Raw genomic sequence first — 56645 nt, 5'->3', positions numbered from 1 at the left:
GCCGGCAAGGCCCTGGAATGGCTGGAAGGCGAGCTCGAAAAGACCGGCTCCGATGCCGAGGAAATCATCATTTCCGAACATCACACGCTGTCCAGCGGCAATGTGACGACGGGCAACATCATCCGCGGCCTGCGCCTCATCAACGACATCGACTGGACTGTGTGGTTCGAAGGCGTCAGCCGCATCGACACCGTGCTGCGCGAGCGCACCGATTTCGCCGCGCTCGACTTCTTCTCGCGCGACCAGTACCGGACCGCGATCGAGGAATTGGCGCGCCGTTCGAACCTTTCGGAACATCGCGTCGCCGAGAGGGCCATCGAGCTGGCCGGCCACGCCGCCAGCGATGGCGACGTCGTTTTAACCGGATCCGCCCACACCGATGTCGGCTTCTTTCTCGTCGGCCCACGCCGGCTGGAACTGGAGAAGGCGATCGGCTACCGGCCGACCATCAGCCAGACGGTCAAACGCGCCTTCCGCAAGACAGGATGGCTTGGCATCGTCGTACCGGTGTTTGCGCTGACGGCCCTGCTTCTCGTCCTCTCCGGTAACGCACTTGCCAATCTCGGCCTGTCGGTGCCCTCGATCATCCTGATGCTGGCGCTGTTTGCCGTGCCGGCCAGCGAAGGTGCGCTCGCCTTCTTCAACACCGTCGTGTCGCTGTTTCTGAAACCGACGCGCCTCGTCGGCTACGACTACAGGCACGGCGTGCCGCCCGAGGCGCGCACGCTGGTGGTGGTGCCGTCGCTGATCGGCTCGCGCGACGACGTCGAGGAAAACATCCGCAACATCGAGGTGCATCATCTCGCAAACACGGCCGATGAAATCCACTTCGCGCTGCTGTCGGACTGGCCCGACAGCAAGACCGAGATCGATGCGGCGGATACCGAAATCCTCGAATTCGCCCGCGCCGAGATCGCTCGTCTCAACGCCCGCTATCCCTCCGAAGGGGCGCCGCGCTTCTACCTCCTGCACCGTCGCCGGCTCTTCAACGCGGCTCAAGGGTCCTGGATGGGCTGGGAGCGTAAGCGCGGCAAGCTGCACGAGCTCGACCTTCTGCTGCGCGGCGACAGCGACACCACCTTCCTGCCGCTCGACGTGCCGCTGCCGGAGAACGTCGTCCATGTGATGACGCTCGATGCCGACACGCGCACCACCCGCGACGCGGTCGCGACCCTGGTCGGCAAGCTCTGCCACCCGCTCAATCGTCCGCATTTCGATGCCGCAAAGCGCGTCGTTACGGCCGGCTACGCGATCCTGCAGCCGCGCATCACCGCATCGCTGACCAGCGGCGACGACGCATCGTTTTTCCAGCGGGTCTTCTCGGCCAACCGTGGCCTAGACCCTTATGTCTTTGCCGTGTCCGACCTCTATCAGGACGTCTTCGGCGACGGGTCCTTCACCGGCAAGGGCCTCTATCACGTCGACGCCTTCGAGGCCGCGCTGCAGGGCCGCATCGAGGAAAACACCATCCTCAGCCACGATCTGCTGGAAGGCGCGCTGGCGCGCTCGGCGCTGGTCACCGACGTCGAACTGGTCGAGGACTATCCGACGCGCTACTCGGTCGACGCCTCGCGCCACCATCGCTGGGCACGCGGCGACTGGCAACTGCTTGGCTTCATGCTCGATCCGCGCTCCGGCGTGCCGGCGCTGTCGCGCTGGAAGATGATCGACAATCTGCGCCGTTCGCTGACGCCGATCTTCTGGGTGATGGCGGCGATCGCCGGCTGGACGCTGCTGCCCTTCACGCAGGCCGCGCAATGGCAGGCCCTGCTGATCCTCAGCCTGTTCATGGCGCCGACATTCGATATCGTCAACGCCATCCTGCCCAAGAGCGGCGACCAGACGCCGCGCGGCCATTTCTCGGCCCTGGCGCGCGACGTCGCCTTCGGCACTGCCATGGTGGCCATGAAGATCGTGCTGATGGCGCATAACGCCTGGATGATGGGCGATGCCATCGTCCGCACGCTTTACCGGTTGTTCGTCAGCCGCCAAAACCTTTTGGAATGGCGCACCGCCTCGCAGGCGCACAAGGCGGGCGACAATGATGTCGGATCGTATTACGGCATGATGTATGGCGCCGTGATCATCGGCTTTGTCGGCCTTGCCATTCCGGTGCTGGCCGATTCGACCGGCGCCTTCGTCGCCTTCTTCTTCGCACTGTTCTGGATTGGCTCGCCGGCCATCGCCAGCTGGATCAGCCGTTCGGCTGAAACCGAGGATCGGCTGCGCATATCGCAGGCCGACATCCATACGCTGCGCACCGTGGCGCGGCGCACATGGCACTATTTCGAAAGCTTCGTGACATCGGAGCATCACCATCTGCCGCCGGACAATTTCCAGGAAAGCCCGGCGCCGGTCGTCGCACCACGCACCTCGCCGACCAATATCGGCGTCTACCTGCTGTCCGTCGTCTCTGCCCGCGATTTCGGCTGGATCAGCCTGTCCGATGCCATCACCCGCATCGACGCCACGATGGCCACGATCGAGGGCATGCCGCGTGAGCGCGGTCATCTCTTCAACTGGTATGACACGACGACGCTGAAGCCGCTCTATCCGCTTTACATCTCGGCAGTCGACAGCGGCAATCTGGCCGGCCATCTGGTGGCGGTGGCGGCGGCCTGCGCCGAATGGGCGGAGGCGCCCTCCGTCCATCTCCAGGGCGATTTCGAAGGCATTCTCGACACCGTCACCATCCTCAGCGAAAGCCTTGATGATCTGCCCGATGACCGCCGCCAGTTGCGCCCCTTGCGCCAGCGCCTCGCCGACCGCCTCGACGGCATGCGGCGCGCGGTCGACACCATCAAGGCGCAGCCGGAAATGGCCTCGATCCGCACCATCAACCTCGCTGTCCTTGCCGGCGAGATCCGTAAACTTGCGACTGCGATCCACACCGAAGCGGTATCGGCCCAGAGCGACACCATCGTCGACTGGGCGGCAAGGCTGGAAGCCACTTGTGAGGCGCATGTGCATGACGCGCACAGCGACGACAATGCCGTCGAGGCACTGCGCGCCAAGCTGCTCACCTTGCGCGAGCGCACGCGCCGCTTCGCCTTCGAGATGGATTTCTCGTTCCTGATGCGGCCGGAGCGCAAGCTGCTGTCGATCGGCTACCGGGTCGAGGAACACCAGCTCGACGAAAGCTGTTACGACCTTCTCGCTTCCGAGGCGCGGCTGACCAGCCTGTTCGCCATCGCCAAGGGTGACTTGCCGACCGAGCACTGGTTCCGGCTTGGCCGGCCGATCGTCGAAATCGGCTTCAAGGGCGCGCTGATGTCCTGGTCCGGCTCGATGTTCGAGTACCTGATGCCGCCGTTGGTGATGAAGGAAGCGCAAGGCAGCATTCTCAACCAGACCAGCAAGCTGATCATCAAGCGCCAGATCCAGTATGGCCGCCAGAAGAACGTGCCATGGGGCATTTCGGAAGCGGCCTACAACGCCCGCGACCGTGAGCTGACCTACCAGTATACCAATTTCGGCGTCCCCGGTCTCGGCCTGAAGCGCGGCCTCGGCCAGAACACGGTGATCGCGCCTTACGCCACCGTGCTCGCGGCACAGTTCAATCCGCGCGAAGCCGTGCACAATCTCGCCCGGCTGCGGGAGATCGGCGCACTTGGCCGCCACGGCTACTACGACGCCGTCGACTTCACGCCGCAGCGCGTGCCGGAAGGCACGGATCATGTCGTCGTGCAGAACTACATGGCCCACCATTCGGGCATGTCGATCGTGGCGGTTGCCGATGCCATTTTCGAAGGCCGTATGCGCGACCGCTTCCACAGCGATCCGGTCATCGAATCGGCCGAACTTTTGCTGCAGGAGAGGGCGCCGCGCGACATCCCGACCGCGACCGTAAGGACCGAGGCCGACGAACGCGCCAAGGACGAGACCGAGATCGACAGCCCCGACACCCGCATCGTGCTCAACCCGCTGCAATCGCTGCGCTCGACCAGCGTCATGTCGAACGGCCGCTATTCGGTGATGGTCACCGCGACCGGCTCGGGCTACAGCCGCTGGGGTGATCTCTCCGTCACCCGCTGGCAGCCGGATCCGACCGAGGACCGGCTCGGATCCTACATCTTCCTGCGTGACGCCGACACCGGCGACTGGTGGTCGGCGACGGCTGAGCCAAAGCGTGCGGCAGACGAAAAGGCGCAGACCTTGTTCTCCGACGACAAGGCGAGCTTCGTCAAATCGGTGGGCACGTTGCGCTCCGAGGTCGAATGCATCGTCGTTTCGGAAGGCAATGGCGAGGGACGTCGGGTCACGCTCTACAATGACGGTCCGACCGACCGTCACATTGAAGTCACGTCCTTTGCCGAACTGGTGCTCGGCCTGGAAGCATCCGACAACGCGCATCCGGCCTTCTCGAAGATGTTCGTGGAAACCGAAATCGCATCGAACAACGCGGCGATCTTTGCCACGCGGCGCAAGCGCGAGACCAGCGAGCCGGATATCGCCATGGTGCATTTCGTCACCGATCCATCGGGATCGGCGCGTGATGCCGAAGCTGAGACCGACAGGCGCGCCTTTATCGGCCGTGGCCGCACCATCGTCGACGCGGCCGCCTTCGATCCGGGCGCCAGGCTCGGCGGCCATTCAGGCTTCACGCTCGATCCCGTGGCCTCGCTGCGCCGCCAGGTGCGCGTGCCGGCCAACAAGAAGATATCGCTGACCTTCTGGACTGTTGTCGGCGCCGGCCGTGCCGACCTGGACGAGGCCATCGCCCGCCTCGACCATCCGGAAAGCTTTGCCCGCCAGGCCATGCTCGCTTGGACGCGTAGCCAGGTGCAGACCCGCCATATGGGCCTCAGCCTGACCGATGCCGCCAATGTGCAGAAGCTGGCGCGCTACCTGATCTATCCGGATCCGTTCCTGCGTCTTCCCGCCGAATCCATTTCCTCGGGGCTGGGCAAGCAGTCGAGCCTGTGGCCGACAAGCATTTCCGGCGATTTCCCGATCTTCCTGGTCAGGATCGGCGACGTCGCCGATCTCGAAATCGTCGCCCAGGCGCTGCGTTTCCAGGAATACATGCGCACCCGCGGCATGATGATCGACTTCGTCGTCGTCAACGAGCAGGCGTCCTCCTATGTCCAGGACCTGCAGCGGGCGGTCGAGACACTGTGCGAAAACAGCCGCTTGCGCGGCAAGGAACTCGGACCTCGTCAACATATTTTCGCGGTGCGCCGCGACCTCATGGACGAGACCACCTACAAGACGCTGCTCGCCGTCGCTCGGGTGGTCCTGCACACGCGCAACGGCACCATCTTCGACCAGATCGAGCGCGCCGAGGCGGCGGCCCTGCAGGCGCGCGACGCTCTGGCAGCATTGCCGATCCTGCGTGAACCGCTGTCGCTGATGCCCACGACGCATGCATCTGCCTCGCAGGCGATGGCGAATGTCAGCGCCGATGGCAGCGGGCTCAGCCAGTGGAACGGGTTTGGCGGTTTCGACGGCGACGGGCGGCACTATGTGGTGCGCCTGGCCGGCCGGCGCACCACGCCGCAGCCCTGGATCAATGTCGTCTCCAACGCCTCGTTCGGCTTCCACACCTCCGCCGAGGGGGCTGCCTTCACCTGGAGCCGCAACAGCCGCGACTACCAGCTGACGCAATGGTCCAACGATCCGGTCTCGAACCGGCCGGGCGAGGGCCTCTACATCTACGATCAGGCCAGCGGCAAGGCGTTTTCGCCGCTCGCTGCCGTGGTGCGCGATCCCTCGATGACCTACGAGGCCTGGCATGGCCAGGGTTTCTCGACCTTCCGTTCGAACCGCGGGCCGTTGTCGATGGACCTTACCCATGTTGTCGATCCGGTCGATCCGGTGAAGATTTCGCGGCTGCGCATCCAGAATTCCGGCTCGGTGCCGGCGCGGCTGCGTGTCTATGCCTATGCCGAATGGGTGCTCGGCGGGCATCGATCGCGCACGGCGGCAACCATCGTCCCGTCCCGCGACGCCGGTACCGGGGCGCTGCTGGCGCAAAACCCCTACGGGCTCGATTTCGGTGAGCGTGTGGCCTTCCTTGCCGCCGATGGCGGCGTCCATTCGGTGACATCGGACCGCTCGGAGTTCCTCGGTCGGCATGGCTCCAGCGAGCTGCCGCAGGCGGTGCTGAGTGGTGCAGCACTATCGGGCCGTGTCGAGGCGGGCGACGATCCGTGCGCGGCGATCGCCCGCGACATCGAGATTCCGGCCGGCGGCGACGTGACGCTGCTCTGGCTGCTCGGCGACGCGGAATCGGCTGAAGAGGCCAGCGCCCTTGTCCAGAAGCATCGGGCCAAGGATTTCGACCAGCGGTTGGCCGACAATGAGCGCGCATGGCGTGGCTTCCTCGACACCATCCAGGTCGAGACGCCGGACAGGGCGCTCGACGCCATGGTCAATCACTGGCTACCCTATCAGAGCCTGGCCTGCCGCATCCGTGCCCGTTCCGCCTTCTATCAGGCTAGCGGCGCGTTCGGCTTCCGCGACCAGTTGCAGGATACGCTGGCGTTGCTGGCGCATGACCCGCAACTGGCGCGCGACCAGATACTCAACGCGGCACGGCGGCAGTTCCCCGAAGGCGACGTGCAGCACTGGTGGCTGCCGCGCACCGGGGCCGGCGTGCGCACGTTGATCTCCGACGACGTGGTCTGGCTGGCCCACGCCACGGCGCGCTATTTGCTGGTCACCGGCGATGCCACCATCCTGAAGGAGCAATTGCCCTTCGTCGATGGACAGGCGCTGGGCGAGGGCGAGTACGATGCCTTCTTCACCCCGGAAATCTCGAAGAAGACGGCGTCGCTCTACGATCATTGCGCGCGTGCGCTCGACCTGGCCATCAAGCGCAGCAGCCCCGCGGGCCTGCCGCTGATCCTTGGCGGCGACTGGAACGACGGCATGAACCGCGTCGGCGAGCACGGCAAGGGCGAGAGCGTCTGGCTTGGCTGGTTCCTTTTGAAGACGCTTGGCGACTTCGCTCCCGTCGCCAAGACCGAGGGCGATGCCAAGCGTGCACAGGCCTGGGCAAAACATGCCGATGTTCTGAAGCGGGCGCTTGAAAGCACGGCATGGGACGGCGAATGGTATCGGCGCGGCAGCTTCGACGACGGCAGCCCGTTGGGGTCTCGCAACTCGCAGGAGTGCAAGATCGACTCCATCGCCCAGTCCTGGAGCGTACTTTCGGGAGAGGGCGATCCGGCACGCTCGACGACGGCGATGGAGCAAGCGACGAAGCTGCTCGTCGACGACAAGCTCAAGATCGTCAAGCTGTTCACCCCGCCCTTCTCGAAGACCGAGAAGAACCCCGGCTACATCAAGAGCTATCCGCCTGGTGTGCGCGAGAATGGCGGCCAGTACACCCACGCCGCCACATGGTTTGTCATCGCACTCGCCGAGATGGGGCGCACCGATGAGGCCTATCGCTGTTTCACGATGCTGAACCCGGTCAACCATGCGACCGACGAGGCCTCGGCCGAGCACTATCGCGTCGAGCCCTATGTCGTGGCGGCCGATATCTATGCCGATGACGGCAATGCCAGCAACAGCAAGGGCGGTCGTGGCGGCTGGACCTGGTACACCGGCTCCGCCGGCTGGCTCTACAGGGCGGCGGTCGAGGGCATCCTGGGCATCGAACGGCGCGGCAAGCGTGTCCAGTTCAAACCGAAACTGCCCAGCCACTGGGATGGTTATTCGGCAAACCTCAAGATGCTGGGGGCGGAACTCAAGGTTCGCGTCATCCGCGACAATAAGGCCAAGGCGATGTCGCTGGAGCTGAATGGGGCAAAGAGCAAGGCTTCGGCGGTCGAACTGAAAGACGGCGAGGTGACCGACGTCGTCATCAGGATCCCGGCCTGATGCATGTTGCCCAAAAAGCGTGCTCTCGGGGCTAAACCCCGGGGCGCGGTTTTTGCACAATGACAGGATGACGGGCGCGCCATCCCGCCTGGCGTTGCTATCCGCCCGACGAAGGCGCATGCCGCTTAGAAGCCATGAAATCAAAGGCTTGAGGCGCTCCTTAGGAGTTGCGTCGAGCTGCGAGACGTGGCCGCCCATCGCCTGGAGCGGCGCAAGGCAGCTTTTGTTTCGCACTATACTGCGCAGAAGGCATTTGGGCCTTAGTCATCCGCCCGACATCGTTACTGATTAAAATTGTGGCAGCGCGCGCCAGCTGCCATGATTTCGCCGCATGCCTGACATTTTACCTTTCTTCTCAAACCGTTAGGTGATCACGGCAGATTTCGGAACGTCGCCATCTTTTGTTCGCGCTAAGGGAACTGAAGAGGTACACGGCCATTGTTTTGCGACGTATCAACCGGTACGAATAAAATGATGCAGTGCACAATAAACAGCATGGCGGAGTAACTGGGGTGACCCTTCTGCAAATCTACTGGCGAGCCCTCGGTTATCTGGCCGCGGACAGGAAACGCGTCGCGTTGATCTGTTCGGCCAACATAGCTCTCGCCATCGTAGCGCTTCTCGAGCCGATTATGTTCGGTCGCGTCATCGGCGCCATTTCCGAGCGCGGCTCTGTCTTCACCACGCTGGTCATGTGGGCCGGTCTCGGCGCCTTCAACATCGTTGCTTTCGTCATGGTGGCGCGCGGTGCTGACCGCTTTGCTCACAAGCGGCGCAGCGAAGTTCTGTGCCAGTCCTTCGAGCGCGTGATCACCATGCCGCTCGCCTGGCACCATCAGCACGGCACCTCCAATGCGTTGCACACGATGCTGCGCGCCGTCGAAACCCTGTTCAGCCTTTGGCTTGAATTCATGCGCCAGCATCTGTCCACGGCTGTCGCCCTTGTACTACTGGTCCCAACCGCGATCAGCATGGACCTGCGCATGTCGGCGGTGCTGCTTGGCCTAGGACTGCTCTATGTCGGCATCGGTCGGATGGTAATGCGCCGCACCAAGGCGGGCCAGGCCGCGGTCGAGCGCCACTACCACAAGGTGTTCGCGCATGTGACCGACTCGGTCAGCAACGTTGCGGTGCTGCAGAGCTACAATCGCCTCGGCCATGAGGCCGATACGCTGCGCCGCTACGTCAAGAACCTGCTCGACGCGCAGAACCCTGTGCTCGACTGGTGGGCGCTGGCCAATGCCTTGCACCGTCTGTCATCGGCAATCTCGATGCTGATCGTGTTGTCGATCGGCTCCTATCTCGTGACTCATGGTCAGTTGGGTGTCGGCGACGTCATCGCTTTCACCGGTTTTGCCACGATGTTGATCGCCAGGCTCGACCAGATGTCGGCTTTCGCCAACCAGATTTCCGAGGCCCGTGCCAAGCTTGAGGACTTCTATCACCTCGAGGACTCCGCGGCTGACGCCGCCGAGCCGGACGGCTTGCGCGATCTCGCCAACGTCACCGGTCATGTCCGCTTCGAGAATGTCGGCTTCGAATTCGCCAATTCGGGCCATGGCATCGACGACGTCTCCTTCGAGGTCCAGGCGGGCCAGACCGTCGCCATCGTCGGTCCGACGGGCGCCGGCAAGACCACGCTCATCAACCTGCTGCAGCGTGTCTTCTCGCCGTCGCATGGCCGTATCCTGATCGACGGCATCGACACCCGCACCGTGACCCGCAAGTCGGTGCGCCATTCGATCGCCACCGTGTTCCAGGATGCGGGCCTGCTCAACCGCTCGATCGAGGACAACATCCGTGTTGGCCGCGCCGATGCGACCAATGACGAGATCCATGCCGCCGCCAATGCTGCTGCCGCGCAGGACTTCATCCTGTCCAAGAGCAATGGCTACGACACGCTGGTTGGCGAACGCGGCGGCCAGTTGTCGGGTGGCGAGCGTCAGCGCATCGCCATTGCCCGCGCCGTGTTGAAGGACGCACCGATCCTGGTGCTCGACGAGGCGACCAGCGCGCTCGACGTCGAGACCGAGGACCGCGTCAAGGAAGCGATCGACGAGTTGCGCCGCGACCGCACCACCTTCATCATCGCCCACCGCTTGACCACCGTTCGCGACGCCGATCTGGTCGTGTTCATGGACAAGGGCAGGGTGGTCGAGATGGGCGGCTTCACCGAGCTGTCGCTGCGCAATGGCCGCTTTGCCAGCCTGCTGCGCGCCGGCGGCTTACTCAACGACGAGGAGGTCCGCCGCCTCAGCCGCACCGTGCTGCAGCAGCAGGAAGCGGCTGCCTAAGCTGGGCGTCTCTGCCTTCTCACCTTGTGGGGTCCGAAGGACGGGGCGAGACCCGCGGCTCGCCCCAGGGCGGTGGCCGAGCGAAGCTCGGTCGGATGAGAGGTGTTGCAGAAAACACCAACGCCTCATTCCTTCCGGCACCCCTCAGCCGTCTCGGCGCTACGCGCCGATCCACCTCTCCCGCGAGGGGAGAAGGAAAGCGCTGCCCAGCCCTGCGACACCACCGCTCGATTGCCCCAAACGCGTCGGCGGTTTATGTAGAGCCGCATGAGCGACACGACTTCACGCCTGACCGGCTGGATGGATCTTGCCAACCCGACGCGCTTCGTCGGGCTGGCCGACAGGGTCGTGCCTTGGCTGGCGTCCATTGCCGCGATTATCCTCGCCGTCGGGCTCTATATGAGCTTCGCCGCGCCCGAGGATTTCCAGCAAGGCATCACCGTCCGCATCATGTATATCCATGTGCCTTTCGCCTGGCTCGCCATGATGTGCTACACGCTGATGGCGGTTTCCGCACTCGGCACGCTGGTCTGGCGGCATCCGCTGGCCGATGTCGCGCTGAAATCGGCGGCACCCATTGGCGCTGTCTTCACCGCGCTGGCACTGATCACCGGTTCGATCTGGGGCAAGCCGATGTGGGGCACCTGGTGGGTCTGGGATGCGCGGCTGACCTCGGTCTTCATCCTGTTCCTGATGTATCTCGGCATCATCGCGCTGACCCGCGCGCTCGACGACGCAAGCCGCGCGGCCTGGGCCGCCGCCATCATCACGCTGGTCGGCTTCATCAACATCCCGATCATCAAATTCTCGGTCGACTGGTGGAACACGCTGCATCAGCCGGCCTCGGTGTTCCGCATGGGCGGCTCGACCATCGACCCAAGCCTGCTGTGGCCGCTGCTGGTGATGGCGCTCGGCTTTACCGTGCTGTTCTTCGCGCTGCACCTGATGGCGATGCGCACCGAAATCCGCCGCCGCCGCGTCATTGCCATGCGCAGGGTTGCGGCACGGCTGGCCGAACGGTCCGCCAACTGACGCGCGTCGAGATCCTTCGCGCCCCCCTCTGTCCTGCCGGACATCTCCCCCTCAAGGGGGGAGATCGGCTGTAATTTTGGCTTTCGCCAACGTCTATCCCTCAGCAGTGAGTGGGACGCTGAAGCTGCTAATCTCCCCACTTGAGGGGGAGATGGCCGGCAGGCCAGAGGGGGGCGCTGTCCCGCCGACGTCGCTGAAGATACTACGGCGTTTCGCTGGCTTAGATGATGACTCTTACCCCATCCTTCCGCGCGCCGCCACCGGCAGCGTTTCCAGCACTTTGTCGCCGTCGATCAGATTGACCTCGTTGAACAAATTGGTCACCACGCAGCAATGGTCGGGTACCACCCGCACCCGCTCGCCAATGCGCAGCTTGCCATCACCCGAAAGCGTGACGGTGCCGTGTTCCTCGCTCAGACCGGTCACCCGCGCACCAGGAACCCCGAGCATTTCGCCGAAATCGGCGAGCCCGAGCGTGTCGCTGGACAGCGCCTTGCTGCCGGCATCGAGGATGGCGCGCGTTGCCGTGGGGTGGCTGACCACCGTCGACAGCACTGTCAGCGCGCAATCGTCGAGCGTGCCGACGCCTTTCGCGACTTGATAGCGGTCGAGATAGATGTAGGTGCCGGGACGATACTCCGTGACCACCGATGCGTCGCTGGAACGCCACATGTCCGGCGTGCCGCCGCTGGAGATGCGCTCGCAGGCGAGCCCAGACGCGGCTAGTGCCTGCTTGGCCTCGGTGAGCCAGGCCTCGGCCTCCGCCGCGCGGCCGGCGGCCGGATAGGTCATCAGCCCGCCGAAGGCGAGGCCACCGGCGCTGTCGATCCGTCTTGCCAGCGCAACCGCTTCGCCGGCCGTTTGCACGCCGCAGCGGCCCATGCCGGTGTCGCATTCGACCAGCACCGGCAAACGATGGCCGGCATCGGTGAAGGTGGCGGCCAGTCCTTCCAGCGTCTCCATGCTGTCCGCGGTGACTGAAAGGGTGACACGGCGGTGCAACGCCAGTAGCCGCTCCAGCTTGGCGCGGCCGAGGATGTTGTAGGGGAGGAAAATATCGGCAAGGCCGGCATCGGCCATCACTTCGGCCTCGCCGATCTTTTGGCAAGTGATGCCGACCGCACCCGCCGCCACCTGCTTCTTCGCCCAGTAAGGCAATTTGTGCGTCTTGATGTGCGGCCTGAGCTTCAGCCCGTTTCTGTCGGCATGGGCCTGGGCGCGGGCAATGTTGGCTTCGGCGCGTGCGGCGTCGATCAGGATCGATGGCGTATCGAGGTCGTGGATGGTCGGCATCGTCTGTCACCCCATGGAAGTCCGCGGGGGTTATGACCCTGAAAGAGCATGATGTCACGCTGCCAGCGGAGCCTATCTGTGGTCCATGTGCTCGAGGCTGAAGGCCTGACAGGATCGACACCGGATCGGCGTTCCGCTATGCGATTTATCGAAAAAGCCGACATGAAGGGACCATGGTCATGAAACGCTCCGCCATCAACGACATCATCCGCGAAGCCGACGCTTTCATTCGCTCGTTCGGCTACATCATGCCGCCTTTCGCCTATTGGTCGCCCGAGGAGGCGAAGGCGCGCCAGGCCGACTCCGCGGCCGTGTTTTCCTCGCGGCTCGGCTGGGACATCACCGATTACGGCCAGGAGAAGTTCAAGGAGCTCGGCCTGTTCCTGTTCACCGTTCGCAACGGCCGCTACGAGGACATGAAGAAGGGCATGGGCATGCTCTATGCCGAGAAGATCATGATCTCGCGCAAGGACCAGCTGTCGCCCATGCACCGCCACAACATCAAGGCCGAGGACATCATCAACCGTGGCGGTGGCAAGCTGGTGCTGGAACTGTTCATGCATGACCGCGACGGCGGCATTGATCCCAAGGCCGAGGTCTCGGTGCCTGTCGACGGAACCATCCACAGGCTACCGGCTGGCGGGCTCCTGAAGCTCGACCCGGGCCAGAGCGTCACGCTTTTGCCCGGCGTCTGGCATGCCTTCTGGGCCGAGGGCAAGGATGTGCTGATCGGCGAGGTGTCGACCGTCAATGACGATCTCACCGACAACGTCTTCCGCGAGCCGATCGGACGGTTTTCCAACATCGACGAGGACGTCGCCCCGGTGCACCTGCTGGTGTCCGACTATGAGAAGTGGCTGGGCTGAGCGCCGATCGGCTGCGCCGGGCGGCCTCAACGACAGCAGCCTGGCGCTGACTGCACGCTTGTCCTGCACAGGCAGGACGAGCTGATCGGCACGTCTGCTCTGGCCATCGCCGTGGCAAGGCTTGCCTGCAATGCCGGCAATTCATCGGTCTCGCCACGCCGTTTCAGGCATTCCAACAGCCCGGGCAGCGCCCAACGAGTACTATGGCCGCTTTGCTTTTAGACACTACCGCCACCACTGGCTGGTCCTTTGGCCGGCGCTTCATTTTGCCAGCCGGCTAGCTCCGGCAAGTCGTCAAGCCAACTTTTCTCGGTCATCAAGACATCGCCGGCCTGCGGGTCGGCCTCGGTGGCGTTTTGAATGAGCCAGTCCATCCACTTCCGATAGGCAACCGGGTCCAACTGGGGCGGCAGCACCTTGGCCTTGGCCAGCATGCGTTTGCGGAAACTAACCTGCCTGCGGAGTTTGGTCGTCGTGAATTTGATGGCCTTGCCCTGGTATTCGACCGTCCAGCGCCCGTCGCCATGGCTGGTGAGCCTGTCGATGGCGAAGCCGACATCGACCGGCCTATCCCGCCAGGGAAGCTCGACGGCATTCTTCCTCACATCGAGTGCCCATCGCCTATAGTTGGCCCCGGCACGCTGGGGCGGCAGTACCCCGGCCTGTTCGAGTATCTTCCTGCGGAAGGTCGGCTGCTTCTTAAGCTGGCCTGTCGTCAACTCGATGCGATGCCCACGGAATTCGACGTGCCAGCGAATCCTCCCGTTGCCGAAATACTTCACCAGCCTGTCGATGACGAACTCGTCATCGGTAAGCATCACGCACCCCTGCTTGATGCTTTCGAGAATGTACTGGCTATCAGTGAGCATTACGTGGCCTCGTGCAGGAACCTTTCATGAAGCTTCGCTAAGGCGCACGCAACGACCGGGCAATCTCGCCTTCCATGATTCCGTCGCATAGACACCGATGACGCGTCATATCGCACACGCGCTCATCCTGACCAGCGGCTTAGGAGCAGCGGCCCGGCGTCGGGGGTATCGAGGGGACTGGCGCCGAGCCTAACCGGCTTGGGGGGGCAGTGCCGGCTGTCCGAATTATAAGCCATTTCATGCATTGCTGCTAATTTAATTAAAGGGCCATGTTCCGTTCCCCAGGAGCCAGATCGACGAGGCCAGGAATCCGGGAAGCCCGCATGAAGCATCTGCGCGGCGAGGAAGAAAGGCCGATGAGGCCGCGAGAGGAGCGGGCTTTCCGCGTTAACCGCGGTAAGGGAGAGCCGCGCCCTGAAACACTGCTGGTTGTTTTCGAGAAATGTCTGGCTGGGGAACCTGGATTCGAACCAGGACTAACGGAGTCAGAGTCCGTGGGTCTACCGTTAACCTATTCCCCAGCAGGCGCGGTCATGAACCGTGCGGGCCGAGCGGCCAAGCCGCTGTGAGCGCTGCCTTGTAGCCGCCAGCGGGAAATAGTCAAGCCTGCTCTGCGGTTCAATCGCCAGGTTTTGTCAGTCGGTCCAGGTGTTATCCTCCAGGCGTCGTCCGTCGGCGTCTCAGCTCTCGCTGCGGCTAAACTGCGAGCGCTCGAAGAACAACACGACGCCCAGGCCCAGAATCAGCGGGATGATCAGATAGAACAGCCGGAACACCAGCAGCGCGGCCAGCACGCCGACCGGGTCCATGTCGGACAGGCCGGCAAGGAACACCACTTCGAACACGCCGAGGCCGCCCGGGGCGTGCGAGATCTGCGCGATCGAGAAGGAGACGAGGAAGACGCCAAGCACGACGAAATAGCCGGGATTGTGGGTTCCCGGCAGGGCAAAGAAGATGATCGCGGCCGCCGCCAGCAACTCGATCGGGCCGATCAGCAATTGCCTGGCGACGATCGGCAGCGCCGGATAGTGCAGCTGAAAGCTGGCGATCTTCAGCGGGCGCAGATGCAGCCAGCTGCCGAAGACATAGGCGGCGACAAGGATCAGCATAGCGATGCCCGCCGCCTTCGACAGGCCATGGTGGGCGATGCCGGAAAACCGGTCGAGTATCTCGGGCTCGAAGACCAGCACGAGGCCGGAGGCGAAGATCGTCGACAGCACGAAGGTGATCCAGCAGATCGCCACCAGCACGCCGATATCCTGTCCGGTCAGGCCCTTTGTGCCGTAGGCGCGGTAGCGGATGACGGCGCCGGAAAACACCGAACCGCCGATGTTGTGCGACAGCGCATAGGTGGTGAAGGAGCACAGCGTGACGAACAGCCACGACACGCGCTTGCCGATGTGCAGGAGCGCGATGTGGTCGTAGCCGGCGAGCGAGGCATAGGCGATGACCGAACTCAGCGCCGCAAGGATCCAGCCGCGGGCAGGTATGGCTGATATGCCGTCCCAGACATCGTCGAGCGAAATGCCGCGCAATTCGTGCCACAGCAGCAGCAGCGAAAAAATCACCGCCGCGAGACCGACGACCGGCCAGAAATAGCGTCTCCAGTTCATTGCCTGACTGCCATGCGTTGCGGGTCCGCTTGCTTTTGTGTCGGTGATGCGAGGAGGCCGGTTATGCCCGGTTCTTCCGCTCATTTCAGAAATGCCTCATCGAAGCCGGCTATTCAACCGCGAAGGTTTTTCACAACGACAACCGCCAGGATTTGTCCGTGTTGCCAGCGGCTGAAAGGGCGCCAGCCGGCGTTGCGCTAGCAGCCGAGGCTTGCGGATACGTTACGCAATGCTTCCGGAATGATGGTTTGCAAGGCCCAGTCGGCAAAATTCGGCATGCGGCTCTTGGTGATCGGGCGCGGCACTGTTAGTCTGGCGGCAACTTAAAACACTGAAGCGCCTGCAGCGTCCATCATCGGTTCGCGCGGCGCCGGAAGGAACGACAGTGGAAGACCACGACACCGGCGCCGGCGCGCCGGAGGTGGGCGTGTCCAGCGCTTCCCAAGGGTCAATTGGCCCGGGAACCGCCAGCTGGCAGCAACGCCGCCCGACGGAGTCCCGCTCCGCGGACGGGCAGGCCGGCGACGCGCCCCAGAAGGGCAAGCCCAAGAAGCGGCGCAAGCGAAGGCGCGGGCGCAAGGTTTTCGCGCGCGACGAAGCGCGTCCCACGGAGAATCGATCGCCGGCGCCAGGCAAAACCGGTGCTCCGGCGGTAGAAGCGCACAGGCCGGCGGAATCGGTGGCTTCGTCCGCCGCTGCATTGGCACGGCCCGAGCAAGCCATCCGTCGGCCGCCGGTGCACGAGCTTCCCGTGTTTGCGGCACTTGATCTCGGCACCAACAATTGCCGGCTGCTGGTTGCCGTGCCGACACGGCATGGCCAATTCCGCGTCATCGATGCCTTTTCCCGCATCGTCCGGCTGGGCGAGGGGCTCACCGCCAATGGCCGGCTCGGCCAGCCGGCGATGGACCGCGCGGTCGAGGCGCTAAAAGTCTGCGGCGACAAACTGCGCAACCGCAAGATCCGAAAGGCCCGGCTGATCGCCACCGAGGCCTGCCGCACCGCCGAAAACGGCATCGAGTTCCTCGACCGCGTCGAGCGCGAGGCCGGCCTGAAGCTCGAGATCATCGACCGTCAGACCGAGGCGCGGCTCGCGGTGTCCGGCTGCGGCTCTCTGGTCGAGCGTGATACGCAAGGGGTCGTGCTGTTCGATATTGGCGGCGGCTCATCCGAAATCGCTCTGATCGATCTCGCCGGCCGCCGTTCGCCAAGGCTTGCCAATCATATCGTGTCGTGGACGTCGCTGCCGGTGGGCGTCGTCTCGCTGGCAGAGCGTTTCGGCGGCCGCACGGTGACGCGCGAGATCTTCGCCGCCATGGTCGACGACGTTGCCGGCCGGCTGGCCAGATTCGATGGGCGCGACCGGCTGAGCCACCTCAAGGCGAGCCCGAATTTCCATCTGCTGGGCACGTCCGGAACGGTGACGACTCTCGCCGGCGTTCACCTTGACCTCGAGCGCTATGATCGCCGCCGCGTCGACGGACTGTGGATGGACCGCGACAGTGTCGACCGCATGGTCGAACGGCTGGTCGGCTGGGATTTCCAGCAGCGCTGCGCCAATCCTTGCATCGGTGCCGATCGCGCCGACCTGGTGCTGGCCGGCTGCGCCATCCTCGAAGCAATCCGCGCCGTATGGCCGTCGGAGCGTCTGCGCGTCGCCGATCGTGGCCTGCGCGAGGGCATATTGAGCGAGCTGATGGCCGATGACGGCGTCTGGCGCAACGATGGGCGTGGTAGAGCGTGAGCTCGTGAACAGTCGACCCCCACTCCGTCGAGCTTCGCTCGACACCTCTCCCCCGATCGACGGGGGAGAGGAAGGGCGCGAGCTTATGCAGGCTGGCACCTTTCCTCTCCCTCCGGAGGGGGGAGAGGTGGCGCTGCGAAGCGGCGACGGAGTGGGGGAAGCCGTTCACGAAACGCGCGGTCGTCGAAAAACGGCCACAACTCGGCGAGCTAGAAAACTCAGACAAGAAATCACACAATGACCAAGAAACCGGAAAAACCAGGCTCCGCCAGCATTCGCGTTTTGAAGACGCGGATCAAGAAGAAGAGCGGCCTGAAGGAATCGTCGCGTCGCTGGCTGCAGCGCCACATTAACGATCCGTATGTCCAGCGCTCCAAGGCTGACGGCTACCGCTCGCGCGCGGCCTACAAGCTGATCGAGATCGACGACAAGCATCATCTTCTGAAGCCGGGCATGAAAGTGATCGATCTGGGCGCCGCCCCTGGCGGTTGGTGCCAGGTTGCCGCCGCGCGGACGAAATCGACGGCCGACAAGCCGCATGTCATCGGCATCGACTACCTGGAAATGGACGCCGTGCCCGGCGCCCCGGTTCTGTTGATGGATTTCCTCGACCCGGCAGCGCCGCAAAAGCTGGCCGAGGCGCTGGGCGGGGATCCCGATATCGTGCTGTCCGACATGGCGGCACCGACCACCGGCCACAAGCGGACCGACCACATCCGCACCATGCATCTGTGCGAGGTGGCGGCCGATTTCGCGCTGTCGGTGCTGAAGCCGGGCGGCCATTTCCTCGCCAAGACCTTCCAGGGCGGGGCTGAAAACGAGCTGCTCTCGATGCTCAAGAAGAACTTCCGCTCCGTCCATCACGTTAAGCCGCCGGCATCACGCGATGAATCGGTCGAGCTCTATTTGCTGGCAAAAGATTTCAAAGGGCGAGATCTTCCTTCTCCCCTTGTGGGAGAAGGTGTCGCCGAAGGCGACGGATGAGGGGTGTTCCAGGGAACACCAGCGTCTCACTCCGCTGGAACACCCCCATCCGTCTCGGCGCTGTCGCGCCGATCCACCTTCTCCCACAGGGGGAGAAGGCAAGAGGCAACTACTTCCCCGCCGTGCTCGCTTCCAACGTCTTGGGCGCCGTCAACCGACCATGTCCGGAGACGGCGTTGCCGGCATCGGGCGCCAGCCGCATGAACGACAGCGACGCGGCGGCGGAAATCGCCGCGACGACGAAAAACGCGGTGTGGAAATCCGCCAGCGTCAGCGACCTGTCGTTCAGGCTTGTGGACACTTCCAGGATGCCGCCGGCCACCGCCACGCCCAGCGCGATCGACAACTGCTGGAACACGGCCGCAATCGGCGTGGCCTTGCTGGTGTCTTCTGCCGAAACCTCGGCATAGGCGAGCGCATTGACGCCGGTAAAGAACATCGAGCGGATGAAGCCGCCGACCAGTAGCATGGCCAGTATCAAGAGATAGGGTGTGTCGGGTGTGAACAGGCCGTTGATGGCTATCGATACCGCGGCGACCAGCGAACCGACGACCAGCACGCGGCGGAAGCCGGCAATGCGGAAGATCAGCGCGGTGACGAATTTCATGCCGATGGCGCCGATCGCCGAAACGAAGGTGATCATGCCGGACTGGAATGGCGTCAGGCCAAAACCGATCTGGAACATCAGCGGCAGCAGGAACGGCACTGCGCCGATGCCGATGCGAAACAGCGATCCGCCGAGCACCGAAGAACGGAACACCTGGTTGCGGAACAGTTCGAGCGCCAGCAGCGGATTTTTGGCGCGCCGCGCATGCAGCAGATAGAGCGCCCCCGACACGAGGCCGACCGTTACGGTGATGACGCCGATTGTTGGCGGCAGATACGGCAGGCTGACCACCGACAGGCCGAACACCACACCGGATGCCGCCAGCCCGCTCAGCACGAAACCGATGAAATCGAGCGGTGGCGTCTCGATCGAATCGGTCCGTGGCAGGAAACGCGTCGCCAGCCAGATGCCGATCAGACCGATCGGCACATTGATCAGGAAGATCCAGTGCCAGGTGAAATAGGTGGTGATGAAGCCGCCGACAGGCGGTCCGACCAACGGCCCGACCAGTGCAGGCACGGTCAGCCAGGACATCGCCGCGACCAGTTCGCTCTTCGGTGTCGCCCGCACCAGCACCAGCCGCCCGACGGGCGTCATCATGGCGCCGCCAATGCCTTGCAGGAAGCGTGAGACCACGAAAGCCGGCAGCGAACCGGAGAGCGCGCAGGCGATCGAGCCGACGATGAAGACCGCGATCGCGGCACGAAAGATGTTCTTGGCGCCGAAACGGTCGGCCATCCAGCCGCTGATCGGAATGAAGATCGCCAGCGACACGAGATAGGCCGTTAATGCCAGCTTTAGCGCGATCGGGCTGGTGTGGATGTCGATGGCGATCGCCGGCAGCGATGTCGCGATGACGGTCGAATCCATGTTTTCCATGAAAAGGGCGACCGCCAGGATGAGCGGGATGGTGCGGTTCAAGGAACGCGTCCGACTTGATTCTTTATGATTGACCGGGAGGCAAGCCAATATGCAGGGCGGTTATCATGGGCTGGCCCTGATGTCGTGTTAATTTGCTGTCACTTTTGTGCGACTGCGGGGAGGCTGGCGGTTCGCTTGGCCTGCCGCAGTGCCTGAATCAGAACTGCTGAGACAGCCAAGGTCCTCTCGTTGCGTCTCCAGGCGCTGGCCAAACAGCGAAGAATAGCTTGCGAATGGTGATGTGCCGCGCTATTGTAGTGAATATAACTACCATATGGACTTTGTCATGGAAGAAGCCGTTTCCGCAGCCGATGCCAACCGCAGATTCTCTCTCATCCTGCGCGGTGTTCGCGAAGGACAAAGCTACGTCGTGACCAGTCACGGACGCCCGGTTGCGCGAATAGTGCCCGCCGATCGACAGCAGGGTGTGGCTTCCCGCTCGCGCTTGGCGTTGTTGTCGCGCCTCGAACGCCAGCCTGTTGTGAATGTCGGGCGCTGGACCCGTGATGAGCTCTACAAGGACGAGCGGTGAAGGTCGCGCTCGACACCAATATCCTTGCCTACGCGGAAGGGGTCAACGGTGCCGAGAAGCGCGATATCGTTCTCGAACTGCTGCGCAACCTGCCGCAAGAGGCTGCTGTTATTCCTGTTCAGGTCCTTGGTGAGCTGTATAACGTTCTCGTCCGCAAGGCCGGAAGACCGCCTGTGGAAGTCCGGGATGCCCTTCTGGGCTGGCGCGACGCGTTTCCAGTTGCCGGAACAACGCAAGACGTAATGATGATGGCGGCTGATCTGGCTACGGACCACCACTTCGGCATTTGGGACGCGGTCATTCTGTCCACTGCTTCGCAAACCGGCTGTCGGATGCTCCTTTCGGAAGACCTGCAAGACGGCTTCACATGGGGCGGAGTAACTGTCGTCAGCCCTTTCGCATCGCCGCGTCACGCATTGCTGAGTGCGCTCTTGGGGGAGTCTTCCGGATAGAACGCGAAACGCCGCGACGATCGGCTTTTCATCGGCGCCGGGACGTGGTACCAGCCAGCGCCAATCCTGAAAGGGAAGAAACGAGTCGGCGCTGTCCATTCCGGTCCAGCGCTTTTTTGTATTCCCCACCGCGTTTTATATTCAAGGGACTGGCCATGGCAAAAATCATCGAAACGTCCACCGGCGCATTGGCGCTGACCTTTGACGACGTGCTGCTGCAGCCCGGTCATTCCGAGGTCATGCCCGGCGAAACCGATGTCCGCACCCGCATTGCCGGCGACATCGACCTAAACGTGCCGATCCTCTCGGCGGCGATGGATACCGTCACCGAGGCGCGACTTGCCATCGCCATGGCACAGGCCGGCGGCATCGGCGTCATCCACCGCAATTTCTCGCCGGCCGAACAGGCCGAGCAGGTGCGGCAGGTCAAGAAATTCGAGTCCGGCATGGTGGTCAATCCTGTCACCATCGGCCCCGACGCGACGCTCGCCGATGCGCTCGGCCTGATGCGCAGCTATTCGATCTCGGGCATTCCGGTGGTCGAGAATGGTGGCACTGGCGGCCACAAGGTCGGACGGCTGATCGGCATCCTGACCAATCGCGACGTGCGCTTTGCGTCCGATCCGGCGCAGAAGGTCCATGAACTGATGACCCGTGACAACCTGATCACGGTCAAGGAGAACGTCGACCAGGACGAGGCCAAGCGGCTTCTGCATCAGCACAGGATCGAAAAGCTGGTCGTCGTCGACAGGCAGGGCAATTGCGTCGGATTGATCACCGTTAAGGACATCGAGAAATCGCAGCTCAACCCGCACGCCACCAAGGACGCCCAGGGTCGCTTGCGCGCCGCCGCCGCCACCAGCGTCGGCGATGACGGTTTCGAGCGCGCCGAACGCCTCATCGATGCCGGCGTCGACCTTCTGGTGATCGACACCGCGCATGGCCACTCGCAGCGCGTGCTTGACGCGGTGACTCGCGCCAAGAAACTCTCCAACTCGGTTCGTATCCTGGCCGGCAACGTCGCCACCGCCGCGGGCACGCAGGCGCTGATCGACGCCGGTGCCGATGCCGTCAAGGTCGGCATCGGTCCGGGGTCCATCTGCACCACCCGCATCGTTGCCGGCGTTGGCGTGCCGCAGCTTTCAGCGATCATGTCGGCGGTCGAGACGGCGCACAAATCCGGCGTCTCGGTGATCGCCGATGGCGGCATCAAATATTCCGGCGATCTCGCCAAGGCGCTCGCCGCCGGCGCCAGTGCGGCCATGATCGGCTCGCTGCTGGCCGGAACCGACGAAAGCCCCGGCGAGGTCTACCTGCACCAGGGCCGCTCCTTCAAGGCGTATCGCGGCATGGGCTCGGTCGGCGCCATGGCCCGCGGCTCCGCCGATCGCTACTTCCAGGCCGAGGTGCGCGACACGCTGAAACTGGTCCCTGAAGGCATCGAGGGACAGGTTCCCTACAAAGGACCTGTGTCTGGCGTGCTGCACCAGCTTGCGGGCGGCTTGAAAGCCGCTATGGGTTATGTTGGTGGCCGCGACCTTGCCGATTTCCGCGAGCGCGCCACCTTTGTGCGCATATCCAATGCCGGACTTCGTGAAAGCCACGCCCATGACGTCACGATTACCCGCGAAAGCCCGAATTATCCCGGCGGAGCCTGACCAATACGGGATCGGGCGGAACCTGACGGCGACGATCCTGCGGCTGTCGCGTCACGTGGCCGCGCTCTGTTTCCTGTCGGCGGCAGTATTCATCGCCATGACGGTGATGGAATTCTTGTACTTCCGCCGGTTGAGTGGCGGCTTGCCCTCACTCGACATGCGCGTTTTCGGCTTCACGCCCGACGAAGGCATGGCCTGGCTGACGGCGCTCGGCCGGCGTGGCGGCGAGATCATCCTGGTCTGGCACTATCTGACCTTCGATCTGTTGTTCCCGGCGCTGCTGTCGGTGACGCTTGTCAGCTTGATCCTGGCCGTCGGCCGGCGGTTGAAGGCTTTCCGCGTGCTGTCGGCGCAACTGCAGTCGATCTTCGCGCTGGTCCTAGTGCTGCCCTACACGCTTGCCCACTACGCCCAGAACATCGCGGTGGCGCGGCTCCTGTCCGATTTCCTGTCGGCGAACCCGGACTCGCTGTCTCTCGCCTCGGCGCTCACCGTCACCAAATTCGCGCTTTTCGCCGTCCCGGCGATCGTCATTGTCGCCTTCTGGCTGGCAGGCCAGAAACGCCAGGCTTGATGCCGCACGCAACGCCCAGCCGGGCAGGGGGCGCTTCATGAACCAGACCACGATCTTCTGGCCTGTTCTGGCGCATGTGCTGCTGCGTCTACGGCGTCCTGGGTCGCCGCAGATACAGCGCAATTAGATCAGGCGAAGCCAAGGCCGGTCAGTTCAAGGTGCGTTCGACCGAGCCGGCCTCCAGCATCACCGTTGCCGCCAATCCTGCTCGGCGTGGTTTGAGCAGAGCAGTTCTCCTTCTCCCACAAGGGGAGAAGGGAAGTCCGCACCCCTAAAGATCAAACACCGCGATCTTGCGCTTGTCGAACTTGATGCCGATCTCGCCGCGCACCAGTTTCAGCGCTGCCTCGCCGAATACGGCGCGCCGCCAGCCCTGCAGGGCCGGGACGTCGGCTTCCTCGCCTTCGGCGGCGATGCGATCGATGTCGTCGCTGGAAGCAAGCACTTTCGAGGCGACGCCTTCCTTTTCCGCGACGATCCGCAGCAGCACCTTCAACAGCTCCGCCGCGGCGTTTGAACCCTCGGGCGGCTGGAAACTCTTCGGCAGCTTCGGCATCTGCTCCTTGGGCAAGGCAAGGGCGGCGTTGACCGCTCCAAGCAATGCCGTAGCGGTCGAGGAGCGCTCCCAGCCCTTTGGCGTCGTGCGCAGCTTGCCAAGGGCTGCCGCGTCGCGCGGCGCCTGCTGCGCCACCTCGTAGATCGCATCGTCCTTGAGCACGCGGCCGCGCGGCACGTCGCGTTCGCGCGCCTCGCGCTCGCGCCACGCCGCCACGCCCTGCACGATCGCCAGTTCCTGCGGCTTGCGCAGCCGCATCTTCAGCCGCTTCCAGGCGTCCTCGGGATGCGGGTCATAGGTCTCGCGTGAGGTCAGAACCTCCATTTCCTCGTTGAGCCAATGGGCGCGGTTTTCCCGCGCCAGTTCGGCGCTGAGATGCTGATAGACCTCGATCAGATGCGTGACGTCGGCCAGCGCGTAGTCGAGTTGCTTGTCGGAAAGCGGCCGGTGGCGCCAGTCGGTAAAGCGCGATGACTTGTCGAGGCGCGCGCCAGTGATGCGCTGCACGAGCTGATCGTAGGAAACACTGTCGCCGAAACCGCAGACCATCGCCGCGACTTGCGTGTCGAACACCGGATGCGGAACCAGATCGCCGAGATGGACGATGATTTCGATGTCCTGCCGCGCGGCGTGAAAGACTTTGACCACCGCCTCGTTGGCCATCAGCTTGAAGAACGGCTTCAGGTCGATATCGGGCGCCAGCGGATCGATCAGCGCCGTCACGCCGGGTGCGGCCATCTGGATCAGGCACAGGATCGGCCAAAACGTCGTTTCTCGAATGAATTCGGTGTCGACGGTGACGAAATCCGACTTTTCGAAAGCGGCGAGAACGGTCTCGAGTTCTTTCTGGGTGGTGATGACGTGCATCAAATCGCTTTTGGCAGGAGTAAGGTCTTCCTAGATTTCAGCCGGCGGGGCTTTCGTCAAGCTTTGGCACCGTCGTCATGAGGTTCCCGGCCCCTCGGAATCGCCGTTTCTCCTGGCGAGCCGGGCGAAAACCGTCGATGTGCGCAAGAGCGCGGTGATGCGGCTGCGCCGCCCTGCCGGCACGCCGGACCGGGCTTGCATGCGGTAGAGGATGACGGCGATGAAGATCGCATAGACCACCGCGCTGAATACAAACAGGGCGCCCGGTCCGAAATATTGCATCGCCGTCGAGGCGGCAAACGGGCCGCCAATCGCGCCGAAGGAATAGAACAGCATCAGCGCCGCGTTGATCAGCACGAACTCGCCCGTGTCGGCGCGATCGTTGGAATGCGCCGCCGACAGCGAATAGAGCGGCATGGCGAAACAGCCGAAGATGAAGACGAGGGCGAAGTTGAGCAGCGGATTGCTGCCGGCGATGAACACCAGCGCCAGCGCTGAAAGCATCGCGCAGCAGGTCGTCATCAGCAGCACACCGCGCCGGTCCCAGCGGTCGGAGAGGTAGCCGAGCGGATACTGGATGATCGCGCCGCCGAAGATGCCGACGCTGACGAAGGTGACGACATCGGCGACCGACATGCCGATCTGCTCGGCATAGACCGGCGACAAAGTGCGAAAGGCGCTGTTGGTGACGCCGACGGCAATGCAGCCGAAGCAGCCCAGCGGCGAAATCCGCCAGACGCGTGCGAGGTCGAGCTTGACGTCCTCGGGCGGCGTTGGGTTGGAGCGGTCGCCGAGCGAGACCGGCACCAGCGACAGCGTGATCATCATCGACATGATGGCGAAGATAGCGAAACCGCCGGCGCCGAAGATCGGGATCAGGAACTGGGCTGATGTCACCGAACCGATGTCGACCATCCGGTAGATCGCCAGCACGCGCGCACGGTCATGATTGCTGACGCCGGAATTCAGCCAGCTTTCGACGATCGTGAACAGCCCGGCGAAACAGAAACCGCCGGCAAAGCGCACCGCGCACCACATCACCGGATCGATGACCAGCACCAGGAGCAAGGTGCCGACCGAGGCAATCGCCGCCAGCGCCGAAAACGCCCTGATATGGCCGACCGCCTTCATGACGCGGGTGATGGCCAGGCAGCCGAGCAGGAAGCCGGCGAAGTAGAAGGTGCCCATCAGGCCGATAACGGAAGCGGAAAACCCTTCCTGGGCGCCGCGCAGCGCGATCAGCGTGCTCTGCAGCCCATTTCCGCCGAGCAGGATGCCGGCGGCGAGAAGGAGCGGGATCAGCGGGCGGATGGAGGACATAAAGGGGTGATCACGTGTCGGTGATCCCTTCTTGAACCATCGCCTTGCCCAATGCCAGCGGCAATTCCCTGCTCCAACTGGGATGATCGCTGCATTCGCCTGGATTCGTTTCGCGCATTTCGCTTCGGTCTGCGCTCAGCGCTGCCGGCGACGTGACTGCCGATCGCCGGGCCACAGGTCGAACCGCTCGGCTGCTCCCGTTGCGATACCTATTCCGGCGAGAACTGCCATCAGCCCGACAATCAGGTTCGCGCTTACCTGTTCGCCCAGGAAGACGACACCGAAGATCGATGCCGTCACCGGATTGACCGCAACGGAGATGGCAACCAGTGTCGGCGACGCGCGCCCAAGCGCGAACGCCCAGAGGAAGAAAATGAAGGCACCGCAAATTATGGCCAGATATCCGCTCGCGATCCACTGCGGTCCGCTGAGCGTGGCAAGTTGCGCGAAGCCTCCGTTCCAAGCCACCAGGGCCGACAGACACACTGCGCCGACGCCCATGCCAAACGCTACGAACGGGATCGGCGCGGTGCGCGACAGAAATGGCCGCGACCAGACGTTGTAGAGCGCCATGCAGAAGGCAGCCGCGACCATGAGCAGGTCTCCGCGCCATGCACCTGGAGGAGCGGTCGTCAAGCTCGTGCCGAGCGCGACGGCCACCCCCGCCATTGCGATCAGGACGCCGACGATCTTGCGCATGGTCGGCGGCTCGATCCTCAGGACTGCCCCGGCAAGCATGGTGAGCAGAGGCAGTGTCGAGAGTGCCAGGGCTCCACGCGCTGCCGTCGTGTAGACAAGGGCTCCATTGAACAGCACGGGAAACAGGCCGAAGAACAGCAGACCCAATGCGCCGGTACCGGGCCAGTCGTTCCTCGGCGGCCACTTGTCTCGCCGCCAAAGCGCTACAGCGACCAAAACCAGAAAACCGCCGCCGAACCGGACCGCACCGATGGTGAGAGGATCGAGCGCGCCTGCGAGATATCGCGTTGCGCCAACGGCGGTGCCCCCAAGAGCGCTGGAGAGAATCGCGGCGAGCACTCCTAGAATTTCCATTGTCCCTGACCTTGCCGGTTCGGAGCAGCGATATCGGGCAGGCGGGTCAAAAGGAATCGAATAAGTCCAATAAGCTTGATAACATTCTGCTATGAACATCCCGAGTCTCGATCCGGACCTGCTGCGGGCCTTCGTCGTCGTTGCCGAGCGCCTCTCGTTCACGCGAGCCGCCGAGCAGCTTAATCGAACGCAGGCCGCCATCAGCTTGCAGGTGAAACGTCTTGAGGAGCGTCTCGAGACCATCTTGTTCCGACGCTCGACAGCGCGCGTCGAACTGACGGCCGCCGGGGAGGCCTTTCTGATCGATGCCCGCCGCATTCTTGCTCTCAATGAGCAGGCGATTGCACGTGTTTCCAGTCAGCGGGTGGCTGGGCAGGTTCGCATCGGGGTCATGGAAGACTATGGCACCAAGATCCTGCCGCGCCTCCTCGCCGGCATCGCCGAGCGATTTCCGCTCGTGCAGGTCGAAATGGAGATCGGTCTCACTGCCCGACTGCTGAAACGACTGGGGTTGTCGTTCGACGCGGTCATCGCCATGCATCCGGAAGGCACGGCCGAGGGTGATCTGATATGCCGCGAAAGGGCGATTTGGGCAGCCTCGGCGGCCCGCGCTGTCGAGGAACTCGATCCGCTGCCCGTCGCTCTGTCGAGTCCCGATTGCCTGTTTCGCTCCTGGGCCATTGAGGCCCTCAACAAGGCAGGCCGGCCATGGCGATTGGCCTATGTCAGCCCGAGCCTTTCAGCCACGGAGGCAATCGTCGAGCAGGGCCTGGCGGTCACCGTGGTCAAAGGCAGCATGCTTGCGCGTGGCCTGCGCGGTATCCATCCCGGCCGACATGTACCGCCGCTGCCCGGGGCGGAGATTCGTCTTCATCGGGCCGAGACGGCTTCCGGCAGCGCTGTACTAGTCGTCGATCACCTTGCCCATCGCCTTCGGCTATCGGCGCTTGGCTCATAGGTCCCCTTGGTCACTCCTTGTGCGAAGGACAGAAACCGCCCTTCAGCGGCCAAGCTCCTTGGCATTCCAGTTCGAATTTCGGCCCTCGGTGTGAGCCAACCACCGAGCTGTGCTACCATCGACCTATGCTGAACGGATCCTGTGCCTGCGGAAGCGTACGCTACGTCATCAATGGGCGGTTGTTGGGTCCCGTGACCTACTGCCATTGCTGGCGATGCCGGAAGCATTCCGGTTCAAGTTTCGGAACCACCGCTGGGGTCCGTTTCGACGAGCTTACCATAACCCAGGGGAGACTATCGAGCTGGGAATCCAGCCCCGGTGTACATCGCTTCTTCGCAAGTTGTTGCGGCTCGCCAATCTACAAGCGCGATGACGCTGCGCCTGAGATTCTGGGATTCAGGCTGGGGACGCTCGACACGGACCCCGCAGTGTCGGTTGACGAGCATTTCATGGTCGGATCGAAGGCGCCTTGGGTCAGGATTGAGGACGATCTGCCTCAGGAAGCAGGCGGTCCGCCGTTTGGAAAACGCGACTGACGTGGCGGCGTAAGTGAAAGTCCGTGAACAAGCGAAAGTCGGTAGTTGAACCGAGATGCCAAACAAGGGCCGCTTGCCTTGACAAATCCGGCCTCCCATGCGCTTTTCGCGCAAATTTTCAGGGCCGGGCCGTGATGCCTCGGCCCGCAACCCAGCACCCCGGACTTTACCAATGACAATGCACCGTTACCGCAGCCATACCTGTGCCCAGTTGAGGAAGAGCGACGTCGGCTCGACCGTTCGCCTGTCGGGCTGGGTGCATCGCGTGCGCGATCATGGCGGCCTGCTCTTCATCGACCTGCGCGACAATTACGGCCTGACCCAGATCGTCGCCGATCCGGATTCGCCGGCCTTCAAGGTCGCCGAGACCGTGCGTGGCGAATGGGTCATTCGGGTCGACGGCGAGGTCAAGGCGCGCTTGCCCGAGACCACGAACGCCAACCTGCCGACCGGTGAGATCGAGATTTTCGCCCGCGAGATCGAGGTGCTGTCGGCGGCCAAGGAATTGCCGCTGCCGGTGTTCGGCGAGCCTGACTATCCCGAGGACATCAGGCTGAAATACCGCTTCCTCGACCTGCGCCGCGAGACGCTGCACAAGAACATCATTGCGCGGACGAAAATCATCGCCGAAATGCGCAAGCGCATGGGCGAGGTTGGCTTCACCGAATTCTCGACGCCGATCCTGACCGCATCTTCGCCCGAGGGCGCGCGCGACTTCCTGGTGCCGTCGCGCATCCATCCCGGCACCTTCTACGCGCTGCCGCAGGCGCCGCAGCAGTACAAGCAGCTGATCATGGTGTCGGGTTTCGACCGCTATTTCCAGATCGCGCCCTGCTTCCGCGACGAGGACCCGCGCGCCGACCGTCTGCCCGGCGAATTCTACCAGCTCGACCTCGAAATGAGCTTCGTCGAGCAGGACGACGTGCTGTCGACCATGGAACCGGTGATGCGGGGGATCTTCGAAGCCTTCGCCAACGGCAAGCCGGTGACGCAGAACTTCCAGCGCATTCCCTATGATGTCGCCATGCGCAAATACGGAACCGACAAGCCGGACCTGCGCAACCCGATCGAGATGCAGGCCGTCTCCGACCATTTCCGCGATTCTGGCTTCAAGGTGTTCGCCAACATCCTGGCCAACGATCCGAAGGCCGAGGTGTGGGGCATTCCGGCAAAGACCGGCGGCAGCCGCGCGTTTTGCGACCGCATGAACTCCTGGGCGCAAGGCGAGGGCCAGCCGGGACTGGGCTACATCTTCTGGCGCAAGGAGGGCGACAAGCTCGAAGGCGCCGGCCCGCTGGCCAAGAACATCGGTGAAGAGCGCACCGAAGCTATCCGGCAGCAGCTCGGCCTTGCCGACGGCGACGCCGCCTTCTTCGTCGCCGGCGATCCGAAGAAGTTTGTCTCCTTTGCCGGTGCCGCGCGCACGCGCGCCGGCGAGGAGTTGAACCTTGTCGACCGCGAGCGTTTCGAACTGTGCTGGATCGTCGACTTTCCGTTCTTCGAATGGAACGAGGAGGAGAAGAAGATCGACTTCGCCCACAACCCGTTCTCGATGCCGCAAGGCGGCATCGATGCGCTGAACGGCGAGGACCTGCTCGGCATCAAGGCGTTCCAGTACGACATGGTCTGCAACGGTTTCGAGATCGCCAGCGGAGGCATCCGCAACCATCTGCCCGAAACCATGGTCAAGGCGTTCGAGACGGTCGGCCTCGACCGTGCCACGGTCGAGGAGCGCTTTGGCGGCCTCTACCGCGCCTTCCAGTATGGCGCGCCGCCGCATGGCGGCATGGCCGCTGGCGTCGACCGCGTCGTCATGCTGCTGGTCGGCGCCAAGAACCTGCGCGAGATCACCATGTTCCCGATGAACCAGCAGGCCTATGATTTGTTGATGAGCGCGCCTTCGGAAGCGAGCCCGCAGCAGCTTCGCGAACTGGCGCTGCGCGTCGCGGTGCCCAAGAAGGACGCCTGATCGAACGCTTCGGGCGATGCTTTAAAGAACCGCCCGAACCAATTCTTTCGATTCGCTAATCTCACAAAAAAGCCCGGCATCGCTGCCGGGCTTTTTCGCATGGTCGAGATCGCTTCGATCAGTCTTCGTTGGCCTTGACGGCGACGCCGAGCGTCTTCGGCAGGTCGAGCGGGTTGGACATGGCGCCCGCCATGATCAGCGCGAACGGCACCGATGCCGGCGGCTCGGCCGAGATTTCGAGGCTCTTAGGATCGTCGAGATATTTGCTGACCGCGGCCGTGACCTGCGCCGTCAGCTCGGGATTGTTGAGCTGGGCCATGCCGAACGGCACGATCGCCTTGGCCTGGTTGGCAATGTCCTTGCCGGACATGCCTTGCTGCTTGCCGACATAGTCCAGCACCTTGTTGGTCAGCGAATCGTCATCGAAGCGGATCGAGGCGCTGTTGAACGAAAGCTGCTGCAACAGGCCGAGCATGGCCATGCCTTGCGCCGAATTGTCGGCGCCTTCAGGCTGTGCCGCCATCTTCTTCTGCATTTCCTGCAGCGACTTGATGAAGTCCAGCGTGTAGCCGCCGAGATCGAAGGTCATGCCAAGCGTGCCGGCATTCTCGACGGAGATGTCGTATTTCGACAGTTCCATCTTGCCGTCCGTGGGCTGCCAGGTGCCGGCCATTTCGAGATTGCCAGCGATGTTCTGGTAGCCGAGCGCGTTGATGACATCCTTGGACTTGGGGTCGTCGACCAGCGTCAAATCGGCGTTGAACTTTTCCGTCGTAGCGGTGAATTCCATCGCCTTGCCGTCCGCCGGCGGCGTGATCTCGATGGCAAGCCCGTCCATCGAGAAAGCGGTCTTGTCGGCGACCTTGACGGTCATGTTCGACAGTTCGGCGGATTTGTACATCATCAGCGAGCCGAGCGGGCCGGTGGCGCCGTCGGCCGGAACCGTCATGTCGTGGATGACGAAGGGGCTGAGGTCGAGGGTGACGCCGTCCTTGCTGTGCGTGAAGGCAGCCGTCGATACGGTGGCGATGTCATAGCCGCCATTTGCCTCCGTCACGCCTTCGAGTTTGACGTCGCCGATGGGAAGGGCTTCCTTCTCAGCGGCGGGTTTGATGGCAACGCCCTGCAGCACCATGCTGGTGTTGTCGCCGGTCACGCCGGTCCAGGTGATGTCGACACCCTGTGCGACAAGCGCTGCCTTCAGCCGGTCGGCAACCGCCGTATCCTGGGCGAGGGCGGCGTTCAGCGGCAGCGTGAGCAAGAAGGTCGAAAAAGCCAGTTTCTTGAGAGTTGAGCGTTTGATTGTCATCGCAAGGTCCCTGAGAGTGTTCTGAAAATTGTTTTCAATTCTTTGCGCCGTCACCATTCCGTGACGAACTGGACGGGAAAAAGGCATGTCCTGGCACATTGGTCAAAAATCACGGCGAAAGGCAAACCCGATCCCGTCTTTGCGCAAACCGGTGAATTTGTCATGAAGAGCCGGTAGCCGGATATCGTCGAGCTTGGCCATAGAACCCGCATGTAACAGGCTGATGTTGGTCGACATCGCTTGGTGTAGGGTTTCACGTTGCAGAAGGGTCGGTATCTCAGCCGGGCTCTTGCCGCGAATCACCCGCTCGGCTAGTCCGAGCCCATGGGAAAAAGGCTTTTGCCGCCTGAAAATGGCGGTGGCGATCATATCGAGCCGGTCGATCTGAAGAAGGCGCTGGAAGAGCGCTATCTTGCTTATGCGCTGTCGACCATCATGCACCGGGCGCTGCCGGACGTGCGCGACGGACTGAAGCCGGTCCATCGCCGCATCATGCACGCCATGCGCCTGCTGCGGCTCAATCCGGACCAAGGCTTTGCCAAATGCGCGCGCATCGTCGGCGAGGTGATGGGCAAGTTCCACCCGCATGGCGATCAGTCGATCTATGACGCGCTGGTGCGGTTGGCGCAGGATTTCTCGATGCGCTACCCCCTTGTCGACGGACAGGGCAATTTCGGTAACATCGACGGCGATAACGCCGCCGCCATGCGCTACACCGAAGCGCGCATGACCGACGTGGCGACCGAACTGCTGTCCGGCATCACCGAGGACGCCGTCGACTATCGGCCGACCTACAATGAAGAGGACGAAGAGCCGGTGGTTTTGCCCGGCGCCTTCCCGAACCTTTTGGCCAACGGCTCGTCCGGCATCGCGGTGGGCATGGCGACATCGATCCCGCCCCACAACGCGGCCGAGCTTTGCGACGCGGCGCTGCACCTGATCGAGCATCGCGACGCGCCGGTGGCGAAGCTGATGGACTTCGTCCAGGGGCCGGATTTCCCGACCGGAGGCATCATCGTCGACAGCCGCGCCTCGATCCTCGAAGCCTATGAAACCGGGCGCGGCGGTTTCCGGGTGCGCTCGAAGTGGATCCAGGAGGACCAGGGCAGGGGCACCTGGAGCATCGTCGTCACCGAAATCCCTTACGGCGTGCAGAAGGCACGGCTGATCGAAAAGATCGCCGAGCTGTTGATGGCGCGTAAGTTGCCGCTGCTCGAGGATATCAGGGACGAGAGCGCGGAAGACATCCGCGTCGTGCTGGTGCCGAAGAGCCGCTCGGTCGACCCCGGCATCCTGATGGAATCGCTGTTCAAGCTGACCGAGCTGGAAAGCCGCTTCCCGCTCAACATGAACGTCCTGTCGCGCGGCAAGGTGCCCAACGTCCTGTCGCTGAAGGGTGTGCTGCAGGAATGGCTCGAGCACCGCCGCGACGTTTTGGTCCGCCGCTCGAAACATCGCCTCGGCGAGATCGAAAGACGGCTGGAGATCCTTGCCGGTTACCTCATCGCCTACCTCAACATCGACGAGGTGATCAGGATCATCCGCGAGGAGGATGAGCCCAAGCAGGTGATGATGGCCCGCTGGTCGCTCACCGACATCCAGGCCGAAGCCATCCTCAACATGAGGCTGCGCGCTCTGCGCAAGCTTGAAGAATTCGAGATCCGCAAGGAATTCGACGGCCTGAGCGCCGAGAAGAAGCAGATCGAGGCGCTGCTTGCTTCAAACGAGAAGCAGTGGGCGACGATCAAGTGGGAAGTCACCAACATCCGCGACAAGTTCGGTCCGGAGACCGAGCTAGGCAAGCGCCGCACGCAATTCGCCGACGCGCCCGAGCACGATCTGACCGACATCGCCCATGCCATGATCGAGCGCGAGCCGGTCACCGTGGTCGTTTCGGAAAAGGGCTGGCTGCGGGCGATGAAGGGACATCTGGCCGATCTCTCGACGCTGACCTTCAAGGAGGGCGACAGCCTCAAGCTCGCCTTCCATGCCCAGACCACCGACAAGGTGCTGGTCTTCACCACCGGCGGCAAATTCTACACCATCGGTGCCGACCGGCTGCCGGGCGGCCGCGGCCATGGCGAGCCGATCCGCATCATCGTCGACATGGACAATGACCAGGACATCGTCACCGCCTTCGTTCACGACCCGAAACGCAAGCTGCTGCTGGCCTCGCATGACGCCAACGGTTTCATCGTGCCGGAGGAAGAAGTCGTCGCCAACACCCGCAAGGGCAAGCAGGTGATGAACGTCAAGGCGCCGGACGAAGCCAAGCGCTGTATTCCGGTCACCGGCGACCATCTCGCCATCGTCGGCGAGAACCGCAAGATGCTGGTGTTCGCGCTCTCCGAGATTCCGGAGATGGGCCGCGGCAAGGGCGTGCGTCTGCAGAAATACAAGGACGGCGGCCTTCTCGATCTCAAGCCGTTCACGCTTGAGAGCGGCCTCTCCTGGCAGGATTCAGCCGACCGCACTTTCATCCGGTCGCGCGAGGAACTGGCCGAATGGATCGGCGCCCGCGCCTCGGCCGGACGCATGGTGCCGAAGGGATTCCCGAGGACAGGGAAATTTGGATGACGCTGCGATCTCCCCCCTTGAGGGGGAGATGCCCGGCAGGGCAGAGGGGGGCGCTGTCCCGCCAGCGTATCAAATAGTCACGGCGCCCCACACCTGCCTCAATTCCTGGGTCGCAAATACCAACGTGGCGATCCTTCACGCCCCCCTCTGTCCTGCCGGACATCTCCCCCTCAAGGGGGGAGATTGGCAGCTTCGCCATCATCATTTGGACTATCGTCACGATTGCTGCACTATATCGGTGCATAATCTGGAGGGGTGTTTGGGAGAGGCATGCGTTTGAAGGAAGCAAAAATCCAGAAACCGGAACGGCAGCAGCGCCTGTTCGGCCTGTCGACACCGCTCAGGGCCGCCGTCATTCCGCCGCTGTCGGCGGCGCGCTGGCTGCTGGTGCTGATCGTCGCTGCCGGCGTCTATTTCTTCCATGGTTTTCTATTTCCGGTGCTGGCGGCGCTCGTCATCGCCTTTGCCAGCTGGCCGCTCTACCGGCGCCTGCTTGTCGCGGTCGGCGGCAACCGCACCATCGCCGCGACCTTTGCCATATTGTTCATCCTCGCCTTCCTGGTGATACCGATCGCGCTCGCCGGCACCTATGCGATCAACGAGGTCCGCGAATGGGTCGCCTGGGCGATCGAGACCAACCGTCACGGCGCGGTCACGCCACACTGGATCGCCACCATGCCTGTCATAGGCGAGTGGCTGAACGAGCAGTGGACGACCAATTTTGGCCATCCCGGCGGCATCGGCGAACTGATCCAGCTGATCAGTGGCGCCAACATAGGCAGCATCTATCGCGGCGTGCTGGCTGCCGGCGGCAGCGCTTTCGGCCTGCTGTTGACGCTGCTGTTCATGATGATCGCTTTGTTCTTCGCCTATCGCGACGGCGAGCATTTTTCCGGCCAGATCGACCGCCTTGGCGAACGCATCCTGCCGGCCAGATGGGAGCGCATCTCGCGCGTCGTGCCGGCGACGATCTCGTCGACCGTGACCGGCATGACCGTCATCGCCATCGGCGAAGGCCTCGTGCTGGGCATTGCCTACTGGCTGGCCGGCGTGCCGTCACCGGTCACACTCGGCGCCCTGACCGGCGTCATGGCGCTGATCCCTGGCGGTGCGCCGCTGTCGTTCACCCTGGTCTCGATCTACCTCGCCGCCAGCGGGTCGCCGATGGCCGGGCTGGCTCTGTTTCTGTGGGGCGCGGTCGAGCTGTTCATCGTCGACAAGACATTGCGCCCGAAGCTCGTTGGCGGGCCGATAAAGCTGCCCTTCCTGCCGACCTTTTTCGGCCTGATTGGTGGCGTCAAGACCATGGGATTTCTCGGCCTGTTCATCGGCCCCGTGCTGATGGCCCTGCTGGTCGCGATTTGGCGCGAATGGCTGCGCGAGGTGGAAATGGCCGATGAAATCGTGCCCGGCTCGCCAGCAGAAATCGAAGCCGGCCCACAGATCGAGGTCCTGCCCGAACCTGGCGTGGCGAAGAAAGCCAGCGCCTGATTCGAAAGGCGGCTCACGCTACACCGGATGATGCACCGCAAGGTCGCTACGCCGCTTGCGTCCCTCATGCAGCTGCCACACCGAATGCGCGACTAACGTGACGATCAGGATCGTGCCGCCGATCAGGCTGTTGCGGGTCGGTGTCTCGGCAAAGATCATCCACACCCAGACCGGCGCCAGCACGGTTTCGAGCAGATAGAACATCGCCACTTCCGGTCCTGAAATGTATTTCGGCCCAGCGGCGAGGCAGAAGAACGAGATTGGCATGATGACGGCGCCGTTGAAGATGATCCACCATGGCGCCTCCACCTGAAAGCCCGTCTTCGAGACCATGAAGGCCGCCAACCCGAAAGGCAGGATGACGCCGATCAGCGCGGTAAAGCCCATGTCCTTGCCGCTGGCGCGCGAGATGGTGATGGCACAGGCGATCAGGAAGGCCGAGCACAATGCCATCAGGTCGCCGAACAGATGTCCGGTGCCGACGGAATCGCCGACGATGATGGCGACGCCGACGATCATCGTTGCCAATGCCGCAAGGGTCAGCGGCCGCGGCCGCTCCTTGAGGAACACCCACGACAGCAGCGCGGCGAACATGGTGGTGAAGGCCAGGATGAAAACCAGGTTGGCGGTCGAGGTGTTGTAGACGCCGGTGATGAAGGCAATCGCGCCAAGCCCGTAGATCGCGGCAACGATCAGGCCCGACCAGCCCGGGATGAGCTGCGGCGCATTTTTGCTGAACGAGCGCCAGACGCTCCACACGATCAGTGCGGCGGTCAAGGTGCAGGAGGTGCGCAGCAGCAAGATCGTCCACGCCTCGCCATGGGCGAGCCGGATCAGGGGGATGTCCACGGTCAGCGTCAGCCCGCCAAACGCGGTGAGCAGAAGTCCTTTGGTGTGAGTATCGTGAGAAGACATGCAGCGACTTTCGCAATGAATTCGAGAGAGGATGGCGGACCGGCGCAATCGCGCACTCTCCGCCAAGCAGCGGAAAGACCGGCATCATCTCGGTTGAAAATATTTAGGCCCGGCTTGGGAAAGAGTAGTTAGCGTGAAACCGCTTCGTTGGTGTAGCGCTCCCAGCCTTTCGGGCCGAGATGCTCCTGCGGCATGAAGCGCATCTTATAATTCATCTTGCGCGAGCCGTTGACCCAGTAGCCGAGGTAGACATGGGGCAGGCCCATCGCCCTGGCGCGGGCGATGTGGTCGAGGATCATGAACGTGCCGAGCGACCGTTCCTCTAAATCGGGATTGAAGTAGGAATAGACCATCGACAGGCCGTCGGCCATCTTGTCGGTGAGCGCCACCGCAATCAGCTCGCCCTGTCCCTTGCCGGTGATGAAGGTGTCGGGTCCGCGTCGCCGATACTCGATCACCTTGGTGTCGACATGGGTATCCTCGACCATCATCGCATAGTCGAGCACCGTCATGTCGGACATGCCGCCACGGCGGTGGCGGGCATCGAGATAGCTGCGGAACAGGGAATATTGTTCGGTCGACGGCTCGGCATTGTGCATGTAGCCGACGAGGTCAGAATTGTGCTGCAGCACGCGTTTCATGTTGCGGCTGGCGACGAATTCCTGGGCCAGGATGCGTACCGAAACACAGGCGCGGCAGGTTTCGCAGGCTGGCCTGTAGGCGATGTTCTGCGAGCGGCGGAAGCCGCCTTGTGTCAGCAGGTCGTTCATCTCCGCCGCCTTGTCGCCAACCAGGTGCGTGAACACCTTGCGCTCGAACTGGCCGTCGAGATAGGGGCACGGCGATGGCGCGGTCAGGAAGAACTGCGGCGACTGGGTCGGATGCTGCGTCATCGAGCCTTGGAAACACTCCTTCGAATCGCTCTACCTTTGGCGCGGACGGCGAAAAATTCAACAGGATTATGCGGGCGTGGTTGACTCGACGCCTTCACATTTACGCTCAATCGGTTGCGACTGCCCTTCAGAAGCCGTTTCAGCGGTCGGTGCGGCTGACCACGGTACCGAGCAAAAGGTCGTGCAAGGTGCGCTTGCGGTCGGAAAACAGCGTCACCAGCAGCACGAGTGGCGACAGGATGACGTTGCCGGCCCAAAACAGCACCGAATGGACGACCGCGGTGAGGCCATCGATCGGCCTGCCGTCGAGCCGGTCAAGCCGGATGCCCATCATCTTCATGCCCGTGGTGGCCTGGTCGGTGCTTCCCAACGTGTTCCAGATGTAGAGGATGGCGACGGCCGGCACCAGGACGCCGAACAGCATCCAGCCAAGGCCGAGGGTCAAAAGCCCGAGGAAGAACACCAGAATGGCGAACGGAATGGTGAGCAACGCGACGATGATGTAGTCGATCACGAAAGCCAGGATGCGCCTTGTGCGCACACCGTCATAGGCCCTGACATCGTCGAGCCTGCTGGTGATGATTTCGCCGTCGAGAACGCGCGCGTTCATGTCATTTCCTCGTAACAAGGCCACGGCATAGGGTGCGGGGCCGCTCTGCAATGAGATGGTGAAGGCCGATAGCGGAATCAAGATCGGGCCTTTTGCGGCGCGCTCGCTCAAACGGCATCAGACGCGATCCGAACCGGTTGAATTTGCGGCGCGGATGGCATTAGCTTGCTGCGGCGCAACAAAGCGCCCAGGGGCAGGGGACGGGGCAATATGGATTACGACATGCTGGTCATCGGCAGCGGCCCCTCCGGCCGCCGTGCGGCGGTGCAGTCGGCCAAGCTCGGCAAATCTGTGCTGGTCGTCGACCGCGGCCGGCGTCTGGGCGGTGTCTCGGTGCATACCGGCACCATTCCATCGAAAACGCTGCGCGAAACGGTGCTCAATCTCTCCGGCTGGCGCGAGCGCGGCTTCTATGGGCGCGGCTACCGGGTCAAGCAGGACATCTCGGTCGGCGATCTGGTCGAGCGCCTGCACAAGACGCTCGATCACGAGGTCGAGGTGCTGCAGCACCAGTTCATGCGCAACACGGTCAAGAGCGCTCGCGCCGCGGTGAAATTTCTTGGTCCCAACAAGGTCAGCCTGACCACCGACACCGGCGATTACAGCGAGGTTGGTTTTGCCAACGCGCTGATCGCGGTCGGCACAAGGCCGCACCGGCCGCGCGACGTGCCTTTCGACAAGAGTCGCGTCTTCGACAGCGACGAGATGCTGGAGCTTGACCGCCTGCCGCGCACGCTGACGGTGATCGGCGCCGGCGTCATCGGGGTCGAATATGCGACGATCTTTTCCGCGCTCGACGTGCCGGTGACGCTGGTCGAGCCGCGCAACTCCATCCTCGATTTCGTCGACCGTGAGATCGTCGACGATTTCATCCACCAGATGCGCGATCGCGGCATGACCATCAGGCTGGGCAGCGCGGTGAAGGAAATACGCTCCAAGCCCGACGCCGCCGAGGTGGAACTGGCCGATGGCCGCACCATCCGTTCCGAGGTCGTGCTCTACGCTGCCGGCCGCACCGGCAATGTCGGCAGCCTCGGCCTGGATGTCGTCGGCATCGACGCCGACTCCAGAGGGCGTATCAAGGTCGATCCGCAAACGTTCCAGACCAGCGTGCCCAACATCTACGCCGCCGGCGATGTCATCGGCTTTCCGAGCCTGGCCTCGACCTCGATGGAGCAGGGCAGGGTAGCGGCCTGCCATGCTTTCGGCGTGCCCTTGCCGCCGCCGCCGGAAACCTTTCCCTATGGCATCTACGCGGTGCCGGAAATCTCGACCGTCGGCCAGTCCGAGGAACAGGTGCGCGAGAGCGGTGCGGCCTATGAGGTCGGCGTGGCACGTTTTCGCGAGACCTCGCGCGGCCACATCATGGGCGTCAACACCGGCTTCCTCAAGCTGCTGTTCTCGATCGAAACGCGCCGCCTGCTCGGCGCGCATATCGTCGGCGAGGGCGCCACCGAGCTTATTCACATCGGCCAGGCGGTGATCAATCTCGGCGGCACAGTCGACTTCTTCGTCAACAACACCTTCAACTATCCGACGCTCGCCGAAGCCTACAAGATCGCTGGGCTGGATGCCTGGAACCGGATGGGAAGAGGGTAGGCAGGCTGGTCGTGCTGGCGAGCCTGTCAGCCTGCCTGCACCACCGCCGCCGATCCCGCCAGCCATTGCCTGACGATTGCCGCGTCGGCGCTATCGAATTCATGACCCGATGGAACGATCCGGGCGTCGATCTCGGCGCCATGCTGGCTGAGCAATGTCACCAGAGCAGGCGCGAAGGGCGCGTAGGTGAGATCCGCCGCACCGGCGACGATCAGCACCCGCGCCTTTGACAGATTCGTCGCCGGCACATGATCGAGCACCGGCATCGGTCGCAGCAGCGCGGCGCGTTCGACAAGACCGGGGTGCAGCAGCATCAGGCTCGAAACCAGATTGGCGCCGTTCGAATAGCCGAGGAAAATCGCGCGGGAGAGGTCGAGATGGTGGCGTGTGGCCGCGTCAGCGACGAAGCCCGCAAAGGCATCGGTTTCGGTGCGGATGCTCTGCTGTTCGAATCGCGTCGGCGTGATGCGTGCGAACCAGCGGAAACCATCCTCCTGAACGATGCGGCCGCGCACGGCGATCAGCACGGCACGCGGCGCGATTTCTCGTGCCAGCGGTACCAATGTGGTCTCGTCGACACCTGACCCATGCAGCAGGAAGAAGCATTCGCCCGTCGAATCCGCAGGGCTGTAAAGGCGGTAGCGGAAGGTGAGATCACGCCGTAACACACCATCTTGTGAGGTCTCTTCAGTCATGGCCTCATCCTTTTGATTATATGACGTTCCGCTCAATTTGCCGGCTTCAAAACGCAATATTTTCAAGCTCCGCGAAAGTTGATTGAACCAGGCGCATTACAGTCCGTTTCTTCGCCGATAACATTCCTTCGGGAGGAATCGAAGCGGTGCGCCGGGGGTCGCATTGCCGGCATGAACAACCAGCTTTGAGGCCTTTTTGTCGATGACCACCCCAATTTCGCCGGATCGCGATGCGCGTATCCCCGACCGCGATGCGCGTGTCTCGGACCGCACTGAGCGCGACACGCGCATAGATGTGTTCCGCGCTCTCGCTCTGCTGACCATCTATGTCGATCATGTGCCGGGTACCGCCTTCGAGTATCTGACCTATAAGAATTTGGGCTTTTCAGACGCGGCGGAGGTCTTCGTGCTGATCTCCGGCATCTCCGTCGCGCTCGCCTACGGCAAGAAATGCCAGCCTGGAAACCGGCTGCTGGCAACGCTGAAGATGTGGCGCCGCGCTGGCGTGCTCTATGCCGCCCACATCGTCACCACGATGGTGGTGATGGCCATCTTCTGCGCCGCGGCCGTGTTCGTCAGGCGGCCGGAGCTTTTGACGATGATCAACATCGAGCCGTTGATCAAGAATACGCCGCAAGTGCTGATCGGCATCGTCACGCTCGGCCACCAGCTCGGCTACAACAACATCCTGCCGGTCTATGCGGTGCTGCTCTTGCTGACGCCGGTCTTCCTGCTCTTCGTCGCCTATCGGCCAGTCTTGGCACTGGTCGCATCCGGCGCGCTGTGGCTGGTCGCGGGGATTTACCAGATTGCTCCGCCCAACTATCCCGAGCCCGGCTTCTGGTTTCTCAATCCGCTGTCATGGCAATTCCTGTTCAACATCGGACTGGCGGGCACACTGCATGTGCGTCGCGGCGGCACCATTCCGGTCAACCGGTGGCTGGTCGGCGCGGCCTTGACTTACACCGTTGTGGCGCTGGTCTGGGTGCACAGCCCGCTCTGGGGGCATATCTCCTGGTTTGGCCTGCCTCCCGTGCTGACCGGTTTCGACAAGACGTTCCTGTCGCTGCCGAGGCTGCTGCATATATTGGCGGTGAGCTACCTGATCGTGGCATTTCCGGCCATCTCGAACCTGTTCCGCACCGGGCGCGATCATCCGCTGGCCATATTGGGCAAACGATCGCTGCCGGTTTTCATTGCCGGCACGGTGCTCGCAATGGCGGCGCAGGTGCTGAAGCTGATCAATCCGGGCGGATTTGCCTATGACAGCCTGTTGATATCGGCCGGCATCGCCATGCAGTTCGCGCTCGCCTACTATCTCGAATGGCTTTCGGGCCTCGGCTGGTCCGGGAAAAGCAGGCCGGCTCGGAACGCAGCCCCGCCCGTCCATACGTCGTTCGGCATGTCGTCGATGGCGACGAGAATGGGGCGTTGAGCCGTCAGGCGGCTCCAGCGGGTGTGGGGCCGGAAGAGGCCCGCACCACGAGCTCGACCGGCAGCGATTGCCGGCTGAACGAGCCGTCATTTTCAAGGATCGCCTTGACGGCAAGGCGACCCATCTCGGCGATCGGCTGGACGATCGTCGTCAGCGGCGGCTTGGAAACCGCTCCTTCCGGCACACCGTCGAAGCCGACGATCGAAACGTCGCCCGGCACCGCAATGTCACGCTGCCGCAGCCAGTCCAATGCATGCAAGGCGATCCTGTCCGACATCGCCAGGATGGCCGTCGGTGTTTCGGCGCCGGCGAAAATATGGTCGAGGCCGGCCCACACACTCTTCTCGTCATTGGTCGTTTCGTAGATCGGCACACGCGCGATGTCGATGTCGAAGCGGGAGAGCTCGGCGAAATAGCCTCGCAGGCGGTCGCGCGTGGCGGAGTAGAGGGCCATCTCCACCTGCTCCCTCGTCGTGGGGCCGAAGCCGGCGTCCGCACAGGGCAGGGTAAGCACGGCAAAGCGACGATGCCCGAGCTCGGTCAGATGGCGGGCCGCCAGGCCGGCCCCGGCGATGTTGTCGACACCGATCGCCGCGACGGCGTCATCGTCGTCCGAATCGAGATCCAGCGCCACAAAGGGGAGCTTCCGTTCACGTGCCAGTTGGACCAGCTTTGAGCCGCCATCGACGCAAAAGACGATGAAGCCATCGACCAGCGCACTCTGAATGTTCCACGCGAGCTGCTCGCTGTTGACGGCGGAGACCAGCGAAATCCCCGCACCGGTCGCGTCACATGCCTGCGAGATGCTGGCCATCATCACCCGGGCAAAGGGGTCGTCGAAGAAATAAGACAGCGGCTCGGCGGTCGCGACGCCGATCGCGTTGACCTTGCCGGCGCGCAGCAGCCGGCCCTTGGGGTCGGGTCCGCCATATCCCATCGCCTCGGCTGCCGCCTTGACCCGCTCGCGGACCTCCTCGCGCACGATCTCCGGACGGGCGAACACGTTGGACGCTGTGCCGTGCGACACGCCGGCCGCTTTTGCAATGTCCGCCAGGCGGACCGGTCTTGTCTTTGCAGAGGTCAATGGCGCCATCTTCGTCTCCTGAATCCTTCCCATCTAACACTTTCGTTGGATCGGTTCAAATTTTGACTTGATTCAAGCGTCGAAGAGGCATACGTTTGAATCGATCCAAGGGAATAACAGTCCTCAGGATTGGATCGATTCAACACAATCAAGGAGTTGTGCCATGCATCCCGTCAATTTTCTGTTCGAAGACATTTACCGCAACGACTGGAGCATCTCGTCGAACACCATCACGCAGAAGCGCCGCGGCAAGGCCAGCCCATGGGTTCGCGAGTTGCGGTTCCTTGTGGAGCGCAAGCGGAGCTGATCGGGGTCGGTTTTTCGCGTCCGTCGATTGGATCGATTCAAGAACCAAAAGGAGCGCACATCATGCATCCCGTCAGCTATCTGTTCGAAGACATCTACCGCAACTATTGGGGCATCGCGCCGGCTTCCAAAAGGCCGGAAGGGCGTTGGTTGGCGAAGCTGCGGCGACGCAATCGCGAATTGCTCATCAAGCCCGAGCGCCGGCAGGACTAGCGCTCGACGTTTGGTGCCGGGCAGGGCGCGCGGAGGCGTCAGGAACGCACGCGCACCAGCGCCGAGGCAGCGATTGCCAGCCAGCCGGCGATGAGCAGGGTGCCGCCGATCGGCGCCGACAGCGGGAACAGCCGCGAGCCCAGAAAATCGCGGGCCAGCAGATCGCCGCAGAACAGCAGAAGCCCAATCAGCAGGATCAGGCTGCCGATGCGCAGGATCCGATTCGCGCCAAGCAATCCGGCGGCAAGGAACACCGGCGCATGCATCAGCAGGAAGGATGCGGCGGTGCCGACGAAGGCGCCGCCCAGATGCGCGGCCGCCGCCGACAGCGCTACGCCGGCGGCGCCACAGAGGCCGCCGGCCAGGACAAGGATACGGCCGCTGTTGCCGGAAGGTCGCTCAGCCGTGCTCATGTCCATGGCTCCGTGATATCAGAGGGATAAGCCCAACCCGTCAGGGCTTGCCGGCGTTGGCGAGCATGTCCTGCTCGCGGCGTGATTGCGCCAGCCAATTATATACCGCGCCGCCGGCCATCAAGATGGACGTGCCCAGAAACACCGAGCGCATGCCGAAATGGCCACCGGCAAAGCCGCCGAGCAAGGGGCCGGCAACCTGCCCGACATATTGGGCGGAGATTGACAGCCCCAGCACATTGCCGCCGACCCCATCGGGAACATTGTGGCGGATCACGCTGGTGATGCAGGGCAACAGCCCGCCCAGCGCCAGGCCCATCAGGAAGCGCAGGCCGATGAGCTGCCAGCTCTGCGTGACGAAGGCCTGCGGGATCAGCAGCAGCGCCGAGACGGCAAGCGCGCCGATGATGACGTTCCAGTGGCCGATGCGGTCGGCGAGCTTGCCGAGGCGCGAGGCCGACAGGATGGCGCCGAGCGCCGCCGCCGACATGACGACGCCCGAGATCAGCGTCACGCGGCTCTGGTCTTCGATCAGCTGCTGCACGTAGACGGTGATGATCGGCTCGATTGACATAGTGGCGAAACTCAACAGCATGCCGGTCGCCAGCATGGCGACGACAGGCCGCTTGTCGGGGATTTGTGCCCAGCCGCCTTTCGGCTTGTGCTTCGGCGCCCCATCCGCTGTTTTCGGCCGGGGATTCTCCTTGATCAGGAACGTCGTTGCCAGGAACGCCAGGAAGATGACGCCGCCGGACAAGAGGAAAGTCGCACGGATGCCGATCAGCGGCGGCAGTGCGCCGCCAACCAGCGGGCCGACCAGAGCCCCACCGGTTATGCCGGCCGACAGCAGGCCCAGCGCCCAGCCGGACCGCTCCTTTGGTGTCTGCATGGCGACGAGGATGGTCGATCCCGAAGAATAGCCGCCGGCAAAACCGATCAGCAGCCGCAGCAGCACCAGTTGCCAGACGGTCTGCACCATGCCGGTCAGCGACATGCATATGGCCATGCCAAAGCTGGCGCGAACCAGCATCACCTTGCGGCCATAGCGGTCGCCGAGACGCCCCCAGAGCGGCGCCACCAGCGCCGCCGCGAAGAACGTCGCGCCATAGGCGATCCCCGACCATTGCACGATCGCCGCGTGGCCCTCGGCACCGAGCTGCTCGATATAGAGCGGCAGGAACGGCAAAAGCAGCGTCATGGCGACGAGCGTCGAGAACGACCCGGCAAAGCACACGAACAGATTGCGCCGCCAGTGGATGTTGTAGGCGCTGTCGGTCTGTGGGGTCTGCGGCATGTCATATGTCCTGTCCAGGCAACGCCTTCGTTGGCAGGTTGCTGCGGATACCAATTTGGGATACCAAGATGGCGCCCGTCATGGACGCAAGCTTGGCCGCTGTCAATGCAACCGTCGAACGTGATCGGAAAAATGGCCCGAAACCAGCAGCGGCCAGAAAAATGGAAACGACAATGTCGCAGATGCAGAGCGTCGAAACACAGCTTCGGCAGATGATCCTGGGACTCGAGATCGGTCCCGGCGAGAAGCTGACGGAACGCTGGATCGAAAGCCGCTTCGGCGCATCGCGAACTCCGGTCAGGGCAGCACTTCTGCGGCTCGAGACAGAGGGCTTGGTCGGCAAGGACGGCCGTGGCTGGACGGTGTCGCCCATCAACCTGGCCGAGCTCGAGCAAATCGCTGTCTACAGGGAAGCGGTCGAGGTCGCGGCACTTCGCCTGACATGCGGCCTGGCGGACCGGAGCGCCGTCGACGTCATCGAGGCGATGCTCGCATCCTGCGACAACGACACGCCGCGCGAGGAATGGCATCGCGTCGGCATGGATTTCCATATCGAACTGGCGCGTCTGTCGGGCAATGAATTCCTGTTCCGGGCGGTCCGCGATGCCATGACGCGCCTGTCGCGGGCGCGCTGGCTGGAGGTCCGCGACGAAGCGGCCCTCAGCCGGGCCTGGGCCGAACATCGCGCCATTCTGGCGGCAACACGCCTTGGCGATGCCGATGAAGCAGCGCGCCTGCTCTCAGGCCACATCGTCGGCAGCCGCGACCGGTTGGTGACGTCGCTCGCCAACGATCGGCGTGGTCTTCGCGCCAGAGGCTTTGCCGTCGTTGCTGCTTAAGGCAGGGCACGCGCGGCGCAAAAGGCGTCGTCTGGACGGATGCACACTTTCGGCCTCGCTTCGCAGACGCCGATGGCGTAAGGAGCGGCGATGGAAAACAACCGATTTGAAACACCCGTGACCGTCAAGTCAGTCACGGCGGGAAGCACTCAGCTCTTGCGGACGGCGCGTGAGGCTTCCGACTACCTCCTCAACAGCTGGCCCGGCAAGCGCAGCCCCAAGCATCGCGCGGCGCTGCAGGCCTGCCATGACGCACTCGCCGGCGACAAGCCGGCGATGAACGCCAGGCGCGCTTTCATCGCGGCAGCGCGTGAAGTGGACGTCTTTGTCAGCGACAAGGCGCCGGCCTGATACAAGCCGACATCTGAGGCGGCAATCCGGATTGAGGCATGGCCCGCAATTGCGGGCCTTTTGCCGTCACTTTGCCGTTTCGGTTTCGGCTTCGGTCTCGTCCTCGGGCTTCGAACGTTCGCGCGCCGCAACCTTGGCCGCCAGCTTCTCGGCCTTCTTGGCCGCCTTCTGGCGGTCGCGTTCCTTGCGTTCTTGATCGTAGTTTGGTGGTCTCGCCATATCGGCTCCTTTTTCACTGCCTTGCGGCTCTGACCCTGCCTAGGAGCATTAGCCGTCAAACACAACAGCTGAAGCGATAGTGCCGGCTGTTCGTGGTGACGACGGTCCAGGACTTGCAAGATACGCGGCACAATGATGTAGGGAGCGCCGGGCCGCCAACATATTGCGAGCTGCCCGTTTTGTTTTTATCAAGTGACTGATGGCCACAATCGCGCGAACGACGGAAAAGGTTTTCTACTATGCGCGAAACGTCTTGCGCGACGTCGCCCCGCAGGCACTTTTCCGCCGGCGGTTGGCGGGCCGGCTCGAACAGGCCAGGCTTTCGGATGAGGCCGTGCGGCGGCGGTTGACCTACTACAACAAGCTGCGGGACGCGTTTACGCCCAGCCCGGCTGCCGTGCGTATCGACCAACTGCCCTCCACGCCGACCATGTACTATTACGACCTCAGGGAGTTTGCCCGCTATTTCGACCCGGCATTGCTCGTCGACGTCGAATTCGGTGACGTGATCGGGGTGCCGAAGGTGCCTACGCTCGTCAAGAATCGGCCGATCCGCGCCGACGACAGCAATGCGGTGATCATGAAATTCAACAAGTTCCGGCATTTCCACATGCCGGCCGACGCAACTGCCTTCGCCGACAAGCGCCCGGCCGTGATCTGGCGCGGCGATCTCAACAATCCGAAACGGACAAGATTTCTCGACGCCGTACGTGACTTGCCGCTTTGCGACGCCGGCTCACACAAGCCGAACGCGCCAGCCGAATACAGCAAGCCTTTTCTCAGCATCAGCCAACAGCTGCGTTATCGCTACATCGTCTCGCTCGAAGGCAACGACGTGGCGACCAACCTCAAATGGATCCTGAATTCGAAGTCGCTCTGCCTGATGCCGTTGCCGACATACGAAACATGGTTCGCGGAAAAGCAGCTCGAGGCCGGTGTCCACTATGTGCCGCTCGACCCGGATTTCGGCGACATCACGGACAAGGTGCGCTATTTCGAACGACACCCGGCCGAGGCGCAACGCATCATCGCCGCGGCCAATGCCTATTGCCGCCAATTCTCCAACGAGCAGGACGAGCAGGCAATCTCGCTGCTCGTGCTCTACAAATATTTTGTCCTCAGCGGCCAGATCGAGCCTGATCCCAAGGTCTGGCGGTTTATCCAGGATTAGGCCGTCGCTTGCCTCGGCACCTGCTCGTCAGAGGCCGCTGCGGTCTAGAACCAGGTCGGCTGGGCCGAAGCGGTCCTTGGCCGTCAGTTGCTGGTGCCAGTAGGGATAGAGCAAAGGCGGCCGGCTGACCGCGTCGAGGCGACCGCGCTCGTCGCTGGTGAGCACCAGGCTTGCCGCCGCGATGTTGTCCCTGAACTGCGTTTCGGTCCTGCCGCCGATCACCAGCGAACTGACGGCCGGGCGGCCAAGCAGCCAGGCCAGCGCCACCTGCGCCGCGGACACGCCGCGTTGCGTGCCGATCGAGACAAGCTCGTCGACGATCCGCCATAGCCGGTCTTCGTCGCGGATCGGCGGTTCGGACCAGCCGGCGAGCTGGCGGGCGGTAGGGCTGTCGCGGCGGTATTTGCCGGACAACAATCCGCCGGCAAGTGGACTCCAGACCAGCACGCCCAGCCCCTGGTCGACGGAAATCGGCAGCAGCTCGTACTCCGCCTCGCGCGCTTCCAGCGTGTAGTGGATCTGCTGCGTGACGAAGCGCGGCTGGTGATGGCTGTCGCTGATGCCGAGCCCCTTCATCACCTGCCAGCCGGAATAGTTGGAACAGCCGACATAGCGGATCTTGCCCTGGGCAACCAGCGTGTCGAGCGCGGCGATGGTTTCCTCCAGCGGTGTCACGCCATCCCACTCGTGCAGGAAATAGATGTCGATGACGTCGGTCCTGAGCCGTTTCAGGCTCTTCTCGCATTCGCGGATCAGGTGATGGCGCGACAGGCCTTCATCGTTCGGACCGTTGCCGATCCGCATCCGCGCCTTGGAGGCGATCAGCACGTCGCCCTTGCGCTTGCCGCCGAGCGCTTCGCCGATGATCTCCTCCGAAATGCCGTTCGAATAGACATTGGCGGTGTCAATGACGTTGATGCCGGCATCGATGCATAGGTCGATCATCCGACGCGCCTCGTCGAGATCGGTCTTGCCGACGGCGGAAAACGCACCGGCGCCGCCGAAAGTCATGGTGCCCATGGTCAGTGTCGAAACTTTCAGGCCGGAACGGCCGAGGGTGCGGTATTCCATGTCGGTCCTCGCGATTGCATTTGGGAAGGGGGCTGGGGAAGGGGGCGCCCCGAATATGTGACCGCTATTTGTAGGATAATTTGAGCCGCTTGTCCCCATGCCAGGACGACGGATCGATCATACCTCACGGACTTGCGGCGGCGGCAATCACGCTCAGGCTGCAATAAAACCGTCATTGCCGGTCTATATTGAAGTCGGCTCAGGTGTCGCCGTTCCGGCCGCAAGCCGTGAGTTTGGGGCGTTGACGTGGATCGACAGAGCTTGCAAGCGGAGCAGTTGATATGACCGAGCTAAAACAGAATTTTCCAGCCAAGGATTGGCTTGAAGCCGAACTCGCAGACACGCTCGACGAAGACTATGAGCTCGAAATGTCGGAGCCGGCGCTGTCGATGGAGATCGCCAAGATCTACAAGAGTGCGCATCCGCCTTCGATCGATCGCATGCAGTATTTTCGCGACCTGATCACCTTGCAGTCCGAATTGATCAAGCTGCAGTCCTGGGTCGCCTATCACAGGAAGAAGCTGGTGGTGATCTTCGAGGGCCGCGACTCGGCCGGCAAGGGCGGTGTCATCAAGCGCATCACCCAGCGGCTCAATCCGCGCATCTGCCGCGTCGTGGCGCTGCCGGCGCCGACCGAGCGCGAAAAGTCGCAATGGTATTTCCAGCGCTATGTCCCGCATCTGCCGGCCGGCGGCGAAATCGTGCTGTTCGACCGCTCCTGGTACAATCGCTCCGGCGTCGAGCGGGTGATGGGCTTTGCCCAGCCCGATCAGGTGGAAGAATTCTTCCGCGACGTGCCGGAGTTCGAGCGCATGCTCGTCCGCTCCGGCATCACCGTGGTCAAATACTGGTTCTCGATCACCGACGAGGAGCAGCAGATGCGCTTTTTGATGCGCATCCACGATCCGATGAAGCAGTGGAAACTGTCGCCGATGGACCTGCAGTCGCGCGTGCGCTGGGAGCAGTACACCAAGGCCAAGGAAGAGACCTTCGCCCGCACCAACATTCCCGAGGCGCCGTGGTTCATCGTCGAAGGCAACGACAAGAAGCGGGCGCGGCTGAACTGCATCGATCACCTGCTCAAGCAACTGCCCTATGAAGAAGTGCCGCACGAGGAGATCACGCTGCCCGAGCGCGTCTTCAACCCCGAATACGAGCGCCAAGTGCTGCCGCGCGAGCTTTACGTGCCGGAGAAGTACTGAGCCCCTTACCCTCCTCCTTGTGGGGAGGGTCGCGGCTCAAATCGCGCTGTACGCGCGGTTTGGGACGCGGGGTGGGGGTCTGCGCCGCACCCCCACCCCGTCTCCTGCGCTTTGCCCCGCAAAGCGCACTCACCGACCCTCCCCACAAGGGGGAGGGTAAAACCTAAGCCCGCTTGATGACGACATGCGTGGCGAGCGGCGTCGCCACCTGCTCGGTACAGGTGTAACCGAGCTTGGGCATGTCGAGGCCGGCAAAAAGGTTCTCGCCCGAACCGAGCAGCACCGGCGCGATCGCCAGATGTAGCTCGTCGATCAGCTTCTCCTGGAGGTATTGCCGGATGGTGGCGACGCCGCCGCCAACCCGCACGTCCTTGCCGCCAGCGGCCGCTTTCGCCTGTTCAAGCGCCGAATGGATGCCGTCGGTGACGAAATGGAAGGTCGTGCCGCCCTCCATGACGATCGGTTCGCGCTTATGATGGGTCAGCACGAAAACCGGCACATGGTAGGGCGGGTTGTCGCCCCACCAGCCCTTCCAGCTGTCGTCGGGCCATTCGCCGCGGATCGGTCCGAACATGTTGCGGCCGAGGATCCACGCGCCGACATTCTCGAAGCTGCGCGCCGCAAACGCCTCGTTGATATCGGTGGTGCCGCCATCTTGTCCGAGCACCATCTCACGGAAGGTGCGGGTGTCGACAAACCACTTGTGCAAGGATTCCCCGCCGACGCCGAGCGGATTTTGCAGATCCTGATCGGTACCGGCGCCATAGCCGTCGAGCGACAGGGTGAAAGCATTGACGCGAAGTTTGGACATGGCGAACCTCCTCGATAACCAGTTGTATTTTGCAAGCAGTTGCGTTGTAGCAGACTGATTGCGAATTGCAAGCGGTATTTTCTAAGGGCGACTATCGGACCATCAGTGCTGAAGACAAGCCGGCAGCCGCGCCGGTAAGAACCCGCCGTTGCCGCCGCGCATGGGCAGAGAAGAAAGATCCGGCGGTCTCCTGCAATTGCGTGTGACGAGGATGCGGCCGCAGGCTATCTGCCAGTGCCGTCCAAGGCCTCCATGATTTCGGCTAGAATCGGTTCGATCCGGCGCACTGCCATCAGAATATGCGCACAGCAGATCGTTCGATGTCGGCCTTCAACATGGGATTGAGGCTGTCGCGGGTGGTGATATCGATCTCCGCTGACATCTTCTCTTCAAGAAATTGCTTGATGCCGACCAGATCAATCAGCGAAAAGCGTCTTGCAGGATCATAATCGATGAAGAGGTCGAGATCGCTGTCAGGCCCTGCGTCGCCCCGTAAAGTCGATCCGAAGAGATAAAGCGAGGTCGCGCCCATGCCTTTGATGGCATCTGCATTTCTCTGCAACCGCTCTATGACCTCATTCCTGCTCATGAATTCATTCTAGCGGATTGCGTCGAAAATTCCAAAACGACCTAGCGGTCTCCCTTCAGCAGCTCCGCCACCTCTGGCGCGAAATAGGTCAAGATGCCGTCGCAGCCGGCGCGCTTGAAGGCGAGTAGCGATTCCAGCATCGCCTTCTCGCCGTCGATCCAGCCATTGGCGCCAGCGGCCTTGATCATCGAATATTCGCCCGAGACTTGGTAGGCGAAGGTCGGCATCTGGAATTCGTCCTTCAGCCGCCGGATGATGTCGAGATAGGGCAGGCCGGGCTTGACCATCAGCATGTCGGCACCCTCGGCGATATCCTGTTCGGCCTCGCGCACCGCCTCGTCGGAATTGGCGTGGTCGATGTAATAGGTCTTCTTGTCGCCCTTGAGCAGGCCGGCGGTACCCACTGCCTCGCGATAGGGACCGTAGAAGGCCGAGGCGAATTTGGTTGCGTAGGACATGATCGCCACATCCTGAAAGCCGTTGGCGTCGAGCGCGTCGCGGATGGCGCCGATGCGGCCGTCCATCATGTCGGACGGCGCGATGATGTCGGCGCCGGCCGCCGCCTGGATGACGGCCGCGGCGGTCACCTGTTCCACCGTCTCGTCGTTGACGATGATGCCATCGCGCAGGATGCCGTCATGGCCGTGGCTGGTGAACGGGTCGAGCGCGGCGTCGGTGATGATGCCGATTTCGGGCACGGCGTCCTTGATCGCGCGGGTGGCGCGGTTGATGACATTGTTTGGGTCGAGGATGTGCGAGCCGGTCTGGTCGCGCAGCGAGATGTCGACATTGGGGAAGGTGGCGAGTGCGGGAATGCCAAGCTTGGCCGCGCGCTCGGCCTCCTTGACCGCGAGATCGATCGACAGGCGGAAGACCCCCGGCATGGCGGCGATCGGCTCACGCACTTGCCTGCCGTCGACGACGAAGATCGGCCAGATCAGATCGTCGACCGTGAGCCGGTTCTCCTGCACGAGGCGCCGCGACCAGTCGGCCTTGCGCATGCGGCGCAAACGGCGGCTGCCGGTGATGTCGTCGACGCTGCGCGCGCCAGCTGGCTTGGTCAGGGTGAATTTGTTCATCGCCAAAACTCTCGTTCGGTGACTTTTACCACGAGCCCTTGCCGCTGACCAATGCGACACGTTTGTGCCAGCGATCCGGTCGAGGCCTATTCGGGTTGCCCATTGCCCGACAGGATCTGCGCCGCGCCCTTGATAGCAACGCGGAAAGCCTCATCGAAGCTGACACCGCGCACCTGCCAGATGTAGGTCTTGCTTGCCGTGGCCAGCCGCCAGTCGGCGATCCAGCCCAGTTCCTTGTCGCTCCACATGAGACTGCCGGAAAGCGCCTGATCGGCGCCGGCCTTTTTCGCGGCCTTATCCAGGACCGGCATTGCGGCGTCGCGCAGCGTCTTGTCGTCCAATCCAGCCTGCGACAGCTGCGCCGCCATGGGAAAAGCCACCTGCATGGCCAGCGGCGCGGCGGCATTGCTGAACGATTCGCGCATCAGCAAGTCGCGCTTGTCATCGGCATCGAGCGCGAAATGCCTGATACCGCGCTCGGTCGCCAAAAACACCGCCAGCCGTGGCCGCTCGGCCAGCCACGGTCTGCTGCCGAGCGAAGCAAGCACCGGGTCGATGTCAGCCGGCTTATACTGACAGTAAAGATTGTGGGGCCGATCGTACGTGCCTTGATCGTCATGGTTGGGAATGCCTTCCATGCGGTCGCGGTAACTAAAGCTGGCAACGAAGCTGCCGGCCTTGTCGCGCAGCGCTGCCATCTCCGCTTTCGCCGGCAGGCGCGGATCGCCGGAAACCCGGACCAGAACCGCGTCGAGACAGCGCTTGAACCCGGCCTGCCGGTTTTTCTCGTACTTGCCGTTGACGATGGTCTGAGAGCTGTAGAGCTCTTCCAGGCCCTCCGCCTTGGCCAGACCATTGGCGGCGCCGATGGCCAGCAGGCCAGTTAGAACAAGGGCAAGGCGCAAAAACTGCGGCATGGCTCACCGTCCGGTTCGAAACCCGTCATCGACATATGGCGGCCACGCAAGGTCAGGGCCGGTTCTGAAGAACGACACGTTGTTGGTGAAAATGCTGGCCGGGGCAAGTCTGATCATGCGCCCGTCCGGATGTTCGATCTGGGCCACGTTGTCGATGAACCATTCGTTCCAGCTTGGCTCGGGACCGAGATATCTGAGAAGCAGCCGTTTGAAGCGGTCCGGCGACATTGGTTCGATGGTGGCGACGCCGCGCAGCCCGAGATGAAGCAAGATACCGGCATTGTTGTCGAAGTGAACAATCTCCACCGCGCAACGCGGGTTTCTTTCGAGATGCTTTACAGCGCTTCCATCCGACGACCCGAGAAGCCAGATCGCACCATCTTCCCAGATGAACCATACCGGTGCGTTACGCGGTGCGCCGTCCGCGCCGACGGTCGCCAAATTCGCCATCAGCGGGCGACTTAGAACATCGTCTGGATCGAACTTTCGCGGCATCGCCAAATTGTCTCCCGACGCTTCGGGTACAGGGATCAAGCGCTCGTTCTTTCGCCTCACAGACGGATAAGTTGCACCCATTTGGCCGGGACGCAAAGGAACAGCGGTCGGACTTGGCATTGACGCAACCATGCGCCACGCTTTAGCACTTCAGTCCCGGCGGCCGGGGGAGGGATTCTTTCACGATGGATTTTGGCGGAGGCGACGAGATCCGCTTCGAACATCTGGGCCGGGCCGGCGTCGTCACCCTGACGCGGCCGCAGGCGCTCAATGCCTTGACGCACCGCATGATCAGGGCGCTCGACGCTGCCCTTTCCGCCTGGGAGGCAGACCAAGGCGTCGATGTCGTCGTCGTCAAGGCCGAGGGCAGGGCGTTTTCGGCGGGCGGCGACATCCTGCATGTCTATGAGACCGGCCGGGCGGGAAAGCCGCCGGTCGAGTTCTTCGCCGACGAGTACCGGCTCAACGCCCGCATCAACAGCTCTAGGAAACCCTATGTCGCGCTGATCGACGGCATCGTCATGGGCGGCGGCGTCGGCATCTCCTTCCACGGCTCGCACCGGGTGATGACCGAGAATGCCCAGTTCGCCATGCCGGAGGTCGGCATCGGCTTTTTCCCGGATGTCGGCGCCAGCCACCTGCTGCCCGATCTCGGCGGCTCCTTCGGCATGTATCTGGCGCTGACCGGTAATCGCATCCGCTATGGCGATGCGCTGTGGTCTGGGCTGGCCACCCACACGATCAAGGCCGAGGATCAGGGCGGCTTCCTCGACCGGTTGATGCTGACTGGCGATCCGGAATCGGTGCTGCGCGGTGTCTTCGTTCAGGCAAGGCGAGAGACCGACAGGCCGACGCTGGAGGCGATCGTTCGTCATTTTTCGCAACCGTCCCTGAACCGCGTCATCGGCAGCCTGGAGCGTGCCGCGGACGCCGATGAGTTCGCGGCAAAGACGCTGGCAACGATACGCACCCGCTCGCCGACCAGCCTGCGCGTCGCCTGGCGCCAGATCAGCGCCGGGCTGACGCTGTCGATGGAAGCCTGCATGAAGATGGAGTTCCGCATCCTCAACCGGATGCTGGCCGGCCATGATTTCTACGAAGGGATCCGTGCCGCCATCATCGACAAGGGCTCAAAACCGCAGTGGCGTCCGGCGAGCCTCGCTGCGGTCAGCGAGGCCGATGTCGACGCCTATTTCGCTCCACTGGGCGAAAGGGAGCTCTTGATATGAGCGAGGTGACCTCGAGGCGCGTCGTGCTGCAGCCCTCCGGGGTGGAGGTGATCTTCGCCTGGTTCCAGCGCGTCATATCGGGCTACTGCCTGCTGTTCGGCATTCTCTACTGGATCAAGCTGATCGGCTTTTATCCGGGCTCGCTGTGGCGTTTCGACCTGATGCCCGTGCACTGGCAGGTCGCGGCGGTGGTGCTGGCCGTGTTCTTTCCCTTCGCCGCCGCCGGCCTGTGGATGCTGGCATCCTGGGGGCCGGTGATCTGGTTCATTTGCGCTGCGACCGAGACAGTCATGTATGCCGGCTTTCCCGAGCTTTTCGGCCACCGCCTGATGATTGTCGTCTCGCATGCCGCGGTGGCGGTGCTCTACATCGTCTTCCGCGTCATCATCTGGCTGCAGAAGCGCCCTGTCCGCCACTAAGCCCTTGAGCACATTGGCGACCCGGCGGCTGCCTGAATTCGTCCCCTCGATCGTTGCCGAAATCTTTAGGTTAATTATCCTTGCTCGGGTGACCGTTCGTTAAGCCTCTTCCGAAACCTCTTACCGGTAAGCTCTTGTTAGCCCTAGCGTTTAAGTCGAATTTTATGAGTATTCGATAGTGTCGCGATCAAGGTGAAAAACAAAAAATCACCAGGGCGACAAACGAGAGGCAAAGACAATGATCAATTCGCGTCCGGCGGCAAAGACCGCCAACGTATCCGACGATCGCCGTGAGGCTATCCGTTCCCTGTACATGGAATCGCTGCAGCTTGTTGAGCGGCTGCACCGCCGCCTGCTTGATGTGATCAAGGACGAGTTCGACCGCAACGGCCGTTCCGACATCAATGCCATCCAGGCGCTGCTTTTGTTCAACATCGGCAATTCCGAGCTGACCGCCGGCGAGCTGCGCTCGCGTGGCTACTATCTCGGCTCGAACGTCTCCTACAATCTGAAGAAGCTGGTCGATCTCGGCTTCATCAACCACCAGCGCTCGCGCATCGACCGCCGTTCGGTCCGCGTCTCGCTGACGCCGAAGGGCAACGAGGTGGCGGAGGTCGTCGCCGGCCTTTACGAGCGTCATGTCGGCTCGATCGAACAGGTCGGCGGCATCAACACCGACGAGTTCAAGCAGATGAACCGCGCTTTGCAGCGGCTCGACCGCTTCTGGAACGATACCATCGCCTACCGGATGTGAGGCGTCGCATCGGATCCGGCCCGCGTCACAGAAGCGCGGCCGAAATATCGACCTTCAGTCAGGGCCGGTGCCGATAGGCATCGGCCTTTTTCTTTGGTTTTGGCCGATCACCCTTTCGAGCTACGGCTTCAGCGGAC

50 protein-coding genes, 1 tRNA gene and 1 pseudogene (2 of these 52 running past the window's edge) are annotated in these 56645 nt (G+C 62.9%); 27 read left to right on the top strand and 25 right to left on the bottom strand.

The window, feature by feature from the left end:
- The 3 genes from ACSQ3L_RS22670 to ACSQ3L_RS22660 form a co-directional block, all read left to right on the top strand.
- Positions 1–7830, top strand: the 3' portion of a protein-coding gene (locus ACSQ3L_RS22670; protein ID WP_436161933.1) for a GH36-type glycosyl hydrolase domain-containing protein. It extends 747 nt beyond the left edge of the window; only the last 7830 of its 8577 coding nucleotides appear in the window; the start codon falls outside the window, past its left edge; the stop codon is at positions 7828–7830.
- 512 nt (positions 7831–8342) lie between these two features.
- On the top strand, positions 8343–10124 hold the full coding sequence (locus tag ACSQ3L_RS22665; protein WP_436161932.1) for a glucan ABC transporter ATP-binding protein/ permease: 1782 nt from the start codon (positions 8343–8345) through the stop codon (positions 10122–10124).
- Between the two features lie 267 nt (positions 10125–10391).
- On the top strand, positions 10392–11156 hold the full coding sequence (locus ACSQ3L_RS22660; RefSeq protein WP_436161931.1) for a heme ABC transporter permease: 765 nt from the start codon (positions 10392–10394) through the stop codon (positions 11154–11156).
- Between the two features lie 234 nt (positions 11157–11390).
- Here ACSQ3L_RS22660 and ACSQ3L_RS22655 read toward each other — a convergent pair whose 3' ends face one another.
- Positions 11391–12449: a D-TA family PLP-dependent enzyme gene (locus tag ACSQ3L_RS22655; RefSeq protein WP_436161930.1), complete on the bottom strand. Its 1059-nt coding sequence runs from the start codon at positions 12447–12449 to the stop codon at positions 11391–11393.
- 179 nt (positions 12450–12628) lie between these two features.
- Here ACSQ3L_RS22655 and ACSQ3L_RS22650 point away from each other — a divergent pair, with 179 nt between their 5' ends.
- Complete coding sequence (locus ACSQ3L_RS22650; RefSeq protein ID WP_436161929.1) at positions 12629–13315, top strand: D-lyxose/D-mannose family sugar isomerase; 687 nt, start codon at positions 12629–12631, stop codon at positions 13313–13315.
- Between the two features lie 218 nt (positions 13316–13533).
- On the opposite strand, the gene ACSQ3L_RS22645 is transcribed toward ACSQ3L_RS22650, so the two are convergent.
- From ACSQ3L_RS22645 to ACSQ3L_RS22635, 3 genes are all read right to left on the bottom strand, one after another.
- On the bottom strand, positions 13534–14184 hold the full coding sequence (locus ACSQ3L_RS22645; protein WP_436161928.1) for a hypothetical protein: 651 nt from the start codon (positions 14182–14184) through the stop codon (positions 13534–13536).
- Positions 14185–14631: 447 nt separating this feature from the next.
- Positions 14632–14705, bottom strand: a tRNA-Gln gene (locus ACSQ3L_RS22640).
- 159 nt (positions 14706–14864) lie between these two features.
- A complete protein-coding gene (locus ACSQ3L_RS22635; RefSeq protein ID WP_436161927.1) occupies positions 14865–15797 on the bottom strand; it encodes a lysylphosphatidylglycerol synthase domain-containing protein in 933 nt (310 codons plus the stop codon).
- A 304-nt stretch (positions 15798–16101) separates the two neighbouring features.
- Here ACSQ3L_RS22635 and ACSQ3L_RS22630 point away from each other — a divergent pair, with 304 nt between their 5' ends.
- Both ACSQ3L_RS22630 and ACSQ3L_RS22625 read left to right on the top strand, forming a co-directional pair.
- A complete protein-coding gene (locus tag ACSQ3L_RS22630; protein WP_436163505.1) occupies positions 16102–17541 on the top strand; it encodes a Ppx/GppA phosphatase family protein in 1440 nt (479 codons plus the stop codon).
- A 237-nt stretch (positions 17542–17778) separates the two neighbouring features.
- Positions 17779–18525, top strand: a complete 747-nt coding sequence (locus tag ACSQ3L_RS22625) for an RlmE family RNA methyltransferase (RefSeq protein WP_436161926.1) — start codon at positions 17779–17781, stop codon at positions 18523–18525.
- 109 nt (positions 18526–18634) lie between these two features.
- On the opposite strand, the gene ACSQ3L_RS22620 is transcribed toward ACSQ3L_RS22625, so the two are convergent.
- Positions 18635–20053: an MFS transporter gene (locus ACSQ3L_RS22620; protein WP_436161925.1), complete on the bottom strand. Its 1419-nt coding sequence runs from the start codon at positions 20051–20053 to the stop codon at positions 18635–18637.
- A 286-nt stretch (positions 20054–20339) separates the two neighbouring features.
- Between ACSQ3L_RS22620 and ACSQ3L_RS22615 the strand changes: the two genes are divergently transcribed.
- The 5 genes and pseudogenes from ACSQ3L_RS22615 to ACSQ3L_RS22595 form a co-directional block, all read left to right on the top strand.
- Complete coding sequence (locus ACSQ3L_RS22615) at positions 20340–20585, top strand: type II toxin-antitoxin system Phd/YefM family antitoxin (RefSeq protein ID WP_436161924.1); 246 nt, start codon at positions 20340–20342, stop codon at positions 20583–20585.
- On the top strand, positions 20582–21037 hold the full coding sequence (locus tag ACSQ3L_RS22610; protein ID WP_436161923.1) for a PIN domain-containing protein: 456 nt from the start codon (positions 20582–20584) through the stop codon (positions 21035–21037). The genes ACSQ3L_RS22615 and ACSQ3L_RS22610 overlap by 4 nt, the downstream gene beginning before the upstream one ends.
- 155 nt (positions 21038–21192) lie before the next feature.
- Positions 21193–22695, top strand: coding sequence for an IMP dehydrogenase (guaB, locus tag ACSQ3L_RS22605; protein WP_436161922.1), 1503 nt, complete (start codon positions 21193–21195; stop codon positions 22693–22695).
- Entirely contained in the window at positions 22646–23269 is a 624-nt protein-coding gene (locus tag ACSQ3L_RS22600) for a hypothetical protein (RefSeq protein WP_436161921.1), read from the top strand. The genes guaB and ACSQ3L_RS22600 overlap by 50 nt, the downstream gene beginning before the upstream one ends.
- Before the next feature lie 37 nt (positions 23270–23306).
- A pseudogene (locus ACSQ3L_RS22595) lies at positions 23307–23472 on the top strand (MAPEG family protein); the annotation flags it as partial.
- A gap of 68 nt (positions 23473–23540) precedes the next feature.
- Here the strand turns inward: ACSQ3L_RS22595 and rnd are convergent.
- The 3 genes from rnd to ACSQ3L_RS22580 all read right to left on the bottom strand — a co-directional run bounded on the left by rnd (position 23541) and on the right by ACSQ3L_RS22580 (position 27065).
- A complete protein-coding gene (gene rnd / locus ACSQ3L_RS22590) occupies positions 23541–24692 on the bottom strand; it encodes a ribonuclease D (protein ID WP_436161920.1) in 1152 nt (383 codons plus the stop codon).
- A 75-nt stretch (positions 24693–24767) separates the two neighbouring features.
- Complete coding sequence (locus tag ACSQ3L_RS22585) at positions 24768–26012, bottom strand: MFS transporter (RefSeq protein WP_436161919.1); 1245 nt, start codon at positions 26010–26012, stop codon at positions 24768–24770.
- A 135-nt stretch (positions 26013–26147) separates the two neighbouring features.
- Entirely contained in the window at positions 26148–27065 is a 918-nt protein-coding gene (locus ACSQ3L_RS22580) for a DMT family transporter (RefSeq protein WP_436161918.1), read from the bottom strand.
- Between the two features lie 91 nt (positions 27066–27156).
- Here ACSQ3L_RS22580 and ACSQ3L_RS22575 point away from each other — a divergent pair, with 91 nt between their 5' ends.
- From ACSQ3L_RS22575 to aspS, 3 genes are all read left to right on the top strand, one after another.
- Positions 27157–28023: a LysR family transcriptional regulator gene (locus ACSQ3L_RS22575; protein WP_436161917.1), complete on the top strand. Its 867-nt coding sequence runs from the start codon at positions 27157–27159 to the stop codon at positions 28021–28023.
- 125 nt (positions 28024–28148) lie between these two features.
- Positions 28149–28559, top strand: a complete 411-nt coding sequence (locus tag ACSQ3L_RS22570) for a GFA family protein (protein ID WP_436161916.1) — start codon at positions 28149–28151, stop codon at positions 28557–28559.
- 178 nt (positions 28560–28737) lie between these two features.
- Positions 28738–30528, top strand: coding sequence for an aspartate--tRNA ligase (gene aspS / locus ACSQ3L_RS22565; protein WP_436163504.1), 1791 nt, complete (start codon positions 28738–28740; stop codon positions 30526–30528).
- Between the two features lie 118 nt (positions 30529–30646).
- On the opposite strand, the gene ACSQ3L_RS22560 is transcribed toward aspS, so the two are convergent.
- Entirely contained in the window at positions 30647–31837 is a 1191-nt protein-coding gene (locus tag ACSQ3L_RS22560) for a hypothetical protein (protein ID WP_436161915.1), read from the bottom strand.
- 102 nt (positions 31838–31939) lie between these two features.
- Complete coding sequence (locus ACSQ3L_RS22555) at positions 31940–32206, bottom strand: hypothetical protein (protein ID WP_436161914.1); 267 nt, start codon at positions 32204–32206, stop codon at positions 31940–31942.
- Here ACSQ3L_RS22555 and parC point away from each other — a divergent pair.
- Both parC and ACSQ3L_RS22545 read left to right on the top strand, forming a co-directional pair.
- Positions 32162–34414 (top strand): DNA topoisomerase IV subunit A, encoded by a 2253-nt coding sequence (gene parC, locus ACSQ3L_RS22550; protein WP_436161913.1) that lies wholly within the window; start codon positions 32162–32164, stop codon positions 34412–34414. The genes ACSQ3L_RS22555 and parC overlap by 45 nt on opposite strands.
- A gap of 276 nt (positions 34415–34690) precedes the next feature.
- Complete coding sequence (locus ACSQ3L_RS22545; protein WP_436163503.1) at positions 34691–35905, top strand: AI-2E family transporter; 1215 nt, start codon at positions 34691–34693, stop codon at positions 35903–35905.
- 18 nt (positions 35906–35923) lie between these two features.
- Here ACSQ3L_RS22545 and ACSQ3L_RS22540 read toward each other — a convergent pair whose 3' ends face one another.
- The 3 genes from ACSQ3L_RS22540 to ACSQ3L_RS22530 all read right to left on the bottom strand — a co-directional run bounded on the left by ACSQ3L_RS22540 (position 35924) and on the right by ACSQ3L_RS22530 (position 38323).
- Entirely contained in the window at positions 35924–36820 is an 897-nt protein-coding gene (locus tag ACSQ3L_RS22540) for a DMT family transporter (RefSeq protein ID WP_436161912.1), read from the bottom strand.
- 128 nt (positions 36821–36948) lie between these two features.
- Complete coding sequence (locus tag ACSQ3L_RS22535; protein ID WP_436161911.1) at positions 36949–37713, bottom strand: arginyltransferase; 765 nt, start codon at positions 37711–37713, stop codon at positions 36949–36951.
- Between the two features lie 139 nt (positions 37714–37852).
- On the bottom strand, positions 37853–38323 hold the full coding sequence (locus tag ACSQ3L_RS22530; RefSeq protein ID WP_436161910.1) for an RDD family protein: 471 nt from the start codon (positions 38321–38323) through the stop codon (positions 37853–37855).
- Between the two features lie 210 nt (positions 38324–38533).
- Here ACSQ3L_RS22530 and sthA point away from each other — a divergent pair, with 210 nt between their 5' ends.
- The gene (sthA, locus tag ACSQ3L_RS22525) at positions 38534–39922 is read left to right on the top strand and encodes a Si-specific NAD(P)(+) transhydrogenase (RefSeq protein WP_436161909.1); all 1389 of its coding nucleotides are present in this window, start codon (positions 38534–38536) and stop codon (positions 39920–39922) included.
- A gap of 26 nt (positions 39923–39948) precedes the next feature.
- On the opposite strand, the gene ACSQ3L_RS22520 is transcribed toward sthA, so the two are convergent.
- A complete protein-coding gene (locus ACSQ3L_RS22520; RefSeq protein ID WP_436161908.1) occupies positions 39949–40617 on the bottom strand; it encodes an alpha/beta hydrolase in 669 nt (222 codons plus the stop codon).
- A gap of 202 nt (positions 40618–40819) precedes the next feature.
- Between ACSQ3L_RS22520 and ACSQ3L_RS22515 the strand changes: the two genes are divergently transcribed.
- The gene (locus ACSQ3L_RS22515) at positions 40820–42052 is read left to right on the top strand and encodes an OpgC family protein (protein ID WP_436161907.1); all 1233 of its coding nucleotides are present in this window, start codon (positions 40820–40822) and stop codon (positions 42050–42052) included.
- Between the two features lie 4 nt (positions 42053–42056).
- Here the strand turns inward: ACSQ3L_RS22515 and ACSQ3L_RS22510 are convergent, their stop codons facing one another.
- Positions 42057–43145: a LacI family DNA-binding transcriptional regulator gene (locus tag ACSQ3L_RS22510; RefSeq protein WP_436161906.1), complete on the bottom strand. Its 1089-nt coding sequence runs from the start codon at positions 43143–43145 to the stop codon at positions 42057–42059.
- Between the two features lie 154 nt (positions 43146–43299).
- Between ACSQ3L_RS22510 and ACSQ3L_RS22505 the strand changes: the two genes are divergently transcribed.
- Positions 43300–43443 carry a hypothetical protein gene (locus ACSQ3L_RS22505; protein ID WP_436161905.1) on the top strand — a complete coding sequence of 48 codons (144 nt, stop codon included), beginning with the start codon at positions 43300–43302 and terminating at the stop codon, positions 43441–43443.
- Positions 43444–43505: 62 nt separating this feature from the next.
- Entirely contained in the window at positions 43506–43655 is a 150-nt protein-coding gene (locus ACSQ3L_RS22500; RefSeq protein ID WP_292640313.1) for a hypothetical protein, read from the top strand.
- Between the two features lie 38 nt (positions 43656–43693).
- On the opposite strand, the gene ACSQ3L_RS22495 is transcribed toward ACSQ3L_RS22500, so the two are convergent.
- Together ACSQ3L_RS22495 and ACSQ3L_RS22490 are read right to left on the bottom strand one after the other, a co-directional pair.
- Positions 43694–44068: a DUF423 domain-containing protein gene (locus tag ACSQ3L_RS22495; protein ID WP_436161904.1), complete on the bottom strand. Its 375-nt coding sequence runs from the start codon at positions 44066–44068 to the stop codon at positions 43694–43696.
- 40 nt (positions 44069–44108) lie between these two features.
- On the bottom strand, positions 44109–45362 hold the full coding sequence (locus tag ACSQ3L_RS22490; protein WP_436161903.1) for a multidrug efflux MFS transporter: 1254 nt from the start codon (positions 45360–45362) through the stop codon (positions 44109–44111).
- A gap of 173 nt (positions 45363–45535) precedes the next feature.
- Between ACSQ3L_RS22490 and ACSQ3L_RS22485 the strand changes: the two genes are divergently transcribed.
- Both ACSQ3L_RS22485 and ACSQ3L_RS22480 read left to right on the top strand, forming a co-directional pair.
- Positions 45536–46201 carry a GntR family transcriptional regulator gene (locus tag ACSQ3L_RS22485; protein ID WP_436161902.1) on the top strand — a complete coding sequence of 222 codons (666 nt, stop codon included), beginning with the start codon at positions 45536–45538 and terminating at the stop codon, positions 46199–46201.
- A 117-nt stretch (positions 46202–46318) separates the two neighbouring features.
- Positions 46319–46552 carry a DUF982 domain-containing protein gene (locus tag ACSQ3L_RS22480; protein WP_244730396.1) on the top strand — a complete coding sequence of 78 codons (234 nt, stop codon included), beginning with the start codon at positions 46319–46321 and terminating at the stop codon, positions 46550–46552.
- A gap of 66 nt (positions 46553–46618) precedes the next feature.
- Here the strand turns inward: ACSQ3L_RS22480 and ACSQ3L_RS22475 are convergent, their stop codons facing one another.
- On the bottom strand, positions 46619–46771 hold the full coding sequence (locus ACSQ3L_RS22475; RefSeq protein WP_013532262.1) for a hypothetical protein: 153 nt from the start codon (positions 46769–46771) through the stop codon (positions 46619–46621).
- A gap of 199 nt (positions 46772–46970) precedes the next feature.
- On the opposite strand from ACSQ3L_RS22475, the gene ACSQ3L_RS22470 reads away from it, so the two are divergent.
- Positions 46971–47942 carry a glycosyl transferase family 90 gene (locus tag ACSQ3L_RS22470; RefSeq protein ID WP_436161901.1) on the top strand — a complete coding sequence of 324 codons (972 nt, stop codon included), beginning with the start codon at positions 46971–46973 and terminating at the stop codon, positions 47940–47942.
- 27 nt (positions 47943–47969) lie between these two features.
- On the opposite strand, the gene ACSQ3L_RS22465 is transcribed toward ACSQ3L_RS22470, so the two are convergent.
- A complete protein-coding gene (locus ACSQ3L_RS22465; RefSeq protein ID WP_436161900.1) occupies positions 47970–49013 on the bottom strand; it encodes an aldo/keto reductase in 1044 nt (347 codons plus the stop codon).
- Between the two features lie 281 nt (positions 49014–49294).
- Here ACSQ3L_RS22465 and ppk2 point away from each other — a divergent pair, with 281 nt between their 5' ends.
- Positions 49295–50215, top strand: a complete 921-nt coding sequence (ppk2, locus tag ACSQ3L_RS22460; protein WP_436161899.1) for a polyphosphate kinase 2 — start codon at positions 49295–49297, stop codon at positions 50213–50215.
- Between the two features lie 163 nt (positions 50216–50378).
- On the opposite strand, the gene ACSQ3L_RS22455 is transcribed toward ppk2, so the two are convergent.
- The 5 genes from ACSQ3L_RS22455 to ACSQ3L_RS22435 form a co-directional block, all read right to left on the bottom strand.
- The gene (locus ACSQ3L_RS22455; RefSeq protein WP_436161898.1) at positions 50379–51026 is read right to left on the bottom strand and encodes a dihydrofolate reductase family protein; all 648 of its coding nucleotides are present in this window, start codon (positions 51024–51026) and stop codon (positions 50379–50381) included.
- A gap of 292 nt (positions 51027–51318) precedes the next feature.
- Entirely contained in the window at positions 51319–51615 is a 297-nt protein-coding gene (locus tag ACSQ3L_RS22450; RefSeq protein WP_352811061.1) for a nucleotidyltransferase family protein, read from the bottom strand.
- Between the two features lie 41 nt (positions 51616–51656).
- Positions 51657–52694: a porphobilinogen synthase gene (gene hemB / locus ACSQ3L_RS22445; protein WP_436161897.1), complete on the bottom strand. Its 1038-nt coding sequence runs from the start codon at positions 52692–52694 to the stop codon at positions 51657–51659.
- A gap of 86 nt (positions 52695–52780) precedes the next feature.
- Entirely contained in the window at positions 52781–53611 is an 831-nt protein-coding gene (locus ACSQ3L_RS22440) for a DUF2066 domain-containing protein (RefSeq protein ID WP_436161896.1), read from the bottom strand.
- Between the two features lie 3 nt (positions 53612–53614).
- The gene (locus ACSQ3L_RS22435; protein WP_436161895.1) at positions 53615–54226 is read right to left on the bottom strand and encodes a pyridoxamine 5'-phosphate oxidase family protein; all 612 of its coding nucleotides are present in this window, start codon (positions 54224–54226) and stop codon (positions 53615–53617) included.
- Positions 54227–54291: 65 nt separating this feature from the next.
- Here ACSQ3L_RS22435 and ACSQ3L_RS22430 point away from each other — a divergent pair, with 65 nt between their 5' ends.
- The 3 genes from ACSQ3L_RS22430 (at position 54292) to ldtR (ending at position 56508) form a co-directional block, all read left to right on the top strand.
- Positions 54292–55335 (top strand): enoyl-CoA hydratase/isomerase family protein, encoded by a 1044-nt coding sequence (locus tag ACSQ3L_RS22430; protein WP_436161894.1) that lies wholly within the window; start codon positions 54292–54294, stop codon positions 55333–55335.
- Positions 55332–55754 carry a DUF6163 family protein gene (locus ACSQ3L_RS22425; protein WP_436161893.1) on the top strand — a complete coding sequence of 141 codons (423 nt, stop codon included), beginning with the start codon at positions 55332–55334 and terminating at the stop codon, positions 55752–55754. Before ACSQ3L_RS22430 ends, ACSQ3L_RS22425 begins: the two co-directional genes overlap by 4 nt.
- A gap of 238 nt (positions 55755–55992) precedes the next feature.
- A complete protein-coding gene (ldtR, locus tag ACSQ3L_RS22420) occupies positions 55993–56508 on the top strand; it encodes a transcriptional regulator LdtR (protein ID WP_008875359.1) in 516 nt (171 codons plus the stop codon).
- Between the two features lie 120 nt (positions 56509–56628).
- Here ldtR and ACSQ3L_RS22415 read toward each other — a convergent pair whose 3' ends face one another.
- Positions 56629–56645, bottom strand: partial view of a hypothetical protein gene (locus ACSQ3L_RS22415; protein WP_436161892.1) — the final stretch only. Its footprint extends 517 nt past the window's final position; only the last 17 of its 534 coding nucleotides appear in the window; the start codon falls outside the window, past its right edge; its stop codon occupies positions 56629–56631.

Origin of the sequence: Mesorhizobium sp. LjRoot246 (assembly GCF_964254115.1) — a bacterium.
In the GTDB taxonomy this organism is placed as follows: Bacteria; Pseudomonadota; Alphaproteobacteria; order Rhizobiales; family Rhizobiaceae; genus Mesorhizobium.
The sequence above is the reverse complement of the archived record's forward strand: the minus strand, read 5'-3'. Positions and strand labels throughout refer to the sequence as shown.

What these genes read in the sequence shown, in the direction of transcription:
- ACSQ3L_RS22660 (WP_436161931.1), top strand. Translation starts at nt 10,392, where the DNA reads ATGAGCGACACGACTTCACGCCTGACCGGCTGGATGGATCTTGCCAAC.
- ACSQ3L_RS22655 (WP_436161930.1), bottom strand. Translation starts at nt 12,449, where the DNA reads ATGCCGACCATCCACGACCTCGATACGCCATCGATCCTGATCGACGCC.
- ACSQ3L_RS22650 (WP_436161929.1), top strand. Translation starts at nt 12,629, where the DNA reads ATGAAACGCTCCGCCATCAACGACATCATCCGCGAAGCCGACGCTTTC.
- ACSQ3L_RS22645 (WP_436161928.1), bottom strand. Translation starts at nt 14,184, where the DNA reads ATGCTCACTGATAGCCAGTACATTCTCGAAAGCATCAAGCAGGGGTGC.
- ACSQ3L_RS22635 (WP_436161927.1), bottom strand. Translation starts at nt 15,797, where the DNA reads ATGAACTGGAGACGCTATTTCTGGCCGGTCGTCGGTCTCGCGGCGGTG.
- ACSQ3L_RS22625 (WP_436161926.1), top strand. Translation starts at nt 17,779, where the DNA reads ATGACCAAGAAACCGGAAAAACCAGGCTCCGCCAGCATTCGCGTTTTG.
- ACSQ3L_RS22615 (WP_436161924.1), top strand. Translation starts at nt 20,340, where the DNA reads ATGGAAGAAGCCGTTTCCGCAGCCGATGCCAACCGCAGATTCTCTCTC.
- guaB (WP_436161922.1), top strand. Translation starts at nt 21,193, where the DNA reads ATGGCAAAAATCATCGAAACGTCCACCGGCGCATTGGCGCTGACCTTT.
- ACSQ3L_RS22600 (WP_436161921.1), top strand. Translation starts at nt 22,646, where the DNA reads ATGACGTCACGATTACCCGCGAAAGCCCGAATTATCCCGGCGGAGCCT.
- rnd (WP_436161920.1), bottom strand. Translation starts at nt 24,692, where the DNA reads ATGCACGTCATCACCACCCAGAAAGAACTCGAGACCGTTCTCGCCGCT.
- ACSQ3L_RS22585 (WP_436161919.1), bottom strand. Translation starts at nt 26,012, where the DNA reads ATGTCCTCCATCCGCCCGCTGATCCCGCTCCTTCTCGCCGCCGGCATC.
- ACSQ3L_RS22580 (WP_436161918.1), bottom strand. Translation starts at nt 27,065, where the DNA reads ATGGAAATTCTAGGAGTGCTCGCCGCGATTCTCTCCAGCGCTCTTGGG.
- ACSQ3L_RS22575 (WP_436161917.1), top strand. Translation starts at nt 27,157, where the DNA reads ATGAACATCCCGAGTCTCGATCCGGACCTGCTGCGGGCCTTCGTCGTC.
- ACSQ3L_RS22570 (WP_436161916.1), top strand. Translation starts at nt 28,149, where the DNA reads ATGCTGAACGGATCCTGTGCCTGCGGAAGCGTACGCTACGTCATCAAT.
- aspS (WP_436163504.1), top strand. Translation starts at nt 28,738, where the DNA reads ATGCACCGTTACCGCAGCCATACCTGTGCCCAGTTGAGGAAGAGCGAC.
- ACSQ3L_RS22560 (WP_436161915.1), bottom strand. Translation starts at nt 31,837, where the DNA reads ATGACAATCAAACGCTCAACTCTCAAGAAACTGGCTTTTTCGACCTTC.
- parC (WP_436161913.1), top strand. Translation starts at nt 32,162, where the DNA reads ATGGGAAAAAGGCTTTTGCCGCCTGAAAATGGCGGTGGCGATCATATC.
- ACSQ3L_RS22555 (WP_436161914.1), bottom strand. Translation starts at nt 32,206, where the DNA reads ATGATCGCCACCGCCATTTTCAGGCGGCAAAAGCCTTTTTCCCATGGG.
- ACSQ3L_RS22540 (WP_436161912.1), bottom strand. Translation starts at nt 36,820, where the DNA reads ATGTCTTCTCACGATACTCACACCAAAGGACTTCTGCTCACCGCGTTT.
- ACSQ3L_RS22535 (WP_436161911.1), bottom strand. Translation starts at nt 37,713, where the DNA reads ATGACGCAGCATCCGACCCAGTCGCCGCAGTTCTTCCTGACCGCGCCA.
- ACSQ3L_RS22530 (WP_436161910.1), bottom strand. Translation starts at nt 38,323, where the DNA reads ATGAACGCGCGCGTTCTCGACGGCGAAATCATCACCAGCAGGCTCGAC.
- sthA (WP_436161909.1), top strand. Translation starts at nt 38,534, where the DNA reads ATGGATTACGACATGCTGGTCATCGGCAGCGGCCCCTCCGGCCGCCGT.
- ACSQ3L_RS22520 (WP_436161908.1), bottom strand. Translation starts at nt 40,617, where the DNA reads ATGACTGAAGAGACCTCACAAGATGGTGTGTTACGGCGTGATCTCACC.
- ACSQ3L_RS22515 (WP_436161907.1), top strand. Translation starts at nt 40,820, where the DNA reads ATGACCACCCCAATTTCGCCGGATCGCGATGCGCGTATCCCCGACCGC.
- ACSQ3L_RS22510 (WP_436161906.1), bottom strand. Translation starts at nt 43,145, where the DNA reads ATGGCGCCATTGACCTCTGCAAAGACAAGACCGGTCCGCCTGGCGGAC.
- ACSQ3L_RS22505 (WP_436161905.1), top strand. Translation starts at nt 43,300, where the DNA reads ATGCATCCCGTCAATTTTCTGTTCGAAGACATTTACCGCAACGACTGG.
- ACSQ3L_RS22500 (WP_292640313.1), top strand. Translation starts at nt 43,506, where the DNA reads ATGCATCCCGTCAGCTATCTGTTCGAAGACATCTACCGCAACTATTGG.
- ACSQ3L_RS22495 (WP_436161904.1), bottom strand. Translation starts at nt 44,068, where the DNA reads ATGAGCACGGCTGAGCGACCTTCCGGCAACAGCGGCCGTATCCTTGTC.
- ACSQ3L_RS22490 (WP_436161903.1), bottom strand. Translation starts at nt 45,362, where the DNA reads ATGCCGCAGACCCCACAGACCGACAGCGCCTACAACATCCACTGGCGG.
- ACSQ3L_RS22485 (WP_436161902.1), top strand. Translation starts at nt 45,536, where the DNA reads ATGTCGCAGATGCAGAGCGTCGAAACACAGCTTCGGCAGATGATCCTG.
- ACSQ3L_RS22475 (WP_013532262.1), bottom strand. Translation starts at nt 46,771, where the DNA reads ATGGCGAGACCACCAAACTACGATCAAGAACGCAAGGAACGCGACCGC.
- ACSQ3L_RS22470 (WP_436161901.1), top strand. Translation starts at nt 46,971, where the DNA reads ATGGCCACAATCGCGCGAACGACGGAAAAGGTTTTCTACTATGCGCGA.
- ACSQ3L_RS22465 (WP_436161900.1), bottom strand. Translation starts at nt 49,013, where the DNA reads ATGGAATACCGCACCCTCGGCCGTTCCGGCCTGAAAGTTTCGACACTG.
- ppk2 (WP_436161899.1), top strand. Translation starts at nt 49,295, where the DNA reads ATGACCGAGCTAAAACAGAATTTTCCAGCCAAGGATTGGCTTGAAGCC.
- ACSQ3L_RS22455 (WP_436161898.1), bottom strand. Translation starts at nt 51,026, where the DNA reads ATGTCCAAACTTCGCGTCAATGCTTTCACCCTGTCGCTCGACGGCTAT.
- ACSQ3L_RS22450 (WP_352811061.1), bottom strand. Translation starts at nt 51,615, where the DNA reads ATGAGCAGGAATGAGGTCATAGAGCGGTTGCAGAGAAATGCAGATGCC.
- hemB (WP_436161897.1), bottom strand. Translation starts at nt 52,694, where the DNA reads ATGAACAAATTCACCCTGACCAAGCCAGCTGGCGCGCGCAGCGTCGAC.
- ACSQ3L_RS22440 (WP_436161896.1), bottom strand. Translation starts at nt 53,611, where the DNA reads ATGCCGCAGTTTTTGCGCCTTGCCCTTGTTCTAACTGGCCTGCTGGCC.
- ACSQ3L_RS22435 (WP_436161895.1), bottom strand. Translation starts at nt 54,226, where the DNA reads ATGCCAAGTCCGACCGCTGTTCCTTTGCGTCCCGGCCAAATGGGTGCA.
- ACSQ3L_RS22430 (WP_436161894.1), top strand. Translation starts at nt 54,292, where the DNA reads ATGGATTTTGGCGGAGGCGACGAGATCCGCTTCGAACATCTGGGCCGG.
- ACSQ3L_RS22425 (WP_436161893.1), top strand. Translation starts at nt 55,332, where the DNA reads ATGAGCGAGGTGACCTCGAGGCGCGTCGTGCTGCAGCCCTCCGGGGTG.
- ldtR (WP_008875359.1), top strand. Translation starts at nt 55,993, where the DNA reads ATGATCAATTCGCGTCCGGCGGCAAAGACCGCCAACGTATCCGACGAT.